The organism is Streptomyces katrae, from assembly GCF_000717655.1.
Taxonomy (GTDB): Bacteria; Actinomycetota; Actinomycetes; order Streptomycetales; family Streptomycetaceae; genus Streptomyces; species Streptomyces katrae_B.
The window spans coordinates 1-53,777 of the sequence record NZ_JNZY01000024.1 but is presented as its reverse complement, the minus strand read 5'-3'; the positions used below and the strand labels follow the sequence as shown (position 1 = coordinate 53,777).

Here is a 53,777-nt window from a genome sequence, read left to right as displayed (position 1 = left end):
CAACTTGTGCACCGTGAGCACCGAGCCCGCTCCGGGCTTCGTTGCACGCCCGTGCCGAGGCAGGTCATCCGTCCGCTGTGTCCTCGGCTTCCCAGCGCAGCAGGTCGCCCGGCTGGCACTTGAGCACTTCGCAGAGCGCGGCGAGCGTCGCGAAGCGTACCGCCTTGGCCCGGCCGTTCTTGAGGACGGCCAGGTTGGCGGGAGTGATCCCTACGCGGTCCGCGAGTTCGCCCACGGACATCTTCCGCCTGGCCAGCATCACGTCGATGTCGACGGTGATCGGCATCAGATCACCTCGTCCAACTCGGCCTGCATCTGCGCGGCTTCGACGTCGCGCGCAACGGCCTGGGCGAGGAGCATCCGCAGCACGAGCACGATGAGCGCCACCCCCAGGATGGCCAGGCCGATGCCGCCCATGATGACGGTGACGCCCGGGTCGTCCCGCTGGCCCGGCGCATTGATGGCCGTGACCGCGAACCACAGGAGGGCGGCCGCCACGATCGCGCCGATCACGGCGTCCACGTACCGGAAGGCGGCGTGGGAGAACACGGTTCCGCGGCGCACCATCGTCACCAGCCGCCATACGGAGACCAGGGCGACCTGGGCCGACAGCATGCCCAGGATCGTGATCACGCGCAGCGGGGTCAGCGGGATCGACCCGTCCTCGGGGTCGCTCCCGCTGACCAACGTCCACACCATCAGTGTCTGTACGAACACGGTGCCGGTGAGCACCACCACGAGCACGGCGCGCAACGCACCCACTGTCAGCTTTCCCATGGCCCATCCCTCCATCGAGTTGCGATCGGAATCTATCGAAAGTCGATAGGTGAAACAAGGGCGGGGACGCAGGGGCGGCGGTTGATGACGGCGGTCCTGCACCCCGGCCGCCCTGCCCGGAGGAGATCCCGTATGCGCGTTCCCCTGCCCTTGACCGCCGTCGCCACCGCCGCACTCCTGCTCACCACGGTCACCGTCGCGACTCCGGCCGCGGCAGACCGGGGCCCGACGGCGCACCGCTGCTGCGAACGGACCTGTCCGTAGCCACGGGCTCTACGCTCGGGGTATGAGGCATCGCGACCAAGCCCCCGAGGTTCAGGACCTACGGAACGCGGCAGCGCAAGGCACAGCGCGCCGGCTCGTGCTCCTGCGCCACGCCAAGAGCGCCTGGCCGGACGGGGTTCCCGATCACGACCGTCCGCTCGGGCCCCGCGGTCTGCGCGACGCGCCCGCGGCCGGCCGACTGCTCGCCGGCTCCTTCGACGTACCGGATCTGGTGCTGTGCTCCCCAGCACGCCGGGCCCGGGAGACCTGGGACCTGGCGTCGGCGGAGCTGGACCGCACGCCGCCCGTCCGGCACGACCCACGCCTGTACGGGGCGGACGCGCGGGACCTCCTCGACGTCGTCCGCGAAGTCTCTCCCGAGGTGGGCACCTTGCTGCTCGTCGGGCACAACCCGGGCCTGGAGGATCTGGTGCTGCTGGTCGCCGGGGCGGCCGTGGGGGACGCCTTGGAGCGCGTCCGCACCAAGTTCCCGACCTCGGCGGTGGCGGTACTGAGCCGACAGGGCGCCTGGTCGGACCTCGGGCCGGGCGGCGCGCTGCTCGCGGACGTGGCCGTCCCGCGGGGGTAGCGGGAGGGCCGGGTGCCGTGGTGCGTGGAAGCTGCACGCCGGGGCACGGCCGCGTCGGCTGCGGATGACTCGACCCGCGGTGCCACCGCGGCCCCGACCGCCCTCCGGGCCGCTCGTACGATCGCCACCGCCACCGCCACCGCCACCGCCACCGCCACCGCCCGTCGCGCACCCGGCGAGCACGGGCTACCCCGGCGACGGGCGAAGCCTGCGGCAGGGTGTGCGCCCGGGCGTGTGGCCGCCCCCGCACGCCCGGGCGCACACCACGGTCCGGCCGCCGACACCGCTCCCGGCCCCGCCGTCACGGGCCGCAGACGTCAAGGGTGATTGTCACTCTATTCCCGTCTATGGATGGCTTGCGTAGGTTCATCGATCTTCGCGTGCTTATGCTTCAGGCGCTATGACGGAAAGTCAGAACCCCTGCGCATTACGGGAATCAGCCGACGTGATCGTCCTCGGTGCCGGTCCGGCCGGGCTCGTTCTCGGAAACCTGCTGCACGCAGCAGGGATCGACTGCGTCCTCCTCGAACGCGCCTCCCGCACCCATGTCCAGACCCGGGCCCGCGCCGGGTTCCTCGCACCGGACACCGGGCGGATCCTGGACCGTCACGGCCTCGCCGACGGACTGCACCGGCGCGGCCTCCGCCACGGCACCTGCGAATTCCGCACCGAAGACGGCCGGTTCCGGCTGGACTACGGCTCCCTCGGCCAGGGCGGCCAGCACCACGTCTACCCGCAGCAGAACCTGGTCACGGACCTCCTGACGCACTACCTCGACCGTGGCGGACGCATCCGCTTCCAGACGGAGGCGCTCGCCGTACGCGACGCCGACGGCACCCGGCCCTACGTCACGACGCGCGAGCCCGACGGCCGTCCCACCCGGTGGTCCGCCCGCTACGTCGCCGGCTGTGACGGCCGGCACGGGGCGGCCCGCCGCTCCCTGCCACCGGGCGCCGTCCGCCACCACCACGACCACGGGGTGACCTGGCTCGGGCTGCTCGCCGAGGCCCCGCCGAGCCTTGACGCCGTGGGCTACGCCGTCCATGACCGAGGCTTCGCCGGGCACATGGCCCGCACCGCGGACGTCACCCGCTACTACCTCCAGTGGCAGCGCGGCATCCCTGCCGACGCCTGGCCCGAGCAGCGGATCTGGGACGAGCTGGACGTCCGGATGCGCGCCGCGGACCACGGCCCGTTGCACCGGGGCACGCTCCGGGAACGCGGGATCTTCGACCTGACCTGCGACGTGATCGAACCGTTGCGCCACGGCTCGCTCTTCCTGGCGGGCGATGCGGCGAGCCTGCTCGCCCCGGCCGCCGCGAAGGGCGCCAACCTCGCGGTCCTGGAGGCCGAGATCCTGGCCGGAGCCCTGACGGACGCCCTCACCCGGGGCGACACCGCGGGCCTCGACCGGTACTCGGACCAGTGCCTGGCGCACATCTGGCGGGCCCAGGAGTTCACCGGGTGGATGACCCGGCTGCTGCACACGGCACCCGACGGGGACCAGGACGCCGGATCGTTCTTCCACGCCGCGCTGCGGCGCTCCCGGCTTGCTTCGCTGCGCACCTCGCGCATCCACCAGGAGTGGTTCGCCGAGAACTACGTCGGCGTGTGACGGCCGCTGCACCCCACCCCCCGTGCCGCTGACCTGGCCCCGCGCCCTGCGCCTGCCCCACCAGGCTCCACCCTGCTTCGCCATGCCCTGCCCCGACCCGTAACGGCCCGAGGAACCCCCACGATGACGACGACGCTCCCCGACGAAACGATGCTCCTGGACGACACGGCCCGCCTGCGCGCGGCAGCCGAGTTCGTCCGCGAGCACGACAGCGCCGCCCTGCTGCCCCTCCTCCTGCCCGGACTCGGCGGACCGGACCTGCAGGCACTCGCCGGGCGCTGCCGGTTCGCCCACGCAGGGCTGCTGCTCTTCCCGCCGGACGCGGACAGCCTGCGGACCCAGCTCGCCGACTGCGGGCTGGCCGCGGACACCCCATCCCACCCCAGCGTGGTGGTCCGGGAACGCCTCGCCCGGCGCCACCGGCGCGATCCGGCCGAGCTCGACGTGCGTATCCTGCGCCCGCAGGTGCACGGCACTGCCGGGGAGCACCGCGCGGTCGAGGTGTTCGCCCTGACCGTGCCCCCGTACTCCGGCCTGGAGCGGATCGCCGCCTACGAACGCACCTGCCGGCACGAGGCCCACCTCGCCTTCGAGATCGAGCACTCGGACCCCCTGGCGCTGCGCGGCCTGTGCGCGATCCTCGGCCGCCACGGCGCGCGCCCCGACGGCGGCGGCTACAACCCGCACGAGGACGGCACGGTCCTGTACTTCACCACCCCCGCGGATCCGGTCTGCGGCTACCGGCGGCTGGAACTCTACGCACACGGCGACCACCGCGCCGCCCTCGCCGCCCATCTGGACCACTCCGACGAGCACCAGCATCCGCACCGGACCGCAGGACAACCCGCCGAAACGCTCCTTCGCCTCCTCACCGGCGCATGGACCACACAGGCTCTCGCCGCCTTCGCCCGGCTGTCCCTGCCCGATGCCATGGACACCCGCACCGCGCACCGCACCGAGGACCTCGCCCGGCTGACCGGAACCCACCCCCGGAGCCTCGCCACGCTCCTGCGCTACCTCGTCATGCTCGGCGCCGTGACCCAGGACCAGGACCAGGACCATGAACAGGAACAGGAACAGGACGGATTCCGCCTGACCGGACTCGGCGCCCTGCTGCGCGCGGACGCGCCCGGGTCGATGCGGCCGCTGGCCCTGATGTACGGCGGCCCGTTCTACCGCTCGTTCGGCGACCTCGACCACGCGGTGCGGACCCGGCAGCCGGCCTTCGACCGCCTCTTCGGCGAGAACCACTTCGACCACTTCGCCCGCGACCCCGAACTCGCCGCCCTCTTCGACCTGTCCATGGCCGCGAGCTCACGGATGTTCGAGCCGCTCCCCGACCACCCGGTCGTCACCGCCGCGGCCCAGGCGCCCCAGCCCGCGACCGTCGTCGACGTTGCCGGCGGGAACGGGGAGCTCCTCGGCCGCATCCTCACCGCACACCCGCGCCTGCGCGGTGTCCTCCTCGAACGCCCGCACGCCGTCGAGGCCGCCCGCCGCCTGCTGGGCGCAGCGGGTTGCGGCGCGCGCTGCGACTACCGCGCGGGCGACTTCGCCGACGTGCCGCCCGGAGGGGACGTCTACGTCCTCTCCCGCGTCCTGCACGACTGGGACGACGACCGCTGCCGGGAGATCCTGCGCCACTGCGCCCGCGCGATGCCCGCCCACGCGGACCTGCTCGTCGTGGAACGGATCCTGCCCGCCGACGGTTCCCCTTCGCTGGCGACGGCATGGGACCTGCACATGCTCTGCAATGTCGGAGGCCGTGAGCGACGTGCCGACCACTACGCGCGCCTGCTCGCCGACGCCGGCCTCCAGCTCGTCGGCCACGGCCCGCTGCCCCTGGACGCGCATGTGCTGCACGCCCGCAGGGCGGCCGTCCCGGACCCCCCGGTCCGACGGAGCTGAGCTCGGGTGACGTGGGCGTGCGGGCCCCGCTCTCGACCGGGAATACCTCGGGAGCACTCCCTGTTCCGAGGTATGGTTGAATTGTAAACAATCTTGGGAAGGGGAGCCATGCAGTTCGGGATCTTCACCGTCGGCGATGTCACGGCCGATCCGACGACCGGACGCGCGCCGGGCGAGCACGAGCGCATCAAGGCGATGCTCGCGATCGCGCAGAAGGCCGAGGAGGTAGGCCTCGACGTCTTCGCGACCGGCGAACACCACAATCCGCCGTTCGTCCCTTCCTCGCCGACGACGATGCTCGGCTACATCGCCGGTCGCACCGAGAACCTGATCCTCTCCACGTCCACGACGCTGATCACCACGAACGACCCGGTGAAGATCGCCGAGGACTTCGCGATGCTCCAGCACGTCGCGGACGGCCGCGTCGACGTGATGATGGGCCGCGGCAACACCGGACCGGTCTACCCCTGGTTCGGCAAGGACATTCGCGACGGCATCGACCTCGCCGTCGAGAACTACGCGTTGCTGCGCCGCCTGTGGGACGAGGACGTCGTCACCTGGAAGGGCAAGTTCCGCACGCCGCTGCAGTCCTTCACCTCCACCCCTCGCCCGCTCGACGGCGTGGCGCCCTTCGTATGGCACGGCTCCATCCGCTCACCGGAGATCGCGGAGCAGGCCGCGTACTACGGGGACGGCTTCTTCCACAACAACATCTTCTGGCCGGCGTCCCACACCCGGCAGATGGTCAGCCTGTACCGCGAGCGCTATGCCCACTACGGGCACGGAACCCCCGAGCAGGCCATCGTCGGGCTGGGCGGCCAGGTGTTCATGCGCAAGAACTCGCAGGACGCGGTGCGCGAATTCCGACCGTACTTCGACAACGCGCCGGTGTACGGCCACGGCCCGTCCCTGGAAGAGTTCACCTCGCAGACCCCGCTGACCGTCGGCTCGCCACAGCAGGTGATCGAGCGAACCCTGTCCTTCCGGGACTACGTCGGCGACTACCAGCGCCAGCTGTTCCTGATGGACCATGCGGGTCTGCCCCTGAAGACCGTCCTGGAGCAGCTCGACCTGCTCGGCGAGGAAGTCGTGCCGGTGCTGCGCAAGGAGTTCGCGAACCTGCGCCCGGCCGGAGTGCCCGACGCCCCGACGCACTCGGCCCGTGTTGCGGCCGCCCGGGAGACTTCGAAGGAGGAGACGCAGGCATGAAGCTCGTCGTCGTATCGGCAGGACTGAGCTCGCCCTCCTCGACACGGCTGCTCGCCGACCGGCTCGCTGCCGCGACACTGCGTCATGTGGATGCGCAGGCCGAAGTGATCGAAGTGCGGGACCTGGCGACGGAGATCGCCGAGCACTTCGTCACCGGGTTCCCGCCCGTCCGGCTGGCTGCCGCGCTCGACGCGGTGGCAGCCGCAGACGGCCTGGTCGCCGTGACTCCCGTGTTCGCGGCGTCGTACAGCGGCCTGTTCAAATCGTTCTTCGACCTCATCGACAAGGACGCCCTCACAGGGAGACCGGTGCTCCTCGGCGCGACGGGCGGCACCGCCCGGCACTCCCTGGTCACCGAACACGCTCTGCGCCCGCTCTTCAGCTACCTGCGTGCGCTCGTCCTTCCGACGGCTGTGTACGCAGCCTCGCAGGACTGGGGTGAGGAGGGCCTGGCGCAACGGATCGCCCGTGCGGGCGCGGAGCTGGCACGCTTCATGGCGCCCCCAGGTCGGGACGTCATCCCGGACGTCGACACCGCCACCGCGATCGCACCCCGGTCCCTGACAGGGGCGATCACGTCGGTGCATCCGGCCGACGGCTTCGAGGTGGTGCCGTTCGCGCAACGACTGGCCGCGCTACAGGCCGAGTAGCCGCAGCGATACCATGCGCCCCCTCGCAACCGGCACTGAGCCAGCGCGACGCGAGGCGGCGGTGGCGTCAACCTCCAACCGAGGACGCCCGGTTCGCCGATGCCGGCCGGACGCGGGAGTCAGGAGGCCGGACGTCGTGGGTCGCTGGACACCCCGGACTCCCGCCCGCTGAGCTCGGCGTCCAGGGTTTCCTGGTCGATGCGCATCGACTCTGCGTACTCCGGCCGGGACATCCGCTGCCAGGCCCGGTCCGGTGCGATGTCCTCGACGGGTTCGGCGGACCGCCGTCAGGCGTGGTCGCGCAAGTGCTCGGCGTGCGCGGTCAGCCAGGCCGGGCGGACCATCTCCACGTTGCTGCCGGCGCCCTGCGCCGCCCGGTCCAGGGCATCGGCCGCCGTACGCGCAGCGGGCACCATCCTGGCGCGGGCCGCTTCGCCGAGTGCCTGCGCCGCCGTGGCCTCGACGGCCCCGGCGCGGTGCAGGGAGGCGGCCGAGCGCTCGGCCGCCTCGGCTGCCTGCCCGTACCGGCCCAGGGTCCACTGCGCCCAGGCGGTGTTGTAGAGGCAGACGCCCTCGGTCCGCGGATTCTCCATGGCCGACGCCGCGCGCAGCGCCTCCTCCAGGCAGGCCAGAGCCTCCTCGGGGCGGCCCAGGGCGAGCAGGGCCACGCCCTTGGCGTTCAGCGCGTAGTCCGTCGCCTCCTGAACGCCCGCGGCCGCGTAGGCGCGCACGGCCCGGTCGCCCGCCACGATGGTCTCCTCCCAGCGGCCCAGGGTCAGCAGGGCCGTGAAGCGGGCGTTCCAGGAGCGGGCTTCGGTGAGCTGGTTCCCTGAGGCCGCGGCGAGTTCGCCCAGCCGGTCGGCGCCCGCCAGGGCTGCCTCGCCGTCGCCGAGGGTGCTGTGGGCGAGACTGAGGCTGAGGACGGCGTGGGCCTCCGCTTCGGCATCGCCGTTCTCCCGGGCCAGCGCGCCGGCCCGGGCCAGCGGCCCCGCCGCGTCCTCCAGGTGGCCCAGCTGCCGGTGTACGTCGCCCAGGCCGAACATGGCCTCCTGTAGCGCGTGACCGTCCTCGATGCGCTCAGCCACCTCCGCGGCCTCGGTGAACAGTTCGAGCGCGTGCGGCAGCGGGCCGCCGCTCAACCGGGCTTGCCCGAAGCTGATGAGGTGGGCGAGTCGTGCCCGGTCGTCGTTCACTTGTTCCTCCAGAGTCAGGTGCATCGAGATCGCGGAGAGCACCGAGCCGTGCCACACCATCCATTGCCCGATGGTGCCCATGATCAGCGCTGCCTCGTCCATGTCCCCGGCCCGCACCCGGTGGTCGAATGCGCGCCGGTGGGCCTGTATGTCGTCCAGCGTGCGCCAGTCCCGGCGGGGCGGGGCGATCCGCGCGTACCACTCGGCCGCGCGTCGCTCCAACGCGGGCCGCCCCAGCGGGCCTTCGGCCGGCAGGGCACCGTACGCGAGGTCGGCGTCCATCGGGTGCAGGGCATAGGTGCGGGTTCGCCGGTCCACCGACAGCATGCGTATCCGCAGCAGGCCGGACAGGGCAGCAGTGACGTCGAGCGCGGGGTCGAGGCCGCCGACGATCCACTCGACCGCCTCACGCGGGGCGGGGGTGCGCAGCACCGCGAGGACGTTGAGCACGCTGCGGCTGTCGGCACTCAGCCGCTGGTAGCGGTCCTGGGCCAGGCCGGCGACCACGTCACCGCGCAGGGTGAAGTCCTCGAGAACGTCCTCCAGCGTCGGCAGCATCAGGGTGTCGTCGGCCATGGCGCCCATCAGCAGTTCCAGTGCGCGCGGCACTCCGTGGACGCGGACCGCCGCCTGGAGCAGCTCCTCGTCCGAGAGCTGCGCCACACCGAGGGTGCCGTCCTGGTCGAGTTCGCGCAGCAGCGCGACGGATTCGGCGGGTGGCAGGCCGTCGGACAGCTCGACCTCGGCGGCGAACCGGCGCAGCTCGGGCGGCAGGCGCAGCGGCAGTTGCGAGGTGACGAGCAGCCTCGGTGTGCCCCGGGCCCGGAAGAGGCAGTCGAAGAAGGTGTCGAGTTCCTCGTCGTCGAGCCGGCCGTCGTCCAGGAGCCGGTCCTCCAGGTTGTCGACCAGGATGACGAAGAGCCGGTCCCCCATCGCGGCGAAGAGTTCATCGATCTTGTCCGGCACGGGGCGGTTGGCGGCCCAGACCTCCAGCAGACGGGCTTCGTGCGCGGGGCCCAAAGCGCGGGCGCAGTCGAAGTAGAGGCGTTCGAGGGAGACCCCCGAGGTACGGGTGCTCAGGTTGACCAGGCCCGCCGGAAGCGGCACCTGGGCGTGGCCCGGCCACTCGCCGTGTTCCAGCAGATCCATGACCTTGGCGGCGACCGCGCTCTTGCCGATGCCCCGGCGTCCGGTGACGGTGACCATCCGGATGCCCGGGTCCGCGAGATGGCGGCCGATCAGGTCCCGGGCCTCGGCCCTGTCCTTGAACAGTTCGAGGCCGTGCGCCACCGGCAGCCCGATGACCTTCGACGGGGTCGGCACACCCGGGGCGTGCGGGCCGTCCGGCTCGGCGCCGACCTCCGGCAGCGCCGCGTGACCGGGGAGGGTCAGCAGCGCGGCCAGCTCCGCCCGGGGGCCGTCGGCGACCCGCTGCAGGGTGTGGTCGATGCGGACCGCCGTGAGCCGGCCGAGGCCTTCTCCGCGGTGGTGTTCGGCGACCACCCCGACCAGGTACGGCCCGGCCCACACGGCGGCCCCGGACATCCCCGACCAGGGCGATACCGCGGGGTCGGGGTCGGCGGCCGCCGCCGGGACCGTGATCTCCAGGGTTCCGGTGCGCAGGTTGGACAGGGCGGCCACGGTTCCGTCGGCCTGGTGCAGTTCCCGGAACTGCCTGCCGTCGGCGCCGCGCCGGCGCTTCCACAGGGGGAAGCCCGCTGCGTGGACGTCGATGACGGCGTGCCGGTCGTCGCCGATACGGCCGAACCGCGCGGACGGGACGGGCGCCGCGCCCGGCGGGGCCGCGAAGGTCAGCACCGCGACGTCCGTCCCGGAATCCGACCAGGCGAGCTCCGCCGTCGCGGCCCACTGGCCCGGCCGGTCGGCGTCGAAACGCACCAGCACCTGTGCCGCCCCCGCCACCACGTGGAAGGCGGTCAGTACCGTCGTGTCGCCGACCTGGTACCCCGAGCCCCGCCGCCCGCCTCCGGCGGCGGTGGTGACGATGACCTCGGCGATGCGGTGCGGGTCGAGTCCGCCGCGCCGCGCGGCCGCCTCAGCGCTCACCGAGCAGCTCGTCCCCGGAGATCAGGGCCATCTGCTCGGGCGCGTCCGCCCGTACGGGCTGGAGCGTGAGTGTCAGCTTCTGGGTGACGGTGGCCGAGCGCTTCGCCGAGGCGCCGGCGTCGAAGACCCAGAACCGCACCTTCACGCCCGGTTCGCTGGTCCGCTCCACTCCCACGGTCAGTTCCAACTCCACGCGCTCCGCCTTGAATTTCAGGTCCGAGTCCTCGCCGGCGGACATCGCGCGGCTCAGCTCCCGGCGCAGCTGCGCAATCATGTCCGCCAATTCGACCGCATCATTCACAAGAAGCCCCCCAGGCCCGGTCCGCACGTCAACTACCCACGATGGTAGTCAACATCATCACGCATCAGCGCCCCGCCGAAGGTTCTGGCGCGCTCGCTCTGCCTCACGACAAGGACGCCCTGGGCGTCCGTGGACCGGTGTGTGGTTCGGGGCGGCGTCGGGTTCCCGCGACGTCCCGGGGCGCGGCCCCTGGTCCGTCCCGAGTCGGTGGCGGAGGCCGGCACCGACCGGACGCTGGACGGGAACTGCCGCGGTCGCAGGCTGAGCGGTGGTTGCCGCATCGGTGGTCAGCAAGGCTGCTGCCACCCTCCGTGACCGCCGCCCGCCGCCGGATCCCGCCGAGATGCGTGCTCCGGAAGTCCGGCCCCACGCGGACGCCCCCCGCCGATGACGTAGAGGCAGGGGCCCGCCTGCCCGGCGGGCAGGGCGCGGCGGCCGAGGCCGGGCTCTGACGCGCCGGGGGCATCGACGGCGGGGTGTCCAGATCGTGCCGTTGCCGGTGGCGGCCGCCGGGAGCATCACGGACAGGAGCGCGGTGACGACCAGTGCCCCGGCCAGGGGCGAGTCGCCCCCGCCACCTCCTGCGGGACCGGTCGGGCGGCAAGGTGTGCACGGGTGGCGCGAGGGAGCCTCCTTCGGCGAGCGGGCACGTCCCCTGGGGATGTCCCACGCCCCGCCCGCCACCCGTCCGCCTACCGGCCGGTCTCCTCCCGTCGGCCCCGGCGGACCGGGGCAGACGGAGCAGCGCCCCGCCACCGGACCAGGCCCGCCACCGACCCGCCGGCAGGCCTGGAAGAGACGGCCTAGCCGCGGCCGCCCAGGAAATGGAACGTGGGATGAGGATGCATGAGGAAGTCGTGGTGCGAGATGTTCCAGGCGTACGCGCCGGCCAGGGCGAAGGCCACGCGGTCGCCTGCCCGGAGGCCCTCAGCCGGGACCTGGCGGGCCAGGAGGTCCTTGGGGGTGCAGAGTTGGCCGGCGACGTTGACCGCGGGCCGGCTCGTGGACGGGCGGGGCCACGGGTGGGGCCAGGCCTCCACCGGGAGGACGGAGCAGGGCTGGTCGTGGCCCTTCGTGGCCGGGGTGCGCAGGTGGTGGGTGCCGCCGCGGACGACCGCGAAGGCCTCGCCGTGACTGTCCTTGACGTCCAGGACCTCGGTGGCGTACCAGCCGCAGTACGCGGTCAGGGCCCGGCCCGGTTCGATCCGTACGGTCAGGCCGGGGTGGGCGGCGGTGAGGCGCGCGAGGCCGGCCCCGTACGCCGCCCAGTCGAAGCGGCTCCCGGGGGACGCGTAGTCGACGTTCATGCCGCCGCCCACGTTGACCTCGGCGAGGCGGAAGCGGTGGCGGGCGGCGAGGTCGACGGACCAGGTGATGACGGATTCCGCTGCGGTCAGGAGGTCGGGCGCTTCCAGGCCGCTGGCCAGGTGGGCGTGGACGCCGCGCAGTTCGAGGTGGGGATACCGGCCGTCCGTGAGGAGCCGGACGGCGGCGTCCGCGTCCGCCGGGTCGAGGCCGAACGGGGTCGGCCGGCCGCCCATCGTCAGTGAGCTGCCCGCGAGCGAGTCGTGCGACAGGGGGAGGTTGAAGCGGAGGAGGACGGAGACGCGGGTTTCGGGGGTGAGGCCGGCCGACAGGGTTCCCAGCACGTTCAGATCGTGGAGGCTCTCCACGTGGAAGCGGGAGACGCCCTGCTCGAGGGCCGCGGTCAGTTCGGCCGCGGTCTTGCCGGGGCCGCCGAAAGCCAGCGGCCGGCCCGGCACGGCCTTGCCGGCGTGGGTGAGTTCCCCGCCCGAGGAGACCTCGTAGCCGTCGACGTACGGGCCGAGTGCGGACAGGATCTCCGCCTCGGGGTTGGCCTTGGCGGCGTAGTACAGCTCGACGCTCGCCGGGAGGGCTGCCCGTACGGACGCCGCGTGCTCGCGCAGGGCCGCCAGGTCGTACACGTAGGCCGGGAGTTCGGCGGAGTCCAGCGAAAGGACGTGGTCGGTCACCGATGCGGTGGGTGCGGTCATCGGGCTTCGCTCCAGGTGTTCTCGTCATGGGCCGCTTCCGACAGGACGTCCTCGGCGAAAGGGGAGGCGAGGCGTACGTAGCCGGCCTCTCGGTCGGCCTTGCGCTCCCAGCGGGTGAGCAGGTTGGCCTTGGCGGGCAGTGGTACGCCGGCCAGCAGGGCGGCGAGGCGCGGTGGGCAGCCGTGGCGGTCGGCGTGCGTCTGGAGGGTGGCGCGGACCCGGGCCCACAGCGCGGCTTCGGTCTGCGGGTGCAGGTCGGCCAGCGCGGCGAGCATCTCGGCGACGTGGTTGACCAGGAGGCAGTAGACGACCCGGTCCCAGCCGCGCTCGGCGTCGTACGTCATGGGGCCGGCGACGTCCGCGGGCAGCGAGGCGAGGGTGGCGGCGTGCTGCTCGGGCAGGAGCTTGGTGCCCTCCAGGTCGCGGAAGAGGACCTGGGCCGGCATGCCGTCGTCGTCGACGCAGACGACGACGTTCTGGAGGTGGGGTTCCAGGACGAGGCCGTGGTCGAAGTAGGCGGCCAGTACGGGCGGGACGAGCAGCCTGAGGTACGCCGCCCACCAGTCGAGCGCCGTCTGTGGTCCGGCCCCCCGCAGGAGGCGGGAGATGTGGCCGGGGCCGGTCGGGTACTCGTCGGCGACGGCGCCCGCGAGCAGCGGGGTCGTGCCCGGCAGGAGCTGTCGGGACAGGCCCTCGCGGACGATCACGCCGAAGCCTTCGAGCAGGGCGCGGTCGGGGGTCCCGTCGGGGCCGGGCAGGGCGAGGCTGCGGTAGGCGGGCTCGCGGAGCATCGCGCTGCCGGGGAAGCGGGCCGCCAGGTCGGACAGGGCGGGTTCCAGGAGCCGGGTCAGCGCGACGGCGCCGGTCAGCTCGTAACTGGAGTTCTTCCGCAGACAGTTGGTGATGCGGACGTTGAGGCTGAACTTCAGGAACGTCTCGCCGTCGTAGAGCGTGCGCACGGACGCCGTGGCCGCGAAGGGCCGACCGCCCGGGCCGAGGTCCAGGATGTCGCCGCGGTCGAAGGCGGCCCGCAGTTCGGGGTGCTCGCGCAGCATCTCGTACTGCCACGGGTGCGCGGGCAGCAGCCGGTAGCCGTCCGGCAGATCGGGGTGCAGCCGGTCCAGCGGGTCGGTGGCGCTCTCCCCGACGCGTTCCTCGGCGATCAGATGGGCGCGGACGGCGAGGTGGCGCAGCGGGAAGGCGGCGCCCACCTCGGGCGCGTACGACAGCCAGGACGCGGCGTCGCCGCTGCGCGCCTTCGGGGTCGGGTGGAAGCGGTGGCCGAAGAGCAGGGACTGCTCGGAGGCGAGGTAGGTGGCGAGGCCCGCCTCGTCCGTGAAGGGGCGGGAGGGCCCTCCCGTACGGGCGGCCAGCGCCGCGGTCACGGCCTCGTGGCCGGAGGCGACCTGGTCCAGGAACTCCTCGTTCTGCACGCCCGTACGCAGCGACAGCTCGTCCTGGGCGTACTCGGCGAGGCGCCGCCAGTCGATCCCGGCCCAGAGGTCGCCGCGCTGCTCCAGCACGGGGCCGGTGAACCGGTGGGCGCCCAGGAGGGAGGTGCGGCGCAGGGCGACCCGCAGCAGCACGCCGCGGCGGGGGAGGCGCAGCAGCAGGTGGCCGTCGGTGACGGCGCTCTGGTGCTCGGGGCTGGACACTTCGCGCAGCAGGCAGTTGAGGAGGGTGTGCGAGACGACGTCGTCGGCGCTCGGCAGGCCGGTACGGCCGGCGGAACCGGCGGCGCCGGTATGGCCGGCGGGCAGGGGATCGGTGGCGAGCGACTTGTTCAGCGGGGGCATCAACGGCTCCAGCGGGTGCGGGTGGAACGGAGACTGCTACGAGAGCGGGGCAGGGCGAGGGCGCAGGCGGCCACCAGGGCCATGGCGCAGCCGGTCAGTACGGGCGCGGCCGGGCCGTAGTGGCTGGTGCCCACGGCGGCGGCGACCCCGGCGACGACCGCGCCTGCCTTGGAGAAGAACTCCCGCACGCCGAACAGCCGGCCCGGCGCACGCCCCTTGACGCATTCGGCGGCCAGTACGGACAGACATACGAGTCCGAGGGTCAGGCCCGCGCCGAGAAGCAGCCGTACGGCGGCCAGCGCGGCCAGGTTGTCGGCCACGCCGTGCCCGGCCAGGCCGAGCGCGATGCAGGTGAAGCCCAGCGCCATGCCGAGGCGGGGGCGGCGGTGGAAGGCGGAATGCACCACCATCGCCGTCAGCAGGTAACACAGGTGCGGGAGGGCGAAGAGGACGCCGGAGAGGAAGGGGGAGGTGCCGGGTATGCGGTCTTCGATCAGCTGAATCAGGTAGGGGTACGAGATGACGGTGGAGAAGACGAAGGCGAATTCCAGGGCGTAGAGGACACGCAGTTCCGACACCGGGGAGGGCTCGGCGGTCACCTCGGCCGCCTCCGCCCCGGGCGCCTCAGTACGCGACGTCTCCTTCCCGGTCCCTGCCGCTTCACCGGCCGGCGCCCGTCTTGGCCCGCGCGACTCCGGCAGAGCCGCGATCAGCACCGCCGCCGTCAGCGGCAGGACGGCGAGCAGGGCGTACTGGCGGTGGGGTGACAGCCATGGCGACAGTGCGCCGACGACCAGCGGTGCGAAGACCAGGGCCGCCCGCGCCGCGCCTTGCAGCAGGGTGAGCGCCTTGGACAGCTCCGGACCCTCCAGGGCGGCCCCGAGGTAGCCGTTGGACGCGGCGTAGGTGCCGCCGAGGATGCCCTGGAGCACCAGGGCGAAAGTGAAGGTGGCCAGGGAGTCGGCCCAGCCGGCCAGCAGGAAGGACAGGGCGAGCCCGAGCTGGGCGCGCAGCAGCAGCCGCTTGCGGCCGAACCGGTCGGCGAGCCGGCCCCACAGCGGGGCCCCGACCCCGGCGAAAACGGTGGGTACCACGTACAGCACACCCGCCCAGTGGGCGGTGGTGTCGCCGAGCCCGGGGAGGATCTCGGTGAGGTACGGGGGCAGCCCGAGTGCGGCGAAAGACGCCACGAAGTAGCACCCGGCGACGGCATGCACCTGACGGCGCCCCAGAGTCGGCCGGGCCACCCCTTCCGAATCTGCCGCCTTCGGGTCGGTGTCCGTCGGCGCAGCCGCCGTGGCACTCATCGCAGGTCCCTCGCTCGCCGTCGCAGGTAGTTGGGGCCGGTCGTGTAGTGCGTGTTGATGTCGGAGGCGCCCGAGCGCTGTTTGGTGAGCAGCGTTCCGGCGGTGACCATCGCCTTCACCGGCAGCTCGGCGGCGTCCAGCACCCGCTCGCGAAGCGCCGCGCCCGGCTCCCCGCTGCCCGTCCCGAGCCGCTCGGCGGCCTCGGCCAGCCGTTCGCGCACGAGCCCCAGAACCGCCTCGGGCGAGGCCGTGCGGCCGTGTTCCGCCAGCCCGAAGGCGTAGGAACCCGCGCACAGGTGGAGGGTGATGGTGGTGAGCATGTCGGTGACGGCCCGGTAGTCCCCGCCGAACATCCGCGGGTCATGGAAGGAGGCCAGCAACTCGTCGGCCGCCGCGCCCAGCGTCTGGCGCAGCCTCGGTTCGTTGAAGCGGGGGCTGTCGTCGTCCTTGAACAGCAACCGCAGGCGGGTGCGGCCGTCCTGCGGGGTGCGGTCGAGCACCACGGAGATGTTCTGCTGGTGCGATGCCAGGGCGATGCCGTAGCCGTAGAGCGTGGTCTGCCAGTCGAGGAGCAGGGCGAGGAAGGCGTCGAGCAGGGCGACCGGGTCGCCGCCGTAGAAGCGGTCGGCGAGGTGGTCGATGACCAGCCGCCCGCCGGGGGCGGTGCTCAGCAGCGCGGCCAGGGGCAGCACGGAGGCGCGGTCGAGGCCGGCCGGGTAGCGGCGGCAGAGGACCGCGAGCAGCTCGTGGCCCGCGTGGGCGTAGACCGTCTCGTCGGCGTGCAGGATCGTGTCCTTGAACCGCGGCTCCCGTGCGATCACCGCCTCCACCAGCCGCTGTCCGGCGGCGCCGTGCACGAGGGTGTCGGGTTTGATGGTGCGGCGGTTGCTCAGGCCCAGTGTGGCCGTGGCCAGCGGCAGTTTGAGGTGCAGGTCCGGCTGGCCGGCGAGGCCGACCGTACGCATCGACAGCGTCGGTACGGCCTCCAGGTACGGGACGTCGGCGAGGACGGCCGTACCCTCCAGCCCGGCTTCGCGCAGGGCGTCGCGCAGCGGGGCGCCGAGGCTGAGCGGGTGGACCGGGAGCGCCAGGTGGCTGCCGGAGAGCTCGGGCAGGCCGAGGTCGGCGGGGGAGGGCCAGCTCGCGGGCAGCGCCGCGGGGCCGCCGGGGATGGTGAGCGCGTCCCGCGGTACGGCCAGCCAGCGCAGGCCGAAGCGCGGGTGGAACTCCGGGGCGTACGCGCGCAGTTGCCCGTCTTCCAGGCCGGAGCGGCCGCGGGCGGTCGGGTAGACCGGGTGGTCGAGGCGGGCGGCGAGGGTGTCGTACGCGAGGGAGGCCGCGAGGCCCGTCCAGTCGGCGGGGTCGGCGCCGTAGCGGGCGGTCAGGTCCGCGAAGACCTCCCCGGCGGTCCGGTCGTGCAGCCGCATGGTCGCCAGGGTCTGGCGGCACTCCTCGGCGAAGGCCTCGAAGCCGGGCCGGTCGACGGGGTCGGCCAGTCCGGTCAGCACGCCGACGATTGCCTCGGAGCCGGTTAGTTCGGTGCCGTCCGGCTCCCTGACGAGCAGCGGAAGGCGGGCGGCGTACGCGCCCTGGAAGCCGTCCTCGGCCACCGGGAGGAGCAGCGCCGCCGCGTCCCCGCCGGCGGGCAGGGGTAGCCGCAGCCAGGTGCCGTCCGCGCGGTCGACGCTGGTGGTGCGGGTGCGCAGGCCGACGACGTCCTCGCGGAGGAAAGCGCTGAGCACCCGCAGCAGCAAGGTGTCTTCGGCGGTCTCGGCCGCGACGGTCGTGGCGGCGCGGGTCACGGCGTGATCTCCCAGCGCTGGGTGGCGAGGAAGTCGGCATGGACGCGGTTGACGAGGTCCTGGCCGGTGCCGACGGCCCGCACGGCGCCGAGGTAGTCGCGGTGGGTGTGGTGCAGGTCGCGGCGCTCGCCCACGGCGCGCATCGGACGGTACGTCAGCCGTACGCCGTCCACGTCCAGATCGGTGGTGTCGGGCGCGGCCGTCAGGGTGCCGGCGCGGTCGGCAGTGGGCCACGAGATCCGGGCGGCGCCATCGCGGCGGGCCCCCAGGTCGGCCGGGAGCGGCTCGCCGAGGTGGGTCTGCAGTACGAGTTCGAAGAGCGGGATGCCGAGCAGGTCCGCGAGGAGCAGGTCGCACTGGTCGCCGATGGCGCGGTAATTGACCTCGATGATGTGGGCGCGGCCGTCGTGCACCACGAACTCGGTGTGGCAGATGCCGAAGCCGATGCCGAGGGCGTCGAGCTGGGCGAGGATCTGGGCGACGACCGGCTCGGGATGGGCGGGGACGAAGGTCAGCTGCTGCTCGATGAAGAGCGGCGGCGGGGTCAGTTCGGTGCGGAATCCGCCCAGGACGTGGCGGGTCACGCCGTCGCCGAGCGTCTCCAGCGTGTACAGCTGGCCCTGGAGGTACTCCTCGACGACCAGGGGCACGCCGGGCCGCCGCACCTGTATCTCCTTGCACTGCTGGAGCAGGTCCTCGGGTCCGTGCACCATGACCACGTCCTCGCTGGCCACGCCCTCGCGCGGCTTGAGTACGCAGGGGTAGGCGATTTCGGCGGCGTCGGGCCGGTCCCCGGGGGCGATCTCCACGGACCATACGGAGTCGGTGCCGGAGGCGTTGAGGTGACGGCGCATCTGCGCCTTGTCCTTGACGCGCAGGGCGGTCTGCCAGTTCTTGCCCGGCAGGCCGAAGTATTCGGCGGCCAGGGCGGCTTGCACCTGGAGGTGGTCGCTGTTGGAGAACACCGCGTCGGGCGCGTGGTGGGTCGCTATCCGGGTGATGACGGCGCGGAAGTCTCGTACGTCGCACTCCAGGACTTCTATGTCCGGGCTGTAGCGCTCGCGGTGGGCTTCGGGCTGGTCGGTCAGCACGGTGACGTCGAGACCGAGCCTGGCGGCGGCGGGGAGGAAACCGTCGGTGACCGAGTCGGTGAGAGGGAGGGCGAGCAGGTACAACCGCATGAGCGGTGACCCCTTCCGAGTCGTGGAGCGGCGAGCGGCTGTGGTCACGGATGGACGGATCGTCCGGTTGCTGGGCAGCAACCGGCTGCCGCAGTTTAGGTTAGGCAAGCCTTACTTTTCAACCCGCCCTCCAGTCGGCCGACTTGAGCGGATTGATCAAGGACGCCCACAGAAGATAAGGTAAGGCTTACCTTGATTCAAGTTCCGATCTCTGACGCACCCCCGCACGCCCGTGAAGGAACGCCGATGACGACCTCTCTGGACTCCCCGGCCGGCCCTGCCGCCCCACGCGCAGGCCTCGTACTCGCCTCCGGCTATCGGCGACTCGCCGCGGTGTGCGAGGCGTTGGACGTACGGGTCGCGGGATCCGGGGACACGGCGGCGGGAGCGTGGGTGACCGGAGCGGAGCTGGCAGAACGACCGGAGGCCCTCGAGGCCTTCATCGCCGCCGAGTTCGCGCGCATCCGGGAGCGGCACGGGCTCGCCCCACGCCCGGACGCCGCCGCCTCCCGCGCGCTGCACGGCTACCTCTGGTCCGTCAGCCTTCTGATGAGCGGTTCCTGGCACTTGGAGCGGCGCGTCCCCCGCATCCGCCCCGCCGAGATCCGGCTGAACCTCACCACGGGCGTCCACGAGGTGACGCCGGGCTCCGGATTCGCCTGCCTGCCGGACGATCCCGCGGTCGGCGCCCCGCCGGCCCGGGCCGCTCTGCCGCACGTACGGCCGTACGGCGTACGCGTGGTCGGTCATGAAGAGGCCCTGCGCGCGGAGTTGCGGGCCGCGATCGCCGACCACGTGCGTCCGCTGCTGGCCGCGATCGGCCCGTACACCCGGCGCGGGCCGCGCGCCTTGTGGGGCATGGCGGGCGACGACCTGGTATCGGGCATCTGGTACCTCGGACGGGTCCTCGGCCAGGAGGAACGGGCCGTGAGCGCCGCGACCGATCTGCTCCCCACATCGATCGCGCCGTTCCCCGCGGGCGCGGACTTCCGCCGGCTGGCGGGCCGCGAGGGGCGGCAGTACCCGACCCGCACCCGGAGCGGCTGCTGCCTGTACTACGCACTCGACGCAGCCCGTCCGTGCGGCACTTGCCCGCGCACGAGCGACGCGGAGCGGGTCCGGCGGCTGGAGGAGGAGGCCTGAGCGCGCACCGTACGGTGCGAACGACCGCGGGCCGGTACCGGGATCTCCCGGTACCGGCCCGCGGTCGTTTTTTCAGTTGCCGTCGGCGCTGCTCAACCGCGGCCGAGTCCAGGTCACTTGGCGGGGTCGACCTTGAAGATCTTGGCGATGTCGTCCAGGACCATGTCGGCGCCCTGGAGCGAGACCGAGGTCATCCAGGTGGCGTCGTCCACCTCGTGGACGTTGCCCTTCTGGACGGCGTTCAGGCGCTGCCACAGCGGGTTCTCCATGAACTTCTTCTTGCGGTCCGCGCCGCCCGAGAAGGCCGTGAGGAAGACGTGGTCGGCGTCGACCTGCTGAATCTGCTCCTCGCTGATCTCGATGTTGAACTTCACGGTGTCCCGCTGGTTCTCCGGCCGCAGCAGACCCATGTCCGTCAGGATGATGCCGGAGAAGCTCTTCGGCAGGTAGATGCGGGTCGGGCCGTCCACGAAGCGGGTGACCGAGACGGTCGGCTTGCCGCCCTCGCCGCTGCCGCCGCCCTGGGCGTTGATGGCGTCACCGATCTTCTTGGCGCGGGTCTCGTACGCCGTGAGCTTGGCCTTGGCCTTCTCCTCCTGGCCGAGTGCCGTACCGAGGAAGGTGATGTTCTCCTTCCAGATCGGACCCGTCGTCTTGACGAAGACGGTCGGGGCGATCTGGCTCAACCGGTCGTACAGGTCCGCGTGGCGGACGGTCGCCGAGACGATGAGGTCCGGCTTGAGGGCCGCGATCGCCTCAAGGTTGGGGTTGTCGAGCGGGCCGACGTCCTTGGTGTTCTTGACGGCGTCGCCGAGGTAGGCCGGGAAGCCCTTCTGGTCACGGTACGCGGCGACGCCGCCGACCAGCGGGGCGTCCAGGGCGACGACGGCTTCGACCAGGCTGTTGTCCAGCGCCACGACGCGCTTGGGCTTGGTCTTGACCTCCGTGGTGCCCTTGTCGTGGGTGATGGTGCGCGGGAAGCCGGCGTCGGCCGCGGCGGGCTTGTCCGAAGCCCCGGAGGCCTTGCCATCTCCACTTCCGCCACCGCAGGCGGCCAGCGAGAAGGCCAGTGCTGCCGTCAGGACGGCAGCGGCGATCCGGCCGGGCCGGCGACGCTGAGTGAAGGTGTTCATCGGGTCTCTCCCATGAGCTGACGGTGCAGACGAGCGACTGGTGACAGGTTGTGAAAAACCGTTGGCCAGTGACTTAGGCAAGGCTTACCTGTGTGAAGCGCTGTGAGAATAGCGGCTGTTCAGGCTTGAATCCACCCCGGGTCGTATTCGACCGAGCGGACCGCACAGTGCGTTAAGGTGTGCCTTACCTTGTGAGGCGTGACCTTGAAGCCCGCCGTCGCCGGGGCGGCCGACACAGCCCGCCCCGCGCCGCCACCACGCCCCGCCCTGCGCCGAACCTCCACCCGTGCTGCACTGACGGTGACACTCCTCGCCGCCGTCTTCGCGGCCGTCTGTGCCTCCCTCGCCATCGGTACCAAGGCCGTTCCGCTCTCCGACGTGCTGACCGCGATAGCCGGCGGCACCGACGGTGATGCCGTGGTCATCCGCGAACTCCGCATGCCCCGCACGCTCCTTGGTCTGGTCGTCGGCCTGTCGCTCGGCGCGGCCGGAGCCGTGGCCCAGGACATCACGCGCAACCCGCTCGGCGACCCGGGCCTGATCGGCATCAGTGCGGGCGGCTCGTTCGCCGTTGCCGCCGCCATCGGCGCACTCGGGCTGACGAGCCCTTACCAGTACATCTGGTTCGCCTTCCTGGGCGCAGCGCTCGCCGGGCTGCTCGCGTACGCCGTCGGCGGGACCGGGTACGGCGGGGCCACTCCCGCCAAGTTGGCGCTCGCCGGTGCCGCCGTCACCGTGCTGCTCGACGCGGGGACCAACACCCTCGTCCTGCTCGACGTCCGCACGCTCGACCAGTACCGCTTCTGGGCGGTGGGCTCCCTCGCCGGGCGGGATTCCGGACTCGCCCTGAATCTCCTGCCGTTCGCCGCCGCAGGGCTCGTGCTGGCGATCGGGCTCAGCGGCAGGCTCAACGCCCTCGCGCTCGGGGACGACCTCGCCAGCAGCCTGGGCACCAAGGTCCGCACGACACGCGCGCTCGGCGCCGTGGCCGTCATCCTCCTCGCGGGCACCGCCGTCGCGGCGGCCGGCCCGGTCACGTTCATCGGCCTCGTCGTGCCGCACATCGTACGGGCCTTCACCGGTCCCGACGCCCGCTGGCTGGTGCCCTGTTCGGCGCTGGGCGGAGCCTCCCTCATGCTCACCGCGGACGTCGTCGGGCGGATGGTCGCCCGCCCCGGTGAACTCGAGGCCGGAGTCGTCACCGCCCTGCTCGGCGCTCCCTTCCTCGCCCTCCTCGTCAAGCGGGGCAAGCTGAAGGAGCACACCCGATGAGCCTGACCAGCCTGCTCCGGTGGGAGGCCGGCCCGATCGGCGTGGCGGTGCGGCCCCGGGTCGCCGTTGCCGTCCTCGTGCTCGCCGTCACCGGTTTCGCCGGGCTCATCGCGTCCGTGTCCCTCGGCACGTACGCCATCCCCGTCGGCGAGGTGCTCGGCGCGGTCCTCGGCTTCGGTGACGGCGCCGCCGACCTGATCGTCCATGAACTCCGCCTTCCACGCGCGCTCACCGCACTCCTGGTCGGCGCCGCCTTCGGCCTGGCCGGAGCCGTTTACCAGGCCGTCACCCGCAACTCCCTGGCCAGTCCCGACCTCATCGGCATCGCGGCCGGCTCCGGCGCCGGCGCGGTCGCCGCGATCCTGATCGGCGGCGTCACCTCCGCGGGGGCGGGCACCTTCGGGGCCGTGCCCTTCGGCGCCCTCGCGGGTGCGCTGCTCACCTCCGCCGTCATCTACCTGCTCGCCTACCGCGACGGCACCATCACCGGCTACCGCTTCGTGCTCGTCGGGCTCGCCGCGAACGGCGCCCTCATCGCCCTGACCCGCTGGCTGCTCGCCCGCGCCGACATCGACCAGGCCTCCCGCGCCATGGTCTGGCTCACCGGCAGCCTCAACGGCCGCGGCTACGAACACGTCCAGTGGTCCGGGATCGCCCTCGCGGTCCTCATGCCGCTGACCCTGGCGCTCGCGCGCCCGTACCAACTGCTCCAGTACGACGACGACACCGCACGCAGCCTCGGCATCCCGCTGAAGCACTCGCGCATCGCGCTGCTCGTGCTCGCCACCTGCCTCACCGCCCTGGCCACCTCCGCCGCCGGGCCGATCGCCTTCATCGCGCTCGGCGCACCGCAGATCGCCCGCCGCCTCGCCGGCACCGCGGGGATCCCGCTGATGATCAGCGCCCTCACCGGGGCGGTGCTGCTGGTCCTCGCCGACCTGGCCGCCCGCCTCGTGCTGGCGCCGACCGAACTGCCCGTCGGCGTTCTCACCGGCGCCGTGGGCGCCCCGTACCTGCTGCTGCTCCTCGCCCGGGCCAACCGGGCCGGAAAGGGAGGCTGATGATGACCGCCCCGCTGACCGCCCCACCGACCGGCACCCGCCCGGCCGCAATCCACGGTGCCGGCCTCCGCCTGGGATACGGCGACCGGATCGTCGCCGACGACCTCGACCTGTCCATCCCGGCGGGCCGGGTCACCGCCCTGGTCGGCCCGAACGCCTGCGGAAAGTCCACCGCCCTGCGCGCCTTGGCCCGCCTCCTCAAGCCGGCCGGGGGAACCGTCCTGCTGGACGGCGAGGACATCGCCTCCCTGTCCTCCCGGGACTTCGCCCTGCGGCTGGCCCTGCTGCCGCAGACCCCCAGCGCGCCGGACGGCATCACCGTGCGGGACCTGGTCGCCCGCGGCCGCACCCCGCACCAGCGCTGGTGGCGCCAGTGGTCCTCGGCGGACGAGGCCGCCGTCGACGCCGCCCTCACCGCCACCGGCGCGTCCGACCTGGCGGAGCGCTCCATCGACGAGCTCTCCGGCGGCCAGCGCCAGCGCGTCTGGATCGCCATGGCCCTGGCCCAGGACACCTCGGTCCTCCTCCTCGACGAGCCGACCACCTACCTGGACCTGGCCCACCAGGTCGACGTCCTGGAACTGGTGGCGGACCTGAACCGCTCCGAGGGCCGCACCGTCGTGATGGTGCTGCACGAGCTGAACCTCGCCTGCCGCTACGCCGACCACCTGATCGCGATGCGCGAGGGCCGGGTCATGGCCGCCGGGACACCCTCCGAGATCGTCACCCCGGAACTGGTGTACGAGGTCTTCGGCCTGCGTGCGGCCGTCATCGAATGCCCGGTCGCCGGCACTCCTCTGGTCATCCCCGAGGGAGGGCGCAGGACCTGACGCTCCAACGGCCACGGGGGCGGTCGGCGTGCGCAGCGTCGGCCGAAGCGGTCAGCGGACGCTCCGGCTTCCAGCCTGCGGACCCGCATTGACGAACAGCGAGATTTAGGTAAGCCTTACCTCGCCTCTGCGTGGGTCTTGTGCCGGCCCGCGCCCGTACCGCCCCCGGAGCCCTTCTCATGCTGTCCCCCGCCGCCGCCTCGGTGCCTGCCAGAACCCCGTGCCGCCCGGTACGTCTGTACGACTCGTGGTGGACCGTGGCGGCAGCCGGCCTGGTGGCGATGATGGTTCTGACGGCGGGGCTGTGGTTCTCCCTCCACGTGCGCACCGACCAGTCGCTGCACACCGCTGCGCTCTTCGTGCACCTCGCCTCGCTGATACTCGGCTTCGGCGCGGTGCTCTCCGCCGACTACTACGGCTTGCTGTGGACCACCGGCCGCTGCTCGCTCACCGAGGTCCTGTCCGCCACGTCCCGGCTCCACATGCCGATCTGGGCCGGACTCGGCGGGCTGGTCGCGAGCGGGCTCATGCTCCATCCCGACCTCCACTCCCCACTGACCCAGACGAAGATCGCACTGGTCGGCCTCCTCACCCTCAACGGCCTCCAGGCGGGCCTGCTCGGCCGCCGCCTCACCGAAGCCACCGAGCCGATCGGCCGCGGCCTGATGGCCTGGGGCGGCGCCACGGCGCTCTTCTCCCAGGCCTGCTGGTGGGGCGCCGTCGCGATCGGGTTCCTCAACACCAACCGCTGAGCACCCCGCAGCGCGCGCCGACACCTGCCCGAGCGCATGGTGATCGTCGGCGGGAGCCACCCGCCCGGTGCACCGCCTCACAGCTGATGCGCCGGGACGTACGGCGGCGGCAACGACGCCGTCGTGCTGTCGGGCCCATGTCGCTGCCCGGCCCGACGGAGCTCCACGGCCCGTGCCGGACCCCGACAGGGGGCGGGCACCGTGAAAAGAGGGCGGGGGCCGGTGGTGGGCAGGCGTCCGCAGGCCCGGGTGCGCCGCCGCCTCAACGTCCTGTGGGCCCTCATCCGCGACCGACGCCACTACACGGCCCAGCCACCGCCCATGGAAGCCGCTACCGCATGACGCTCACGGCTTCGCGACAGCCTCTGGATCTCCGAGAGTGTCCGGTCAACCCTGACGATCGTCGGGGGACTGGGCTGCCGTTCGGCCAGGGCCCCCGGCCTGCGGTGTTCCTACCGTCGATGGCATGGAATCGATCAAGCAGTACGGGTGGGGCCGACGGCTGCCGGCGGCGGTCGCCTCGGCCGGGACGGGGGCAGCGGCTGTGGTTTGGCTGGCGCCCGACGGCACACTGGGCACGAATGAACCGGTGCACGTCACGGCGGGCCTCTCTGAGAGGGCCTACCGTGCCCTGACCGGAAGCGTGGCGGACGGGCCGGCGTGGGCCGAGACCGCCCTGGAAGCGGCGAGTGAGGGTACTTTGCTGTTCCTGGGCCTGCTGCTGGCCTGGGTCGGCTGGAGCGCCCTGCGCCGCCGTGACGTGCCGGGCCTGGCCGGGGTGGCAGTGGCGGCCGCCGGGACCGTTGTCGCCTACGGACTGAGTGAGGCGGTCAAACTCCTCGTCGACGAGGAACGTCCGTGCCGTGCCCTGCCAGGGATCTCGGCCCTCGCATCGTGTCCCGAGCCGGGCGACTGGTCGTTCCCCAGCAACCATGCCACCCTGGCGGTCGCGCTGGCAGTGGGCGTGACCTTGGTACGTCCTCGGCTCGCGGCCCTGGTGCTGCCGGTGGCGGGGGTGGCCGCCTTGTTGCGGGTGCTGGTCGGGGTGCACTATCCGCACGACGTCCTGGCGGGCGCGGCGCTCGGCGCGACGGCCGTGGTGACCGTACGGCTCCTCGTACTGCCGATTGCCGTACGGGCGGTGTCAGCTTTCCTTGTAGGGCAGCCGGGGGTCGGACGGCACCGGGACCACGCCGGCCTCGTGCGCGACCACGGCGGCTGCGGCCCGGTTGTGGACGCCGAGGCGGGCGAGGATCGAGCTGACGTGGGCCTTCACCGTTCCCTCCGCCAGGTGCAGGCGGCGCGCGATCTGCCCGTTGGAGAGACCGCTGCCGAGGAAGCCGAGCACGTCCCGCTCACGGGCGGTCAGGGCCTCGACGCGAGCGCGGGCCGCGGAACGGCGGCCGACCTGGGCGCCCGCACCCCCCGCGGCGAGATGGGCGACGACCCGGGCCGCGACCTTCGGTGACAGGTAGGCCGCGCCGCCGGCAACCGCACGGACACCGGCGATCAGCTCCTCCGGCTCGCCGGACTTGATCAGGAAGCCGGCGGCACCTTCGCTGAGGGCCCGCAGGATGTACTCGTCCTCCCCAAAGGTCGTCAGCATCACAACCCCCGTTTCGGGGACGGTCCTTCGGATCTCGACGACAGCTTCCAAACCGCCGGTCCCCGGCATCCGTATGTCGAGGACGGCCACATGCGGGCGGTGGCGCCGGACGAGCTCCACCGCCTGGTGGCCATCGGCTGCCTCGGCGACGACAGTGATACCGGGGTCAGTGGCAAGGACTGCGCGGACGCCTGCGCGGATCATGGGCTCGTCGTCGGCGATCAGGATCCGGATCATCGGACGGCCTTCCCGGTGTAGTTGTCGGTGGAGACCAGGCGGCCGGCCCGGAAGCAGAGACGGTAGATGTCCCCCGAGCGGTCGTCGAACGGGTCGCCGGTCTGTACGTAGAACTCGCAGGCCGCATCTTGTGGTGTGGGCGTGGGTACTGCCGGGCGACGGGTCGTCTGGCGCTCGGGCAGGTACGGCGCCACGTCCGCGCGTGACTGCCCAACGCGCAGGAGGGCGTAGTCCTGGGGGGCGAGTACCGACTCCCGAGCAGTTACGGTGTCCCACGCCCGTACCCCGCCGATGAGCAACGCGGTGGTGCACAGCGGCACCAGGACGGCCGCGGCGGCGGTACGGCCCAGACGGCGACGGGCACTGCGGTGCTCAGGAGGCAGTACGCCACCTGGACCATCGGGCTCGGCGTGGCGTGGCGGGTGCACGGATCCGGGGCGGTGCGGGAGCCCGGCCCGGACGGCGAACCCGCCGCCCTCGGGGCCCGATGTGAAGGTTCCACCGGCCAGTCGGACGCGCTCATCCAGGCCGATGAGACCGAAGCGGTGGCCCTCGCCGGGTGCGGAGGCCCGGGACCCGGGTGCGGGACGGGCGGCGCGGTCATGGTGGGCCGTAGACATGGAGGGGACCGGCCTGTTCCTCACACTGACCTCGGTCCGTCCTTCCACGTGTCGGACGACGACGGTCGCCCGGTGCCCCGGGGCGTGCTTGGCAACGTTTGTCAGCGCCTCCTGGACGACGCGCAGCACGGCCCGCTCGACGGCCAGCGGCGCGTCACCGGCCGCCGCTTCGCCTTCTACCCGCAGCCGGACGTCAAGCCCCGCCGCGGCCGCCCGGTCCACCAGGGCCCCGAGTGCGGTGAGCCCAGCGCCGGGCTCGGGCCCCGGAACCGGATCCGATGGCCCGCGCAGTACACCGATCACCTCGCCGAGCCGGTCCACGGCGGCTCCCGCCCTGACGCGGATGTCCCGGGCGGTGGCCCGGTGGTCCTCAGACAGACCAGGGGCCAGCTTCAGTGCCCCCGCGGACAGGGCGATGAGGCTGAGGTCGTGGCCCAGGAGGTCATGCATGTCCTGCGCGATCCGGGTCCGCTCGCGCAACCGGGCCTGTTCGGCGACCAGATGCTGCTCCCTCTCCAGCCTCGCGGCCCGCTCCCACCCAGCCCGAACCAGTGCCCGGTACTGGCGCAGGAACCGGCCCGCGAACCACGGCAGCATCGCCGCCACGAGCAACAATCCCACGAACTGGCTCGCCCAGCCCAACCATGCCGGCACCAGGAGCACAGCCACCACGGCGGCCCCGAGCACTCCGGCCAAGGCCGCACCCGTGCTGCGGTTCCGCCCCGGCTGCCAGCCCGCGAGGAAGGCGCAGACCGCCGCCGGTATGCCCCACCACAGGGTGGCGACACCGGTGCCAACAGCCGCCACCGCCCCGATGAAGAGACCTGCGGACAGTACCGGTGCCGGCACCCGGGCCTTGATGATCGCTGTTCTCACGGACGCGACCCTACGGAACTCCGCCGCCCTGCGGCACTGCCGAAAGTCCACTACCGCGAGCCCGGGATCCACTGCTCCGTGCTGAGGTCACTGTCGCCTCCCGCAACGGAGACCGGTGGCACTACACCGCCGGCGCGGTCCGGTTTCCCCGCCGACAACCGCCTCGAGCCGGGCGCGGTAGGCGGAGCCCCGGATCACTGCCCCGGGGTGGGTCAGGTGTGGATGTGGCTGTTGGTGCCGTCGTCGCTGTCGGCTTGTTCGTCGTTGAACCAGTAGTCGCCGGCCGCGAGGTAGCGGAAGGAGTGCGTGCTGTGGGCGGGCAGGGCGACTTGGGCGGTGCGGGTGCCGTCGCCTCGGGGTTCGAGCGGGTGGGCGGCGGGGTTCCAGTGGTTGAAGTCTCCGACCACGCTGACCGGCCCCTCCGGGTTGTCTTCGGGCAGGACGAAGGTGACGTGGGTTCGGCCTTTGAGCTGCTTGCGTTCCAGCACGGTGGTCTCCAGCCGTGGGTCGTCGGGGGTGGGTGCGGGCATCCTTGCGTCTGCGGCGGCCGGCCGCGGTGGGACGTGCCGGTGGTCTGGACGCCGGTCACCTGTCCGGTCCCCGCCGGCGATGAGTCATACGGGCCGGAGGAGAGTGGGACCTCGGTCCGTTGCGGGGCCCGGCCGGGGCTTCCTCGACCGGCCGGGCCCCGCGTGCGTGGACCTCTCGTCGCCCTGTCACCGTGACACGGACCAGCCCGCACCGCCCGCGCGGAGCGGTGGCGCGTAGGCCGTTCGGGTGATGCGTGCTGCACGCCGCCCAGCAGGCGCAGAACCTGTGGCCGCGGGGCCGCGGAGACGGATCTGCCCGTTCCTGCCGGTTGGGTGATCGCGCCATGCAGGGCGCCATACAGCATCGGGGCCGGTGCGCGCTGCCGGTCGGGGCGATTTCCGTATCGGCCCATGGCCGTCGGCGGGCTCGCTACGCTCGTGATCAGGCCGTGCCGACAGGAGTGTGCGGACGAGGGCAGGTGCCCCAGGCGCTCTGGACAGCACCTGACCGAGCGAGGGGGCCCCTGTCAGCTGGCAGGGGCCCCCTCGGTGAAGCTCCACCACGCGTGCCGGGCCCGACGGGGGAGCGCGCACACACCGTGACAGGCCTCACGGCACCGTGAACCAGCAGATGTCACCGGAGTCGGGCAACTGGGAATGCGCGTCGATCTCTGCCGCGATTCGCGCCAAAGCCCCGGCCTCGTCCGCATTCCATGGCAGGAAGGGGTCCTGTTCCGACTCCGTCAGGTCTCCCGGTCGTGCCCCGGCGTCGTACAGAGCGGCGACGATCCGCAGGAGCAACGCCAGCTGTTCCTCGAACGTGGCGCCCCGTCCGAGCAGACTCCCCACGGCTCCGCTGACGACAGAGAAGCCGACCCAGTCGTCGTGTGCGTACTGGCTCAGATATTCCAGCTCTCGGCGGTACGCCTCCTGGTTCACGATGTCTCAGTCCCCACGCTGCGGGATGTGGAATGGCTTCATGTCCGGGCCGTCCCCGTCGTTGCAGTCAATCGTCGCTCCGCCGACTTGGAGGGCGAATCGGGCTCCCCGGAGGCGGACGGCCACGGCGTGTCCGGGCCGCCCCGTCCGGCTTCCCCGCGCTGGTGCTGGGTGTTGCCGGTGTGTTCGTGCCAGACAAGGTGACCTGACCGTCGCGGCGTTCTCCGCGGCGAAGGCCCTTGGCCCACGGTACATGGCCGCTTATCCGATGATCCCTCAGTAATATTGCGGTGACGGGGAGTTGGGCCGGGGGGCGAACTTTGAGGGCGGGGGTGGCCGTGGAGGAGGACGCCGGGTCCGGAGGGGCGGCGGGGGCGGGTGTGGCGTCGGGCGCCACCGGTCCGGGGGCCCGTACGGGCTACACACCGCCGCGGTGGGCCTGGTGGCTGGTCGGGCTGGTCGTTCCGGTGGCCGGGGTCCTGGTGACCATGGTGGCGGGACAGCAGCGTGGGGCGGAACTCTCACCGGGGCCGTCGCCCTCGGTGGCCGCGCCGCCGGCCGGTACCGAGAGCCTCTCGCCGTCCACCGACGCCACTGTCCCCGGCACACCGTCCCCGACACCGGCCTCCTCCGCTGCCCCGAGCAGCCCGCCCGCGTCGTCCCCGGCCGGGCGCCCGACCTCTGACGCGGGACCGTCGCCGTCCACGGGGAAGGACCGGGACACCGAGCCGGCGGCGGTACCGGTCGATGTCCCGCTGCGGATCGTGAACCGCAACAGTGGCCTGTGTCTGGCCGTTCCCGGCGCGAGCACCGAGGTCGCCGACCTGAACCAGTTCGGCTGCGGGAACCACCCCGACCACTACTGGCGGATCGAGCCCTGGGGCCAGGGCCCCGCCGGGCCGCTCTACCGCGTGGCCAACGACAACAGCGGACTGTGCGTGGCCGTACCCGCTGCGAACAAGGCCGCCGGTGTCACCGTCAACCAGTTCCCCTGCGGGGAGTACCCCGATCACCTGTGGCGCGTCGCCCCGGAGCCGGCCCGGGACCCCTCGGGCCGCGTCCTGTACCGCTTCGTCAACGACAACAGCGGGCTGTGCCTGAGCGTCGCCCGCGCGGGCACGGAGCAGACGGCGCCCGTGGTCCAGTCGCCGTGTGCAGCCCGGCCCGAGCAGCAGTGGCGCCTCACGCCCCGCTGATGGACCGGGCCGGCGCTCACCGTCAGCGCGGCGGGTACCCGTGGACAGCCGCGCGCCTCCTGCTCCTGTTCGGCATGGCCGACGGCCCCGGGGCTTCTCGGGGCTCCACGACCGCGTTGCGTGGCGGGTGGCCAGGCCGCGCCATCTTGGTGTGGACGGGACGCCGGAGGTCTTGCCCGGCGAGGCAGCGCGCAAGGTCACCCGCCGCCGCCGGCGCGGCGGCGGGTGCGCAGCCGGAAGGATCCGGGGCCTGAGGGCGAGGCAGCGATGGCGCGCGCCGACGTCCGATGCCGCAGGACACCTACGTGCGCACGACCGACGCCGCCACGGCCCGCTTGGCGGACGCACTGAGCTGCCATGCCGTCCGGGGCCATTCGCGGGGCGGCTCGGTATGGCGGTGACGGACGCGATGGAACGCGGGGGCCTGCTCTGCCCGAAGGCCTGGTCTCCCGTTTGGCCCGAATAGTCCGCCATGTCTTAATCGGCGAGTAATGCGTATCGCTTTTCGTGTGGGGTAGGTGGTGGTCGGGCTTGTATTGCCCATGTACTGAGCGGGGTGGAGGTGAGACGAATGGGTGCAGGCAAGAAGGTCAAGAACGCAGGGAAGACCACCAAGGGGAAGCTGAAGGAGACGACGGGCAAGGCTGTAGGGAACGAAAGTCTGGAGGCGAAGGGGCGCTCCGAGCAGGCGCTGGGTGATGCCAAGCAGGCCGCTCAAAAGGCGAAGGACGCACTGAAGCATTGATGGGAGCTGAGTGAGGGTTTCATTCCCGAGGGTGACATGGGGGTGAGGGCCGGTCGGAGACGCTCCGCCGGCCCTCACGTGTGCGCGCCCCCTGCCTTTCGGGAGAGCGCGGGCGGCGCCGTCGGCGCAGCCTCACGAGGCGTTTCGCCGTCGACGTGGGCGAGGCGGGGAAGTTTCGTACTCTTCCTCGTCCGGCTCCTCGTCCTGCTCCTCCGGCTCCTCCGGCTCCTCCTGCTCCTCCGGCTCCTCCGGCTCCTCTTCGGTTTCGTCGGCGTACTCCTCGTCCTCGTAGTCCTCGCTTCCTGCCTCTCCATCCTGCTGGCCCGGCTCCTCGGCCTCGTACCCCTCGTCGTCGTCCTCGGCTCCGTTCTCCTGGTCCTCCTCATCCTCGTACTCGTCCTGGTCCGCGCCCTCGGCTTGCTCTTCCTCGAGGGCTTCCTCATGGCTCTGGACGACTTCGCCGTCGCGGATTTCGCCGCGCCAGCCTTCGGGTTCGTCGGTGGTGAGCATGGTGTAGCGGAGGAAGTGCTTGAGGTCCAGCCGCAGGCGGCGGCCCTGGGCGCGCCACAGGTTGCCTGTCTTTTCGAACAGGCCGGAGGGGTGGTATTCGACGACGATGACGATGCGGGTCAACGTCGGCCCCAGTTCGTGGAAGCTGACGCAGCCGCGCGTGGTGCCCTTGGCGCCCTGCGAGGTCCACACGATGCGGTCGTCGGGTATCTGTTCCTGGACGGTCGCCTTCCAGCTGCGTGAGGAGGGCCCGACCTTGACCTTCCAGTCGCTGTTGGTTTCGTCATCGCGGGAGACGTCGCGGACTCCCTTGGCGAAGCTGCTGAAGTTCTCGTACTGCGTCCAGTGGTCATAGACGGTGCGCAGGGGCAGGCCGACGTCGATCGCCTCGACGATGTTGACCACTTTGCCGCCGCCGCTCTTGCGGCCGCGGCCCTTCCCGAAGGCCTCGGAGAAGGTGTCGGTCACCTTGTCCTTGAGGTTTCCGAGTTGCTGGCCGGCCATGGCCTTCAGAGGCGAGTCGCCTTGCAGGAGGCGGCCGCCGATGCCGGCGATGTCCGAGAGCGAACCGTCGTTGTCGGCGACGTCGTAGAGCTGGTCCGTGACGTCGGAGACCTTGTCGGTGGCCTTGTCGACCAGCTGGTCTGCCTGCGCGGCCAGGAAGCCGGTCAGTTCCTTCAGCAGCTGGTCCAGGCCGGACGTGGACTCCTGTGCGCTGGAGCGGTCTGAGGTTGCCATGGCCTACCTCCGCGTGGACGGCTTGCGGGCCGCGGTCTTCTTGGCGGCCGTCTTACGTGCCGGACTGCGGCTGGTGGTCTTCTTGGCGGGTGTGCTCTGCCCAGCGGTCCTCTTGCGTGGCGCGCTGCCGGTCTTCTTCGCCGCCGCCTTGGACGGAGCTCTCGTGGAAGAGGCGCTCTTCCTGGCGGGCGCGGACTTGGCCGCCTGCCTGCCGCTCGCGGTCTTCTTGGCCGCCGCCTTCTTGCCTGGCGCGGCCTTCTTCGCCGGTGCCTCCCTCGAGGGGGCCGTCTTCTTCGCCGGTGCCCTCCGGGCGGGGGTCGCCTTCTTCGCCGGTGCGGCCTTCTTGGCGGGCGCTGTCTTCCGTGCGGAGGCCGCCTTCTTCGCCGGTGCAGCCTTCTTGGCGGGCCTCGGCCTCTCGGCCTCCCGGGCGGGTGCGGTGCTCCTACCGCTGCGCGCTGCGGGTCGCCGTCGGCGCGGCGGCGCCGGTTCCTCTTCTTCCGCTTCCGGCTCCTCTTCCTCTTCCTCTTCTTCCTCGGGTCCCTCTTCCTCTTCGGCTTCCTCCTCCGGTTCCTCCTCCCCCTCCTCTTCCCCTTCTTCCTCCTCTTCCTCTTCCTCTTCGGCTTCGGGCTCGGCGTAGCCCTCTTCGTCCCCCTCTTCTTCCGCGTATTCCTCGGCTTCCTCGTCCTCGTAGGGCTCCTCGCCCTCGCCCTCGTCCTCGTCCTGGTCCTGCTCTTCGCGGGTGCGACTGCGCTCGCCGCCGCCGGTGAGTTCGAGGGTGCGCTCGTGAAGGGAGTCGGCGAGGTCGGCGAGCTTGCGGTTGGCCGCGGTGACCAGCGCCTGCCGGCCTGCGTCGAGGGCCTCGCCGCGCAGTTGCTCGCCGAGATCGGCGAACTGCGGCATCTCCTTGAGCCGGGAGGCGCCTTCCTTGAGCAGCTGCCCGGGCTCGAGCCCGAAGCGGCGGCCGGCGAGGTAGGTCGCCATGGTGAACGCCAGGCGGCCCTTCTTCGCCCGGCCGAGTACGTAGCCCCCAGCCACAGCGGCTGCGAGCGCGATCTTGGTGGTGTCGTCCATGATCATCCCCTGTCAGGGCGCTCTAGGAACGTCTGGTGCCCACGCGGGCAGCGGGACCCTGGCGTCGCGCACTGGCGGCCGACGAAGCGCGTCCTGCCCGGGCGGCCTTTCTCAAGCTCCTGCCCCCGGTGCGAGACTTATGCGCAGATTTAGTGACATTCTAGTTTCTGTGACGCCGTCTCCCCAAGGGAGTGGTATATGGCCGCAGCGGAACCTGCACGCCCCCGGCGGGCCTCTTCACGCGCTGCCGGTGAGGGCGATCAGCAGGACAGGCATCAGCCCAGGCGCAGCGCGTCCCGGCGCCGTTCGGGCGTGCCCGGCGCGGCGAAGGCGATGCGCGCCGCGGCCGAGCAGCTCGCTGAACTCCTGGGCCGGTTCCCCGACTCCGTCAGCTCGCTCAAGCCGACCGAGGAGGGCTGGGAGGCCCAGGTGGAGGTGGTGGAGCTGGCGCGAATCCCGGACACGACCAGCGTGATGGCCAGCTACCGGGTCGCACTGGACGAGGAGGGCGAGCTGATCTCCTACGAACGCACCCGCCGCTACAGCCGCGGCACGATCGACCGGCCGACCTGACAGCAGGACACGCCGGCGGAAGGAGGCGCCATGACCATGGTGCCGCAGGGCGGCAGCCCCGTCGCCCGAGGGCAAGGAGGCGGTACGAGCAGCCTCTACGACGTCCTGGAGCTCATCCTCGACCGGGGTCTGGTCATCGACGTCTTCGTCCGCGTGTCGTTGGTGGGCATTGAACTCATCAAGATCGACGCGCGGATCGTGGTGGCCAGCGTCGACACCTACCTCCGCTTCGCCGAAGCCTGCAACCGCCTCGACCTCGAAGCGGGCCGCAAGGCCCCCGCCCAGTTGCCCGACGTCATGAGCAACATGCTTGAGGGCGGTGCTCGCGGGAAGACCAAAGGAGCACTGAGCGGAGCCGTCGAAGCGGTGACCGACTCCCTGACCGGCAAATCCTCCACATCCGAGAAGCCGGAACCGGAAGAAGACGAAGAAGAAGTGGAGGAGGCACCCAGGCGACGCCGCCCCGCCCGGCGCCCCGTACGCCGGGAGAAGGAGTAACCGATGCCGCTCTACGTGTACTCGATCACCGCGAAGGACCACCCCCGTCGCCTGGACGGCGTCAGCGGCGTCGGCTCCGAACCCGCCCCGCTGCGCACGGTGACCGCCGGGCCGCTGTGCGCGGTGGTCAGCGACATCAGCGAGGAGATCCGGCCCAAGCGCCGCGATCTGGCCGCGCACCAAGAGGTGCAGGAGCGGTTGATGGCCGATGGGGTGGTCCTGCCACTGCAGTTCGGCTACACCGCCCCCGACGACCTCGCGGTCTCCCAGGCCTTGGAGTCCAACGCCGACGGCTACCTCGGCGCACTCGAACGCCTCGAGGGCTGCGCCGAGTACCACGTGCGGGCATCGCAGGCCGATGAGGCACCGCTGCTGCAGCAGATCCTCGAGGACCTGCCCGAGGCCAGGGATCTCAACGAGCGCATCCGGGGCGGAGACCGGGACCCCGGCCTGCCGCTCGCCCTGGGGGAGCTGGTCGCAGGCGAGGTGCTGGCACGGCAGGAGACCCTGGCAGCCGGACTGACCGAGGCCCTCATTCCCTTCTCCCGCGAATACCTTGCCCGCCCGGCGTCGGGGAGCGACTTCCTCAACCTCTCCCTGCTCGTGCCCGACGAGGAGACGCAGGCTTTCCACGCCGCGCAGGCCAATCTGGCCCGCGAGATCGGCAGCGGCATCGACCTGCGGCTCTCCGGCCCCCTGCCCCCCTACAGCTTCGTCTGACACCCACATCGCACCCCGGCCCCGACGGGAGGAAGACCATGGGACTGCTGACCTACCTCCTGACGCTTCCCCTCGCGCCGGTACGCGCCGTCACCTGGGTCGCCCAGCGTGTCGTCGACAAGGCGGAAGAGGAGTACTACGACCCCGCCCCGATCTGGCAACGCCTCGCCCAGCTGGAGCAGCAGCTGGTCAGCGGGGAGATCGACCAGGAGACCTTTGACCGATGCGAGGACGAACTCATCGGCCGACTGACGGAAATCGCCGATTACCGCAACCAGCTGTCCTGAGTTGAGGCGGGAGCGCCACCGTGACCGAACCTCTGCCCGGCCGCCCCGGAGGGTTCTCCTCCCGCATGCCCGTGCCGTACGGGCAGACCTCCTCCTCGTCCAGCCTCGCCGACATCCTCGAGCGGGTCCTGGACAAGGGCATCGTCATCGCCGGCGACATCCGCATCAACCTTCTCGACATCGAGCTGTTGACCATCAAACTCCGCATCCTGATCGCCTCCGTGGACAAGGCCAAGGAGATGGGCATCGACTGGTGGGAGCACGACCCCTCCCTGTCCTCCCGGCATACGGGCAGCCCCTTGGAGCAGGAAAACCGCCGCCTGCGCGCCGAGCTGGAGGCCCTCCGGGGCGAGATCGCAGGGGCAGAGCCCGAAGAGGAAGTGGAAGGGGAGGCCCGGGAAGAAGAACCCGGCGGCCCGACCAGGCGGCGACGGGGGAGTCAGCAGTGAACACACCCGCCACCCTCACGTACGTCTACGCCGTCACCCGGCGCACGGAGCCCCTTGGCGAGGCCCTCGCCGGCCTGCTCGGCATCGGCCGGGCGCCAGTGCGGCTTCTGCTCCCCACCGCTCTCCCCACCGCTCCCACCGCCCGCGGTTCCGGCGGGCTCGCCTTCGTCGCCAGCGAGGTACCCGAACGCGACTTCAACGAGAGCGCCCTCAAGGACCACTTCGAGGACCTGCAATGGCTTGAGGACGTGGCCCGCACCCATCACGACGTCGTGCAGGCCATTGCGGCCCTCGCGCCTCTCCTGCCCCTGCGCATGGCCACCGTCTACCAGGACGAGAGCCGGGCCCGCCAAGCCCTCACCGCCCAGCACCACACCTTCGCCCGGCTCCTTGACGAGCTGCAAGCACACACCGAATACGGAGTGAAGATCTACCTCACCCCCCCCACCGCGGCCGATGCCCGGTCCGCCGGCGGTGCCACAGCCACATCAGCCGCTCCCACCAGCCCGGGCAAGGCCTACCTGCACGCCCGCCGTGCGCAGCACCACGCCCGCGAAGCGGTGTATGAACAAGCCAAGCAGGCCGCCGACCTCATCGAGGCCATCGCCGCTCGCCACACCACTCGCCGTGCACGCCACGCGCCCCAGCGCGGCGCACTCACCGGACCGCAGGAAAACGTCCTGAACGACGCCTACCTCATCCCCGACGACCAAGCTGAGCCTTTCCGGCGAGCCATTGCCGACGCCGCCCGCAACTTCCCCGACCTGCGGATCGAGGTCACCGGCCCCTGGGCCCCCTACTCCTTCGCCATGTCCGACCCTGACAGCCCCGCCGACCCCCGACAGTCGCCACCATGACCCTTACGGAACACGGAGAACCCCTGCCCGGCCGCCAAGTCGCCCTCGTCGACCTTCTCGACCGGCTCCTCAGCGGTGGGGTCGTCCTCACCGGTGACATCGTCCTGTCCATCGCGGACATCGACCTCGTCCGCATCTCCTTGCGCGCCCTGATCGTCTCCATCAGCTCCGAGACGTCCCCCACCCAGGTGCAGGACGGCGGCCACAGTGCACCCTGAAGGGCCCTCGCCCCCACACCGCCGCGGTCTTCACGACGTGGGCGACAGCCTGACCCACGCCTTTCGCCTCATCCAGGCACCTCCCACGCCCCATGAGCAACCAGCGCGCCCTGCCAGACACCTCAACACCGACCCCGACACCGTCGCAGAAGACCTCCTCAAACTCGTCCTCACCCTCATCGAGCTCCTGCGCCAGCTCATCGAACGCCAGGCCCTGCGCCGCGTCGACGCCGGCGACCTCACCGATGAACAGGAAGAAGAACTCGGCGCGACGCTGCTCGCTCTTCATGACAGCCTCGCCGACCTGTGCGCCGAACACGGCTACGCCCTCGAAGACCTCAACCTCGACCTCGGTCCCCTCGGCCCCCTCCTTCCGCCCCGGGACTGACCCCGTCACCCCGCGCCGCTCGGAGGAGAACGCTGCCGCCCCACCACCTGCACCGGGGGCTACCCGTCCGGGATTCGCCGCTCCATGCGGGTAAGGGGCAGTGACATGGGAAACGAGGAGCAATGAGCAGCAGAGAGAAAATGAAAGCGGCCGCCGAGCAGGTTGTCGGTCGGACGATGAAGAAGACGGCACACGTCATGGGAAACAAGACCAAGCAGGCCAAGGGCGCAGCCCTGGAGGCTCGCGGAAAGGCCAGGCGCCTCAAGGAAAAGGGAAAAGACAAATTCAAGAGGTGAGTTGCGAACCCGTGAAGCGTGGGTGCCACTGATTGTCTGCGTCAGGGCAGGTAGAAAGTACAGCGATCCCCTCGCGAGCGATAGGGTGTAACACGCGAGGAGGAGGCTGTCATGAGTGATGCAGCTGCGACGACGACCCCCCGCGAGCGATACCGCCAGCAGGTGCGTGCCGAGATCAAGGCACGGGCGTGGGAACAGATAGCCGCCGCCGGGACGTGCGGACTCTCGCTCAACGGCATCGCCAAACACATGGGGCTGAGTGGCGCCGCCCTCTACCGGTATTTCACGGGTCGTGAGGAACTGCTCACCGAACTGGTTCGGGACGCCTACCAGAGCCTGGTGGGCACCTTCCGGGCTGCGGCCGCCCGTAATGGCGGTGATCTCGCCGCGTTGGCGCACGCGCTGCGCGGGTGGGCTCTCGACGACCCGCAGCGGTACTTTCTCGTCTTCGGCCCACGGGTACCGGGATACCGCAGCCCCGCCGATGTCACCGCGATGGCCTCGGAGATCATCGGCATCGTCTTCGACGTGTGTGCCGGTGTCACCATGACCGTGGACGGTCGCGCCACGGCGGTCGAAACCCAACCGGAGGACCACGAGGAGAGGCCGACGGCACCTCCTGCGCCGGCCTTGACCCTGCCCCTGGCCCTGCCCTTGGCCGTCTCGTTCTGGACCCGGCTGCACGGTGTCCTCTCCCTGGAGCTCGGCGGCCACTTCGCCGGTTTGGGCCTCGACCCCGCATTGCTCTACGAGGCCGAGCTGGAAATGCTGTCCGCTCGCTGAGCGCGGACTTCGTCGTCACCTTTCCGCGACCCGAACCGACCCCACGTGAACCGACCCCACCCGAACCGACCCGGCCACGACGGCAGGCACGGGGTCCCCGCGCCGCCCCGCGCCCGCGAGAGGCAGCCATGGCAGACGATGCAGGCCCTGCGATCGAGGCAACCCTGTACGAAGCGACGTACTACCAGGGGAACGCCATCACAGTGCGCCCCGACAGGTGGGACGAGGGCGAGGACGCACGCGTGTACTCGCTCGCCTACCTCGGGCTCATCCGACTGGGTTCCCTCAAGGCTCCGGTCGAGTTCACAGAGCCCGACAGCCCCCTCCGTCAGCACGTCCGCGCGGTCACCCGCATCACCGTGTGGGCGTCCAAGCCGGATACCTGGAGGCCCACAACCGATGAGCAGGGCACGACCTGGCAGGAGTACAGCGCCGACACCGCCGATCTCGGCGCTTGGGCGGCGAAGACCGCGTACGTGCGTGTCTGGAGGCAAACGACCGGCGGAGCACCCCACTCGGACACCCTCGAGACGACCGGCCCCCCGCACCCGCTCTTGATCGTGGAGTAGCCGACCCCGTCCGGCGCCGGCGCCACCGAGTCGCTCAGGTGAGGGCAGGCAGGATCTTGTCGCGATAGGCGTCGAAGAAGGCGCTCTGGTCCGGCCCGATCTGTCCGATGTAGACCTCTTCGAAGCCTGCGTCGATGTAGGCCCGGACGGCGGCCACGTGCTCCTCGACGTCGTCGCCACAGGGGACGCTCTCGGAGACCCGATCCCGGGTGACGAGCCGGCTCGCCTGCTCGAAGTGGGCGGGAGTCGGCAAGATCTGGGCCAGTTCGCCCGGCAGGTGCTCGCTCGGCCACAGCCGGTGGGCGGTGTTCACTGCCTTCTCCCGGTCGGCGTCCCAACACACCTTCAGTCCGCCGATGACGGGCTTTCCCTCCCCTCCCGCGTCCCGGAAGCGGCCGATGGCCTCCTGGTCGGGTCCCATGGTGACGAATCCGTCGCCGATCCGCCCGGCGAGTTCCGCCGCCTTCGATCCGAAGCCGGAGACGTGGATCGGCAGACGTCCGTGCGGCGCGGTGTACAGCCGGGCGTTCTCCACGGTGTAGTGCCGTCCCCGGTGGCTGACCTGACGGCCGGTGAAGAGGGCGCGCATCACCTGGACGGCCTCTTCCAGCATTTCGGCGCGCTCGTCGAACGATGGCCAGCGGTCACCGAGGATGTGCTCGTTGAGCGCCTCGCCGGTGCCGACGCCCAGGGCGAACCCACCGTCGAGCAGCCGGCTCGACGTGGCCGCGGCTTGGGCCGTCACCGCTGGATGCAGGCGCATGGTGGGGCAGGTCACCAGAGTGGTCACCGGGAGGTCCACGGTCTGTGACAAGGCCCCGATCATCGACCAGACCAGTGGGCTGTTGCCCTGCGCGTCGTTCCAGGGATGGAAATGGTCGGAGATCGCCAGGCGGGTGAACCCGGCGTCGACGGCCCGGCGAGACTGTTCCAGGAGCTGGCCCGGGGTGAATTCCTCGCAGGCCAGGAAGTACCCGAACGTCGTCATGGGTCTCGCGCCTCCAGGGACGGGGATGTCGGCCCCCTCGTCGACGCGTGCCCCTGGCCCCCGGGGACAAACATCGGAACGGCGCGTCGGCCCTGTGGGAGGGGTCCGCCCCCGGATGCGGTGATCCACGGCCATGGAGCCGTACGCGTCACTGAAAAGGGAGAGCCCGGGCAAGCCGCCCTCGAACGGCGCCTTGCCGGCTGCCCCCTGGTCGCACGGTGTCACCCTTTCGGCTGCGGAGAGATGACGGGTGAGAGGGCGGGGAAGAGGCTGGGCTCATGTCCGCCAAGCTGATCGTCTACCCGCCCGACGAGCAGGGCTGGCGCCGGGTCCGCTACGACGGCACCGCCATCGGGGTCGCGCACCGCCCGGCCGACATCCGCGTCTTTCTCGCTGCCGCCGGGCTGGAGAACGCCGGGGACGTGGACCTCACAGACCCCGACTTCGTGGAGTGGCGCGGAGGCGGCCCCGAGGCGTGGGACCCCTCACGCTGAAGCACCGGCCCCGTTCCTGGCAGGAAACGCTTGCGGCGGCTGAGCCGCTCCCCGCGTGCCTCCGCCGTATCCCACCGCGCCGCCGGAACGGCCTGGGTCAGGGAAGACGTCCGCGCCCGGACACCCTCTGGGCCGGGGCAGCCAGCCGGAGGCGAAGTCGGCTTGGTCGCGTGCGCGCTGCGCCCGGTCCTCGAGGAGCCGGCGGAAGCCGGCGAGTGCATACCGTTCTCCGGCGGCCGCGCGGGACCCCGGGATGCCGGCCACCTCGGCCATTCGCTGCTGGGGCTGCGGCTGCCAGCCGGTGACCAGGACCCTCAGGCCCAGGCGCTCCGTGTGGCGCCGTGCAGCAGCTCCGGGGCAATGCAGGCCGAGGCCAGGAGCCGCCGCCCCTGACAGCGCCGGCCGGGCGGAGGTCACGGTGGGCCGTCCCACCCCGGAAGTCGAGGTTCCAGGCCGGATGCGTCGACCGGAGAACAGGGATTCCCCAAAGATCGCCGAATTCCGGATGAGACGCTCCGCAGCGGGCAGGCGAACCGTGCCGACCACTGGCCGCAACCCGCCCACGCGGCCCCATCCGACCCGGAGGAACGCGTTGACCAGCACGGCTCTCACCCCGGGGGAAGCACTCTCCACGGCTCTCATCGCCCTGCCGGGTGTCTACCGGCCGCAGGCGGACACCCGGCTCCTCGCCCAGGCACTGACCCGAGAGGACCTCGGGCCCCGCAAAGACGTACTGGAGATCGGTACGGGCACCGGAGCACTGGCCCTGCACGCCGCCGCCACGGGAGCCAGGGTCACGGCGGTCGACGTCGCCTGGCCCGCCATCGTGACGGCTCGCCTGAACGCACTGCGCAGACGAGTTCCTTTGCGCGTCCTGCACGGCGACTTCGCGGCCCGCACCGCAGGGCGCCGCTACGACCTGGTCGTGGCCAATCCGCCGTACGTCCCCGCCCCGAGTACCCGATTGCCCTCGCGGGGGCCCGAGAGGGCCTGGGACGCAGGACCCGACGGGCGCGGGGTCATCGACCGGATCTGCGCGCGGGCTCCGGCACTGCTGCGGCCCGGCGGCGTCCTGCTCATGGTGCACTCGGGGATGTGCGGGGCTCAGGAGACCATCGACCGGCTGGCCGTGGGGCGGCTGGCCGCGGAGGTCACCGCCAAGGCCTGCGTGCCCTGGGGGCCCGTCCTGCGGTCGCGGCGGGCCTGGCTGGAGCAGCAGGGCCTGGCGGCCGGCACCGACGAACAGGAGGAGCTGGTGATCATCCGTGCCTGGTACCCCTGACACCACACCGGACCGGGCCGCCGCGCCAGCGCCAGCGCCCACGCCCGCGCCCGCGCGCAGGGTTTCCGTGGAGCCGCAGGGTCCGGTCCTGATCGAAGGTCCGGTGGAGATCGTCCTGGACGACGGGACGCTCGCCCGGTCCGACCGGTTCACGGTCGCCGTGTGCACCTGCCGTCGAAGCCGCGCCTACCCCTGGTGCGACACCAGCCACCGGCGACGCGAGCGAGCCGCCGCGCCTCCCGAAGACAGGAACCCGTCATGACACCGCCCCGCCCGGGCCCGACGACCGCCGTCCGCCCCCGCCTGGTCGACGGACGGGGCGAGCTGTCCGATGCCGTGCTGCGGGCCCTGCGGTCCGGCGGTCCTCCGCAGTACACCCCCGCGGCCGCCCTGAAGGCCGCCCCATGGGGCGAAGACCTCCAGCTCGCCCTCTACCTTCTCTACGAACCGCACTACCGGGGCTTCGACGGGGTGGACGACGCACGCGAATGGGACCCGGACCTGCTGCGGCTGCGTCAAGCGCTGGAAGCCCGCTTCCTGCACGCCCTGCGCTCCGAGCTGTCCCACGCTCCCCGATCGGTGGAGGAGGCCTTCGCCCCCTTGCTCGTCGAGCCACTGGACCTCTCCGGCAGCCTCAGCCACCACCTCGAAACAGCCGGCGAACTCTGGCAGCTGCGCGAGTACGCGGCCTTGCGGTCCCTTTACCACCTCAAGGAGGCGGACCCGCACGCCTGGGTGATCCCCCGGCTCACCGGCAGGGCCAAGGCGGCCATGGTCGCCATCGAGTACGACGAGTTCGGCGCAGGCCACGCCGACCGGATCCACGCGCGGCTCTTCGCGGACCTGATGGCCGACCTCGGATTGGACCCGACGTACGGCCGCTACCTGGACCACGCCCCGGCGCCGCTGCTCGCGACCGTGAACCTGATGTCCCTCTTCGGACTCCACCGGGCCCTGCGGGGTGCCCTCGTCGGCCACTTCGCGTGCGTCGAGGTCACCTCCTCGCCCGGGTCGAGGCGCCTGGCCAAGGCCATGCGGCGGTGCGGGGCCGGAGCCGCGGCCGAGCACTTCTACGCCGAGCACGTCGAGGCCGACGCCGTCCACGAACAGGTCGTACGCCATGAGGTCATCGGCGGGCTCCTCGCCGACGAGCCGAACCTGGAGTGCGACATCGCCTTCGGATGCGCGGCGACCGTCCTGCTGGAGGACCGCCTCGCACACCACATCCGCGTGGCCTGGGACCGGGGGCACAGCGCACTGCGTACGCCGCTGCCCCGAGGGTGAGGGGCCCGGCCGCAGTGCATCGCTGACAGGACGTCGGCCACCCGACCCTCGTCCGCCACCGGCGAGATGCGAGACGAGGAGGGCACGCGCACCATGACCTTGACACCACACCGTCGATGGGAAGGGTTCCGCCATGCCCCGAGGATCCAGTCCGAAGCGCGAGCGCCAGTACGAGCACATCAAGGAGTCCGGCGAGAAGCGCGGCATGTCCGAGGAACGCGCGGAGGAGATGGCCTCGCGCACGGTGAACAAGGAACGCGCCCGATCGGGGGAGAGCAAGACTGCCAGTCGCAGCTCCACGCAAGGCAAGTCCGCCGCACAGCGCGGCGGCGAGAAATCCCGTGGGGGCGGCAGCTCGTCCGGACGCACCAAGGACGAGCTGTACGAGGAGGCGAAGAAGCGTGGCATCGACGGGCGGTCGACCATGACGAAGCAGCAGCTCAAGAACGCCCTCGGCCACGGTTAGGCCAGCGACCGACCACATTGCCCGCCACGGTGGAAGGCCAGTGGGCAGGGCACACGCCCGTCCGGAGGTTGATACTCATGGTCCCCCTGCTTCTCGTACTCCTGCTCATCCTGATTCTCTTCGGTGCCGGTTTCGCGGTGAAGATCCTCTGGTGGATCGCGATCATCGTGCTGGTGCTGTGGCTGATCGGTTTCGTCGCCCGGCCCAAGAGCGGTAACGGACGCTGGTACCGCTGGTAGTGAGCGAGCCCGGCGGAGGTCGGGAGGCATCCGGGCTCGTTGCCCACGGACGGCACCCGTCCGCGGCCGGCTTATCCTCCCGCACCCGCCGGGGCTCCCCACGACGTCTGCCACCACCGTCTTCTCCGCAAGCATCCAGCTGAGTCATGGAATCCGGATCGCCGGGTGTGAGACCGCAGGCGAAGGGCAGGCGCGCTGTTACGAATGGCCGACCCAACCACCACGGAGGGGATTTTCATGACGGAGAACGTGTGGGGCTACCGCGAGACCTCGGGCCGTCTGCAGGGCGTCGACCTGACGGGCTTCAAGGTCGAGGCCGTCGACGGCGGTATCGGCAAGGTGGACAAGCACTCCGACGAGGCCGGCTCCGCGTACATCGTGGTGGACACCGGTCCGTGGATCTTCGGCAAGGAGGTCCTCCTCCCGGCCGGCACCGTATCCCGTATCGACCTGGACGACGAGACGGTCTACGTCGACCGGACGAAGGAACAGATCAAGAACGCGCCCGAGTTCCACCGCGACAAGCACCTGCAGGACGAGGCTTACCGCGCGGAAATCGGCACGTACTACGACATCGGCGGGCCGTTCGGCGGCCGTCTCATCTGATCCGGCGCGCCGTTGCGGCGACGGCACCGTCCGCGAAGCCAGGAGCATGCACGGTGACTGAGCACCAGAAGCACAGGCCGACGACCCCGAGGCCGAAGAGGCAGTCCTGCCGGGCGGTCACGACGCTGAGGCAGGAGACGCGCTGACACCGAGTCCCGATGCCCAACGCCGGGCGGGCAAGCGGGCCCGCTCCGGGCGCTGATCCCGGCAGCAACAGGCCCCGCAGGGCGGCTCCTCGACGGTCAGGCCTCGGGGAGCCGCGTCGGCTGGGCAGTGACGGAAAGAGGAGGCGTGGCCATGAAGGCATCGAAAGTCGCCTACAAGCCGGTCGGGTTGGCTCTCGGCGCCGGCGCCGGCCTGCTGGCCGGGGCGATCTTCAAAAAGGTCTGGAAACTCGCCGGGCACGAGGATGACGCCCCGAACGCGACGGACGAGGATCGGCAGTGGCGCGAGATCCTGATCGCCGCAGCAATTCAGGGCGCGATCTTCGCCCTGGTCAAAGCAGCCGTCCAGAGGTCCGGGGCCGTTGCCGTACGGCGCGTCTCGGGCACTTGGCCGGCCTGAACCGCCGGTGACCTAACCGCCGGTGACCTGCCACCCCGCTGCATGGCCGCATGGCGGAAACGGGCCTCGATCATGGCGTCGTCCGTCGTCCGTCGTCCGGCGTCCGTCGCCTTCGATTTCCGTAGCCTTTCGATGACCGCGCTGCGCATGAGGGAGTCAATCAACATGGCCGCGGGCACCCGCCCGGCGGCGCGGCGGACCGATCGCGCTCGACAACGCCGATCCCGCCGCCGGGCAAGCGCTGATCGCGGGGCGGGGTGCGTCGATCGGCGCGGACGCCTGGCCGGCCGCAGCAGCGGCTGCTCACCGCACCAACCACCGCACACTATCGGCCAGTACGACGCGTGGGGCGCATGGGACGCCCGGCCGGGGGCACTCGAGGCACGGGCGGCGTTCCAGCCCCGTGAAGGCGACGTGTGAAGGAGCGAGATCGTGCTGATGGCTCACCCTGCGGTGCTGGCGCGTCTGGTGGAGGAGTACGAGGTGGTGTCGCAGCACCAGGCCGGAGGCCGTCGGGAACCGCTGCGGCAGCGGCTGGAGGACGTGGTCTACACGCTGTGCGTGTCGACCGGCACGCGCGACATCGACGCCGCGCTGGCCTCGGCCCGGGAACGGATGGGCACCGCCTGGCTCACTGTCGCGGACGGCCCGGAGGCGGTGGCCTGACGGCTCGCCCCGACTCGGAGGGCACCGGCACAGGCGGTCCCGTACCGGGCCCGGGTGGGCCCGGTACGGGACCCCGTCGGGCCGTTGCGCGGGGAGGCACGGCCGGGCGGGAGGGACGGTCAGGCGCCCTCGCCCAGGACGGTGGCGATCAGCTGCCGCTGTTCCTCGGTGAGGTACGGATCCCGTAACTCCACCAGCTTGCCGTCGACGTGGACGACGTAGCTGAACCCGTCCGGCACGGAGTCCCGGTCCGCGGGGCATTCACCACTCAGGGCTCGCTCGGCCAGCTGCTCCAGCTCGGCGCCGTCGCTCCGGTACTCCGTGTCGAGGGAAGCGGTCCGTTCCCTGCCCGCGAACCCGCCGGTACGGGTGACGGTGATCAGCATCGTGAAACCTCCTTGAGTCGAGCGCCGCGCGCGGCCGGCCGGGCCGGCCGGGTCAGGCGGCGCACGGATGGGCACCCTCTCGCCTGCCCCCGAAAGCCCCCCTTGTGCCTCTGCGCACGGCATCGGAGCGAGATGTCCGAAAGTCGCTGGGCCACAGGGATAGGCCGCCCAAGCGGCGCGTCACCCTTCCGTCGCACCGACCACCTCCCACACCGTCGTCCGCTGCACCGGGCCTCGACCGTGTCTCCGCATCGCGCGGTGTAGGAGGTCGAGCCCGGTGGATCATGGTCTTGGTGGGCGGGTAGGGCGCCGACTTCCGCTGGCGGGCGAGGTGGGCGTCCAGGTGCTCTTCTCGCCCCGAGGCACGCGGTGTGGCTCACCGCGCTGGGCATCGGAAGGCAGCGAGGCGGGGCCCTCACCTCTCCTCCTCCAAGCGCGGCGGCCCCGCAGTGCTACTCGTCGCCCCATCCCGCGAGGAGTGAGCGGGCGGGCCGCGGGTAGGCACCGGGTAGCCGTGCTTGTGCCTGTGCGCCGGGTCGGCCTCGGCGCCCTCGAACAGGCACAGCGGCTTCGAGGAGGTGCACGCCATGTCCGCATCGCACCCGGCTTCCGAGCCCGACCCGCGCCTGTGGACCCCACCCGACGCCCAAGAGGGCAGTGGCGGCGTCCCGCCGGGCGAGACCCCGCCCGGGGAGTCGAGCACCGGCTCGGGGGCAGGTCCGTACAGGCCCCTCTCACGCGGTTGGGCCACGGGGCCCCTGCTGGCGATCTGCCTGCTGGCCCTGGTGGTCGCCCTGTTCTTCCTCGCGTACGCCATCATCCTGATGACCTGAGTCGGCAGCATGGGGAGGAGACCCACACGTCCCCGCAATCCGAGTCCGACGAGACGCCCTCCGCCGTCGTGAACGCGAGGCAGCGCCGACTTTTGCTGATACGTCATGCAAAGGCGGTGCCCAAAGGGCGCACGGAGGACTTCGAGCGGGCGCTGAGCGCTCGGTGGCGCGCAGACGCGGCTGCGACGGGCCGGTGGCTGGAGCTGTCCCCGTTCTCGGCCGAGCTGGTGCTGTGCTCCCCGGCGCTGAGGACACGGCAGACGTGGCAGCTCGTCGAGCCGGCGCTGGGGGACCCGCCGCGCCGTGTACGACGAGCGGCTCTACAACGCGGCTCCGAGCGCGTTGATGGCCGTGCTGGCCGACCATGGCGGGGGGCCTCGGCGCTCTTGCCGTCGTGGGTCACAACCCCGGTCTGCACGAACTGGCCTCAGCGCTGTGCGGTGAGGGGCCCTCGGCGCTGCTGGGCCGGCTGAGGTCGGGCTTGCCCACCTCGGGCGTCGTCGTGGTGGACCTTCCGGTCGGCTGGGACGGACTGGCCCGGGGCCTGGGCACCCTGACGGCCTTGTGGCCCCCGGACCGCCCTGAATGAGCCGCCCACGCGACGTACGAGTGCAGGTACGGCCCTGCGTTCAAGGGCTGTACTGAGGTCAGGGTGGCGGTACCGGTGGCCGCGTTGTTGACCAGTACATCGACCGCTACATCGCTACGCCCCGACTCCTCGGCGAGGCACTCGATGGCGTGCCCGGCTGCGTCGCCTTCCTGGCAGGATGCCTCATCGGCCCCGCTGGTGGACTGCTACCCGGCCGGGGGGTACGTCCCGTCCGCGAGGGGGAGATGAAGCGCGGGTGTACGCCGAACGGAGTGGTCGGACGGGTGCCCGGTGTGCGGGCGGACCTGAGGGGTAGCCGACGAATATGTCTCCACTCAAGACGACCCTCGCCCCCTGGACCGACAGCACCCTGCCTCTCCTGGCCCGCGGCTACGCCTGGCTGCCCGACCGGATGCGTGCCACCCACGGCGGGCCGGTCAGGACCAGGCTGCTCGGCCGGCCGGCGATCGCGCTGCGCGGGCCGGCGGCCATCGGCTTCTTCTACGACGAGCGGCACATCCGGCGGACCTTCGCCCTTCCCGACCCCGTGCTCGACACACTCTTCGGGCAAGGTGCCGTACACACCCTGGACGGCGATGCCCACCGCGCCCGCAAGGCGATGTTCCTCGCGCTCCTCAAGGACGGAGCGGGAGTGGCCGCGCTGGCCGAGCAGGTGGCCCTTCAATGGTCCGAGGCGGTCAGCGGCTGGGGCGGTGGCCGACGCGTCGTGCTGTTCGACGAGACCGCGCGCATCCTGGCCCGCTCCGTCTGCACGTGGGTGGGTCTCAGGCTCTCCGACGGGGACGCCCGGCAGATGGCCGAGGACTGCACGGCCATGGTCGACGGCTTCGCCACCCTCGGAGCCCGGCACTGGCGCGCCCGCGCCGCCCGCGCACGCCAGGAGGAGGCCCTCGCCGCCCTGGTCCGCGCCGCCCGCGAGGGAGAGGAGCCGGCGGGCGACGGCGGCACCGCGTTCGAGACGGTGGCCTGGCACCGTGACGCCGACGGCCGGCTGCTCGACCCGCACACGGCAGCCGTCGAACTGCTCAACATCATCCGGCCCACCGTCGCCATCGCCTGGTTCGCCGCCTTCGCCGCGCACGCCCTGCACCGCTGGCCGGCCCACCGGGAGCTGCTCCGCAAGGACACCGAAGGGCAGTACGCGCGCGCGTTCGCCCACGAGGTGCGGCGCTTCTATCCCTTCGCCCCGTTCGTCGGCGGCCTGGCCGCGACCGACCTGACCTGGCAGGGCGAGGCCATCGCGAAGGACACCCTGGTCCTGCTCGACCTGTACGGGCACAACCACGACCCCGAACGGTGGGACGCCCCGTACCGCTTCGATCCCCAGCGTTTCGCCGGACGGGAACCCGGTGCCGACGAGCTCATCCCGCAAGGAGGTGGGGACCCCGCTCGAGGTCACCGCTGCCCCGGCGAGGACGTCACCGTCGCCGTGCTGGCCACGTTCGCAGCGGAACTCGCCGCACTCGACTTCGACGTCCCCGAACAGGACCTGTCCATTCCACTGTCCCGGGTCCCGACCCGCCCGCGCAGCGGATTCGTCCTCACCGCAGCCCGGTCCGGTGTATTGGGTTAGCGAGTGTGACGGTCAGTCGGAATCCCGGGTCCGCCCTTGCCGGTCCGCGCGGCGCTCAGCTGTACGCATCCCGGCGTGGGGCATCCGAGTGTCCGGGTGGTGCCCGGGGCCGGTGGGCGGTCCTCCCAGGGGAGTGGGGGAGAGGTCTGCGGGTTCCTCCCCCGTTTCGAGGAGGGTGTCGGCGGCGCCGACGATCAGGGGGTCGGGCCGGCCGACGGCCGCCTCGTCCTTACTGGCGTAGTCCAGGCGCCACAGCAGGCTGCGCATGGCCTCCAGCCGCCCGCGCCGCTTGTCGTTGCTCTTGACCACGGTCCAGGGGGCATGGACGGTGTCAGTGGCGCGGAACATCTCGATCTTGGCGGTGGTGTAGGCGTCCCAACGGTCCAGGGACGCCACATCGGTGGACGAGAGCTTCCACTGGCGTACGGGGTCGACCTGGCGGATCGCGAAGCGGGTGCGCTGTTCGGCGCGGGAGACCGAGAACCAGAACTTGACCAGCAGGATGCCGTCCTCGACGAGCATCGCTTCGAAGGCCGGACACTGGTGGAGGAACCGCTGGTACTCGGCCTCGGTGCAGAAGCCCATGACCTTCTCCACGCCGGCGCGGTTGTACCAGGAACGGTCGAAGAAGACGATCTCCCCGCGATCGGGCAGGTGCGCGATGTAGCGCTGGAAGTACCACTGGCCGGCTTCCCGCTCGCTCGGCTTGTCCAGGGCCACGATGCGTGCGCCACGGGGGTTGAGCCGTTCCGTGAATCGCTGGATGGTGCCGCCTTTGCCCGCCGCGTCCCTGCCCTCGCAGATCACCACCACGCGGGCCCCGGTGTCCTTGACCCAGCGCTGCAGCTTCAGCAGTTCGATCTGCAGGATCCGCTTCGTCCGCTCGTATTCCGCCCGCCGGACTTTCCGCTCGTAGGGGTAGTTCTCGCGCCAGGTCCGGATCGGAGCTCCGGATCCGTCCAGCAACACCGGCTGCTCCGGCCGGGTCGCGTCCACGCTCAGACCAGCGAGCAGCACCTCCTCGGGCCGCGGGCCGCCCTGTTCCTCGTTCATGCCCTGCGTGTACCCCGCACACGGCTTTGATGCTCCGAACGGGGGTGCGGGTGGGTCTGTTGCCGCGAGGGGCGGCCGTGACTGAGAGTGGAGTGGAGGCAACGGACCTGTTACCGCCGGCGGCTGCCGCCGATGGACCACTCGGACGCACGAAAGAATCGACGCGGTCGCCCGGCTGGGTCCGGAGGGCGCGGCCGAGTCGCTACCGAGGCCAGTCGCGCTCCTGCTGGTCGATCTCGTCCCGCTTGAGTCCACGGACGGTCCTGGTCCTGCGTTCATTGGCCCTGGCCACCCGCTCCGCGTCTGCCGGCGGCTGGGCCCCGGTGCCCGTGCGCGAGGGAACCCCCGGGGTTCGCCCGTGCTCGTCCGCGGTACCCCCTTCGTGCTGCATCCGAGGCCGCCGTACCGTCCCGTCGTTGTTCTCGTTTGCGCCGCCCATGGGCGCACCTCCCTCTACCCACTCGTCGAGCTCCTGGGCCCTTGCGCAGCCCGGTTCCAGCCGCCGACCGCAGTTCTGCCGTACGCCTACCCGGTCACGCACGCTCGAGACGTCCGCGGGGCCGCGCCCGGACCTCCCGATCGGGGCTCGCGGCACGTCAACCGCCCTCGCGGGGAGCTCCGCCGTACGCTCGCGAGATGACCGGGAACGAGATCAAACTCAAGGCCATCGCGGCCCTCACGGGCGTGCGCACCGGTATCGGAACGGACTACGTCTCCTCGCTGCTCGGTGAGGTCACGCCGGCGGAGTTCCTCGTGCCTGCCGAAGCTGATGCGGCCGAGATCGGATTCGCCATGCTGGATCAGCTGTCCGGGCCCCTCAGCGACCTGATCAGCGGGTTCGTGCTGGCCTTCGAGGCGGTCGCAGACGCATTCGACCAGACGGAGTCGGGGATGTCTGCGCAGGAGATCCTGCAGGAGCTCGCCCTGCAACTCGCGAGTGAATCCGACTGATCGAGTCGGCTGCCCGCAGTGGCCCGGGCCGGCCGCTCATCCGTCGGTCGCGCTGGGTACTGCGAGGGGGTCCTTCGGGGCCTTCTTCTTCGCGGCTTCGAGCTGGTCGCCGAGTTCGGTGAGCCGATTGCGCCCCATTGCCTTGCGGACGTCGGGGAACCACTCCTGCTCTTCCTCTTCGACGTGGTGCCGTACGTTCTCCATCAGGACGCTCATCTTGGCCTTGAAGCGTTCGTCGGAAGGGTCCATACCCTTGAGCTCGGACAGCATCCACACCACGGCGTGATGCTCCTCGATGCTCTCCAGAATGTGGTCGGTGGTGTCGGGGGCGGCCTCGCGGGCGGCGGGGTAGAAGATCTGCTCCTCGATCCAGGCGTGCACGGTCAGTTCTTCGATCACCTCGTCGGCAATTTTCCGCCGCTCGGTGAGAGCGTCGTCGCCGCTCTTCTCGAACCTCTTGAACAGCTTCTCGACCGTCTTGTGGTCCTCGCGCAGCAGTACGATCGCGTCCATCGCCGTCTCCTGGGTCGTGGCGTACGAGCAACGGTGCCGACCGGGCACCAGCGCAACCATTGCCCGCCCGCGCGCCGCGGATCGTGCTTGTCGTGGAGGACACACGGGGAGACGCCCGCCTGGAGCAGTGGCGGCGGCGTTGCAGTACCAGTCCTCGGTGCGGCCACTCGGCTCGGTGGAGGACGGGGACGCCCCGGTCGCCCGCCCCCGCTGGCCGACGGCGCGGTCACGGGTGAGCATCGAACGGTCGGAGCCGACGGAGCCCACCGGAAGGACGCCCATGAAGAGCGGTTCGCTCGCCGAGATCGATGCCGTGGTCCGCGACGGAAGGATCGTGATGTCGGGGGACGACAGCGCGGTCGTGGCGGCCGTGCAGGACGCGTTGAAGGCCGGCAGATCGGTGACGTTCTACCTCTCCCACGGACAGGCCGAGGCGTTCAAGGCGTGGTACTGGAGCCCGAGACGGGTCAAGGACCGGGGCATGGAGCCCGTATCGCGCGAGGAGCGGGAGAGGATCACCTCGGAGCTGGGGGTCAAGGACATCGGGCCCGCCCACTCCAACCGCATCGACTGCGAGTGCGGGGCCCAGTACGGCGCCTTCGAGTTCATCGGACAGGGCATCAAGGAGCACGGCAAGGAGTCCGTGGACGCCGTCCTGGCCCTGGAGAACACCTACGTCCTGCGGGTGAACCCGGTGACGCCCGCGGTCTGCGCCGCCTGCGGCGCACGCATCCTGGTCGGCCACGAGTACGACATGACCAACAGGTACGGATGCAGCCGCTCCGAGAACCCGGTGTGACATGACTTCGCCTGGCACCTGGCAGGTGGCGGTCTTACAAGATCGGCACCAGCGAGGCGCAGTCCGCACCGGGCCGGGCCGGCCACGCGTCCGCCCTGACCGCGTGCGGGCCGACAAGGCGTACGCCTCCCGCAAGAACCGCGCTTACCTGCGCCGCCGGGGAATCCGCTGCGCCATCCCGGACAAGGCAGACCAAGCCCGCAAGGTACGACAAGCTCGCGGTCCGCTACGAGGCGACCGTCCTCGTAGCGGCCATCAACGAGTGGCTGTGACCAGCGGTCATACGAAACCGGTCAGGATTGCGCGTGGGCGTCAGGAACTCATCGCGGCTCGGTCGGACTCACTGCGGAGAACGCAGAATTCGTTGCCCTCGGGGTCAGCAAGGACTGCCCACCCAGAGCCATCGGGATTCCGGTGATCGGTGACAAGGGTGGCACCGAGGCCCAGCAGCCGTTCCACCTCCTGCTCACGTGATGTCTCAGGCCGCAAACACAGATGGATCCGGTTCTTGACCTTCTTGGCCTCGGGCACCTGGTTGAAGTACAGCACTGGGCCCTCCGCCAGCAGCACCTGAGTCTCCCGGTCACCCGGTTTGTCCTCCGGATGTAGTGGACGGTCAGTCACTCTGCTCCAGAACCGGGCCAGCCCGTAGGCATCCGCACAGTCAATCGCCACGTTCTGCAATACCGAAACCATGCGTGTGATCCTTCCTCACTTCCCCTTCCAGGCGCCACCGAGTTGCACTCAGCCTTGGCGCACACGGCTCAGGCGCATGGCAGCACTTTCGACACATGGCCTATCTTGATCTTTAACGTCCGAGGTCGAACGGTGCCTCGTACTTGATCACTCGGTTCGGTAACCGCCGTACGCGGAAACGGCCTTCGTCTGGATCATGTGCT

General features: G+C 71.4%; 60 protein-coding genes and 2 pseudogenes. 40 read left to right on the top strand and 22 right to left on the bottom strand.

The window, feature by feature from the left end; translation table 11 throughout:
• Positions 1 to 64: 64 nt before the first annotated feature.
• Positions 65 to 286, bottom strand: coding sequence for a helix-turn-helix domain-containing protein (locus tag IF09_RS0126120; protein WP_030299672.1), 222 nt, complete (start codon positions 284 to 286; stop codon positions 65 to 67).
• Positions 286 to 777, bottom strand: a complete 492-nt coding sequence (locus IF09_RS0126115) for a DUF2975 domain-containing protein (RefSeq protein ID WP_030299670.1) — start codon at positions 775 to 777, stop codon at positions 286 to 288. The genes IF09_RS0126120 and IF09_RS0126115 overlap by 1 nt, the downstream gene beginning before the upstream one ends.
• A 132-nt stretch (positions 778 to 909) precedes the next feature.
• Between IF09_RS0126115 and IF09_RS48040 the strand changes: the two genes are divergently transcribed.
• The 6 genes from IF09_RS48040 (at position 910) to IF09_RS0126085 (ending at position 7,012) form a co-directional block, all read left to right on the top strand.
• Complete coding sequence (locus IF09_RS48040; RefSeq protein WP_267882178.1) at positions 910 to 1,041, top strand: hypothetical protein; 132 nt, start codon at positions 910 to 912, stop codon at positions 1,039 to 1,041.
• Between the two features lie 22 nt (positions 1,042 to 1,063).
• Positions 1,064 to 1,630: a SixA phosphatase family protein gene (locus IF09_RS0126105; RefSeq protein WP_078613464.1), complete on the top strand. Its 567-nt coding sequence runs from the start codon at positions 1,064 to 1,066 to the stop codon at positions 1,628 to 1,630.
• Between the two features lie 400 nt (positions 1,631 to 2,030).
• The gene (locus IF09_RS0126100) at positions 2,031 to 3,245 is read left to right on the top strand and encodes a 4-hydroxybenzoate 3-monooxygenase (protein ID WP_199920484.1); all 1,215 of its coding nucleotides are present in this window, start codon (positions 2,031 to 2,033) and stop codon (positions 3,243 to 3,245) included.
• A 123-nt stretch (positions 3,246 to 3,368) separates the two neighbouring features.
• Complete coding sequence (locus tag IF09_RS0126095; RefSeq protein WP_037636024.1) at positions 3,369 to 5,153, top strand: methyltransferase; 1,785 nt, start codon at positions 3,369 to 3,371, stop codon at positions 5,151 to 5,153.
• Between the two features lie 108 nt (positions 5,154 to 5,261).
• The gene (locus IF09_RS0126090) at positions 5,262 to 6,362 is read left to right on the top strand and encodes an LLM class flavin-dependent oxidoreductase (RefSeq protein WP_030299666.1); all 1,101 of its coding nucleotides are present in this window, start codon (positions 5,262 to 5,264) and stop codon (positions 6,360 to 6,362) included.
• Positions 6,359 to 7,012: a CE1759 family FMN reductase gene (locus tag IF09_RS0126085; protein ID WP_030299664.1), complete on the top strand. Its 654-nt coding sequence runs from the start codon at positions 6,359 to 6,361 to the stop codon at positions 7,010 to 7,012. The genes IF09_RS0126090 and IF09_RS0126085 overlap by 4 nt, the downstream gene beginning before the upstream one ends.
• A 287-nt stretch (positions 7,013 to 7,299) precedes the next feature.
• Here IF09_RS0126085 and IF09_RS0126075 read toward each other — a convergent pair whose 3' ends face one another.
• The 7 genes from IF09_RS0126075 to IF09_RS0126045 all read right to left on the bottom strand — a co-directional run bounded on the left by IF09_RS0126075 (position 7,300) and on the right by IF09_RS0126045 (position 18,674).
• Positions 7,300 to 10,272, bottom strand: a complete 2,973-nt coding sequence (locus tag IF09_RS0126075) for a tetratricopeptide repeat protein (RefSeq protein WP_030299663.1) — start codon at positions 10,270 to 10,272, stop codon at positions 7,300 to 7,302.
• Positions 10,262 to 10,555 (bottom strand): trypco2 family protein, encoded by a 294-nt coding sequence (locus tag IF09_RS40645; protein ID WP_051832901.1) that lies wholly within the window; start codon positions 10,553 to 10,555, stop codon positions 10,262 to 10,264. Before IF09_RS40645 ends, IF09_RS0126075 begins: the two co-directional genes overlap by 11 nt.
• Positions 10,556 to 11,376: 821 nt before the next feature.
• Positions 11,377 to 12,588: a type III PLP-dependent enzyme gene (locus tag IF09_RS0126065; protein WP_030299660.1), complete on the bottom strand. Its 1,212-nt coding sequence runs from the start codon at positions 12,586 to 12,588 to the stop codon at positions 11,377 to 11,379.
• Entirely contained in the window at positions 12,585 to 14,384 is a 1,800-nt protein-coding gene (locus IF09_RS0126060) for an IucA/IucC family protein (RefSeq protein ID WP_078613463.1), read from the bottom strand. Before IF09_RS0126060 ends, IF09_RS0126065 begins: the two co-directional genes overlap by 4 nt.
• Positions 14,384 to 15,691: an MFS transporter gene (locus IF09_RS0126055; RefSeq protein ID WP_030299657.1), complete on the bottom strand. Its 1,308-nt coding sequence runs from the start codon at positions 15,689 to 15,691 to the stop codon at positions 14,384 to 14,386. Before IF09_RS0126055 ends, IF09_RS0126060 begins: the two co-directional genes overlap by 1 nt.
• Entirely contained in the window at positions 15,688 to 17,493 is a 1,806-nt protein-coding gene (locus tag IF09_RS0126050) for an IucA/IucC family protein (protein ID WP_030299656.1), read from the bottom strand. Before IF09_RS0126050 ends, IF09_RS0126055 begins: the two co-directional genes overlap by 4 nt.
• Positions 17,490 to 18,674, bottom strand: coding sequence for an ATP-grasp domain-containing protein (locus IF09_RS0126045; RefSeq protein WP_030299655.1), 1,185 nt, complete (start codon positions 18,672 to 18,674; stop codon positions 17,490 to 17,492). The genes IF09_RS0126050 and IF09_RS0126045 overlap by 4 nt, the downstream gene beginning before the upstream one ends.
• A gap of 246 nt (positions 18,675 to 18,920) precedes the next feature.
• On the opposite strand from IF09_RS0126045, the gene IF09_RS0126040 reads away from it, so the two are divergent.
• Positions 18,921 to 19,817: an iron-sulfur protein gene (locus IF09_RS0126040; protein WP_030299654.1), complete on the top strand. Its 897-nt coding sequence runs from the start codon at positions 18,921 to 18,923 to the stop codon at positions 19,815 to 19,817.
• Positions 19,818 to 19,930: 113 nt separating this feature from the next.
• Here the strand turns inward: IF09_RS0126040 and IF09_RS0126035 are convergent, their stop codons facing one another.
• Positions 19,931 to 20,950, bottom strand: coding sequence for an ABC transporter substrate-binding protein (locus IF09_RS0126035; protein WP_030299653.1), 1,020 nt, complete (start codon positions 20,948 to 20,950; stop codon positions 19,931 to 19,933).
• 198 nt (positions 20,951 to 21,148) lie between these two features.
• Between IF09_RS0126035 and IF09_RS0126030 the strand changes: the two genes are divergently transcribed.
• The 5 genes and pseudogenes from IF09_RS0126030 to IF09_RS47295 form a co-directional block, all read left to right on the top strand.
• Positions 21,149 to 22,222: a FecCD family ABC transporter permease gene (locus IF09_RS0126030; RefSeq protein ID WP_166663239.1), complete on the top strand. Its 1,074-nt coding sequence runs from the start codon at positions 21,149 to 21,151 to the stop codon at positions 22,220 to 22,222.
• Positions 22,219 to 23,283, top strand: a complete 1,065-nt coding sequence (locus tag IF09_RS0126025; protein WP_037636019.1) for a FecCD family ABC transporter permease — start codon at positions 22,219 to 22,221, stop codon at positions 23,281 to 23,283. Before IF09_RS0126030 ends, IF09_RS0126025 begins: the two co-directional genes overlap by 4 nt.
• Before the next feature lie 2 nt (positions 23,284 to 23,285).
• Positions 23,286 to 24,113: an ABC transporter ATP-binding protein gene (locus IF09_RS0126020; protein ID WP_037636017.1), complete on the top strand. Its 828-nt coding sequence runs from the start codon at positions 23,286 to 23,288 to the stop codon at positions 24,111 to 24,113.
• 131 nt (positions 24,114 to 24,244) lie between these two features.
• Positions 24,245 to 24,865, top strand: a complete 621-nt coding sequence (locus IF09_RS0126015) for a hypothetical protein (RefSeq protein WP_199920483.1) — start codon at positions 24,245 to 24,247, stop codon at positions 24,863 to 24,865.
• A gap of 466 nt (positions 24,866 to 25,331) precedes the next feature.
• A pseudogene (locus tag IF09_RS47295) lies at positions 25,332 to 25,964 on the top strand (phosphatase PAP2 family protein); the annotation flags it as partial.
• 45 nt (positions 25,965 to 26,009) lie between these two features.
• On the opposite strand, the gene IF09_RS47290 reads toward IF09_RS47295, so the two are convergent.
• From IF09_RS47290 to IF09_RS45855, 5 genes are all read right to left on the bottom strand, one after another.
• Entirely contained in the window at positions 26,010 to 26,708 is a 699-nt protein-coding gene (locus IF09_RS47290) for a response regulator (protein WP_030299647.1), read from the bottom strand.
• On the bottom strand, positions 26,705 to 28,204 hold the full coding sequence (locus IF09_RS0126005; RefSeq protein WP_234321153.1) for a sensor histidine kinase: 1,500 nt from the start codon (positions 28,202 to 28,204) through the stop codon (positions 26,705 to 26,707). Before IF09_RS0126005 ends, IF09_RS47290 begins: the two co-directional genes overlap by 4 nt.
• A gap of 212 nt (positions 28,205 to 28,416) precedes the next feature.
• The gene (locus IF09_RS0126000; protein ID WP_234321152.1) at positions 28,417 to 28,734 is read right to left on the bottom strand and encodes an isoamylase early set domain-containing protein; all 318 of its coding nucleotides are present in this window, start codon (positions 28,732 to 28,734) and stop codon (positions 28,417 to 28,419) included.
• Between the two features lie 609 nt (positions 28,735 to 29,343).
• Complete coding sequence (locus tag IF09_RS0125995) at positions 29,344 to 29,673, bottom strand: hypothetical protein (protein WP_051832899.1); 330 nt, start codon at positions 29,671 to 29,673, stop codon at positions 29,344 to 29,346.
• 418 nt (positions 29,674 to 30,091) lie between these two features.
• Positions 30,092 to 30,448: a hypothetical protein gene (locus tag IF09_RS45855; RefSeq protein ID WP_158710056.1), complete on the bottom strand. Its 357-nt coding sequence runs from the start codon at positions 30,446 to 30,448 to the stop codon at positions 30,092 to 30,094.
• Here IF09_RS45855 and IF09_RS41990 point away from each other — a divergent pair.
• Together IF09_RS41990 and IF09_RS0125985 are read left to right on the top strand one after the other, a co-directional pair.
• The gene (locus tag IF09_RS41990) at positions 30,438 to 30,869 is read left to right on the top strand and encodes an RICIN domain-containing protein (RefSeq protein ID WP_158710055.1); all 432 of its coding nucleotides are present in this window, start codon (positions 30,438 to 30,440) and stop codon (positions 30,867 to 30,869) included. The two genes, IF09_RS45855 and IF09_RS41990, sit on opposite strands and share 11 nt — an antisense overlap.
• A 571-nt stretch (positions 30,870 to 31,440) precedes the next feature.
• Positions 31,441 to 31,614 (top strand): CsbD family protein, encoded by a 174-nt coding sequence (locus IF09_RS0125985; protein WP_030299636.1) that lies wholly within the window; start codon positions 31,441 to 31,443, stop codon positions 31,612 to 31,614.
• A gap of 132 nt (positions 31,615 to 31,746) precedes the next feature.
• Here the strand turns inward: IF09_RS0125985 and IF09_RS0125980 are convergent, their stop codons facing one another.
• Together IF09_RS0125980 and IF09_RS45850 are read right to left on the bottom strand one after the other, a co-directional pair.
• The gene (locus IF09_RS0125980; RefSeq protein WP_030299634.1) at positions 31,747 to 32,862 is read right to left on the bottom strand and encodes an SRPBCC family protein; all 1,116 of its coding nucleotides are present in this window, start codon (positions 32,860 to 32,862) and stop codon (positions 31,747 to 31,749) included.
• A gap of 3 nt (positions 32,863 to 32,865) precedes the next feature.
• Positions 32,866 to 33,933, bottom strand: coding sequence for a hypothetical protein (locus tag IF09_RS45850; protein WP_030299632.1), 1,068 nt, complete (start codon positions 33,931 to 33,933; stop codon positions 32,866 to 32,868).
• A gap of 198 nt (positions 33,934 to 34,131) precedes the next feature.
• Here IF09_RS45850 and IF09_RS0125970 point away from each other — a divergent pair, with 198 nt between their 5' ends.
• From IF09_RS0125970 to IF09_RS0125925, 11 genes are all read left to right on the top strand, one after another.
• Positions 34,132 to 34,506, top strand: a complete 375-nt coding sequence (locus tag IF09_RS0125970; protein ID WP_030299631.1) for a gas vesicle protein — start codon at positions 34,132 to 34,134, stop codon at positions 34,504 to 34,506.
• A gap of 30 nt (positions 34,507 to 34,536) precedes the next feature.
• A complete protein-coding gene (locus IF09_RS0125965) occupies positions 34,537 to 35,004 on the top strand; it encodes a gas vesicle structural protein GvpA (protein WP_030299630.1) in 468 nt (155 codons plus the stop codon).
• Positions 35,005 to 35,007: 3 nt separating this feature from the next.
• Entirely contained in the window at positions 35,008 to 35,724 is a 717-nt protein-coding gene (locus tag IF09_RS0125960; RefSeq protein ID WP_030299628.1) for a GvpL/GvpF family gas vesicle protein, read from the top strand.
• A gap of 38 nt (positions 35,725 to 35,762) precedes the next feature.
• Positions 35,763 to 36,011 carry a gas vesicle protein GvpG gene (locus IF09_RS0125955; protein WP_030299627.1) on the top strand — a complete coding sequence of 83 codons (249 nt, stop codon included), beginning with the start codon at positions 35,763 to 35,765 and terminating at the stop codon, positions 36,009 to 36,011.
• 20 nt (positions 36,012 to 36,031) lie between these two features.
• The gene (locus tag IF09_RS0125950; RefSeq protein WP_418953076.1) at positions 36,032 to 36,460 is read left to right on the top strand and encodes a gas vesicle protein; all 429 of its coding nucleotides are present in this window, start codon (positions 36,032 to 36,034) and stop codon (positions 36,458 to 36,460) included.
• Positions 36,457 to 37,317: a GvpL/GvpF family gas vesicle protein gene (locus IF09_RS0125945; RefSeq protein ID WP_037636015.1), complete on the top strand. Its 861-nt coding sequence runs from the start codon at positions 36,457 to 36,459 to the stop codon at positions 37,315 to 37,317. The genes IF09_RS0125950 and IF09_RS0125945 overlap by 4 nt, the downstream gene beginning before the upstream one ends.
• Positions 37,314 to 37,535, top strand: coding sequence for a gas vesicle protein (locus IF09_RS0125940; protein WP_030299622.1), 222 nt, complete (start codon positions 37,314 to 37,316; stop codon positions 37,533 to 37,535). The genes IF09_RS0125945 and IF09_RS0125940 overlap by 4 nt, the downstream gene beginning before the upstream one ends.
• Positions 37,536 to 37,572: 37 nt before the next feature.
• Positions 37,573 to 37,923 (top strand): gas vesicle protein K, encoded by a 351-nt coding sequence (locus IF09_RS43460; protein ID WP_234321151.1) that lies wholly within the window; start codon positions 37,573 to 37,575, stop codon positions 37,921 to 37,923.
• A 122-nt stretch (positions 37,924 to 38,045) separates the two neighbouring features.
• On the top strand, positions 38,046 to 38,219 hold the full coding sequence (locus tag IF09_RS46405; RefSeq protein ID WP_199920482.1) for a hypothetical protein: 174 nt from the start codon (positions 38,046 to 38,048) through the stop codon (positions 38,217 to 38,219).
• Between the two features lie 111 nt (positions 38,220 to 38,330).
• Entirely contained in the window at positions 38,331 to 39,002 is a 672-nt protein-coding gene (locus IF09_RS0125930; protein WP_030299620.1) for a TetR/AcrR family transcriptional regulator, read from the top strand.
• A gap of 128 nt (positions 39,003 to 39,130) precedes the next feature.
• The gene (locus IF09_RS0125925) at positions 39,131 to 39,571 is read left to right on the top strand and encodes a hypothetical protein (protein WP_030299619.1); all 441 of its coding nucleotides are present in this window, start codon (positions 39,131 to 39,133) and stop codon (positions 39,569 to 39,571) included.
• Between the two features lie 34 nt (positions 39,572 to 39,605).
• Here the strand turns inward: IF09_RS0125925 and IF09_RS0125920 are convergent, their stop codons facing one another.
• Positions 39,606 to 40,559, bottom strand: a complete 954-nt coding sequence (locus tag IF09_RS0125920) for a TIGR03557 family F420-dependent LLM class oxidoreductase (protein WP_030299617.1) — start codon at positions 40,557 to 40,559, stop codon at positions 39,606 to 39,608.
• 278 nt (positions 40,560 to 40,837) lie between these two features.
• On the opposite strand from IF09_RS0125920, the gene IF09_RS0125915 reads away from it, so the two are divergent.
• The 9 genes from IF09_RS0125915 (at position 40,838) to IF09_RS0125870 (ending at position 46,160) form a co-directional block, all read left to right on the top strand.
• A complete protein-coding gene (locus tag IF09_RS0125915; protein WP_030299615.1) occupies positions 40,838 to 41,053 on the top strand; it encodes a hypothetical protein in 216 nt (71 codons plus the stop codon).
• 592 nt (positions 41,054 to 41,645) lie between these two features.
• Positions 41,646 to 42,335, top strand: a complete 690-nt coding sequence (locus tag IF09_RS0125905; RefSeq protein WP_030299611.1) for a HemK2/MTQ2 family protein methyltransferase — start codon at positions 41,646 to 41,648, stop codon at positions 42,333 to 42,335.
• The gene (locus tag IF09_RS43450; protein WP_078613458.1) at positions 42,319 to 42,597 is read left to right on the top strand and encodes a CDGSH iron-sulfur domain-containing protein; all 279 of its coding nucleotides are present in this window, start codon (positions 42,319 to 42,321) and stop codon (positions 42,595 to 42,597) included. Before IF09_RS0125905 ends, IF09_RS43450 begins: the two co-directional genes overlap by 17 nt.
• Positions 42,594 to 43,619: an iron-containing redox enzyme family protein gene (locus tag IF09_RS0125900; protein ID WP_030299610.1), complete on the top strand. Its 1,026-nt coding sequence runs from the start codon at positions 42,594 to 42,596 to the stop codon at positions 43,617 to 43,619. Before IF09_RS43450 ends, IF09_RS0125900 begins: the two co-directional genes overlap by 4 nt.
• Before the next feature lie 133 nt (positions 43,620 to 43,752).
• Positions 43,753 to 44,085, top strand: coding sequence for a hypothetical protein (locus tag IF09_RS0125895; RefSeq protein ID WP_030299608.1), 333 nt, complete (start codon positions 43,753 to 43,755; stop codon positions 44,083 to 44,085).
• Positions 44,086 to 44,162: 77 nt separating this feature from the next.
• Positions 44,163 to 44,324, top strand: coding sequence for a DUF5670 family protein (locus IF09_RS0125890; protein ID WP_030299606.1), 162 nt, complete (start codon positions 44,163 to 44,165; stop codon positions 44,322 to 44,324).
• A 237-nt stretch (positions 44,325 to 44,561) separates the two neighbouring features.
• Complete coding sequence (locus IF09_RS0125885) at positions 44,562 to 44,930, top strand: PRC-barrel domain-containing protein (protein ID WP_030299605.1); 369 nt, start codon at positions 44,562 to 44,564, stop codon at positions 44,928 to 44,930.
• A gap of 297 nt (positions 44,931 to 45,227) precedes the next feature.
• Complete coding sequence (locus IF09_RS0125875) at positions 45,228 to 45,494, top strand: DUF4235 domain-containing protein (protein WP_030299603.1); 267 nt, start codon at positions 45,228 to 45,230, stop codon at positions 45,492 to 45,494.
• A 432-nt stretch (positions 45,495 to 45,926) separates the two neighbouring features.
• Positions 45,927 to 46,160, top strand: a complete 234-nt coding sequence (locus IF09_RS0125870; RefSeq protein ID WP_030299601.1) for a DUF5133 domain-containing protein — start codon at positions 45,927 to 45,929, stop codon at positions 46,158 to 46,160.
• 119 nt (positions 46,161 to 46,279) lie between these two features.
• Here IF09_RS0125870 and IF09_RS0125865 read toward each other — a convergent pair whose 3' ends face one another.
• Positions 46,280 to 46,546, bottom strand: coding sequence for a protealysin inhibitor emfourin (locus IF09_RS0125865; RefSeq protein WP_030299600.1), 267 nt, complete (start codon positions 46,544 to 46,546; stop codon positions 46,280 to 46,282).
• Positions 46,547 to 47,133: 587 nt separating this feature from the next.
• On the opposite strand from IF09_RS0125865, the gene IF09_RS0125860 reads away from it, so the two are divergent.
• From IF09_RS0125860 to IF09_RS0125850, 3 genes are all read left to right on the top strand, one after another.
• Positions 47,134 to 47,379: a DUF6480 family protein gene (locus tag IF09_RS0125860; protein WP_030299599.1), complete on the top strand. Its 246-nt coding sequence runs from the start codon at positions 47,134 to 47,136 to the stop codon at positions 47,377 to 47,379.
• A gap of 394 nt (positions 47,380 to 47,773) precedes the next feature.
• Positions 47,774 to 47,968, top strand: coding sequence for a hypothetical protein (locus tag IF09_RS47280; protein WP_234321163.1), 195 nt, complete (start codon positions 47,774 to 47,776; stop codon positions 47,966 to 47,968).
• 325 nt (positions 47,969 to 48,293) lie between these two features.
• Positions 48,294 to 49,562, top strand: a complete 1,269-nt coding sequence (locus IF09_RS0125850; protein ID WP_030299598.1) for a cytochrome P450 — start codon at positions 48,294 to 48,296, stop codon at positions 49,560 to 49,562.
• A 12-nt stretch (positions 49,563 to 49,574) separates the two neighbouring features.
• Here the strand turns inward: IF09_RS0125850 and ppk2 are convergent, their stop codons facing one another.
• Entirely contained in the window at positions 49,575 to 50,615 is a 1,041-nt protein-coding gene (gene ppk2, locus IF09_RS0125845) for a polyphosphate kinase 2 (RefSeq protein ID WP_051832895.1), read from the bottom strand.
• Between the two features lie 636 nt (positions 50,616 to 51,251).
• On the opposite strand from ppk2, the gene IF09_RS0125835 reads away from it, so the two are divergent.
• Positions 51,252 to 51,566 carry a hypothetical protein gene (locus IF09_RS0125835; RefSeq protein ID WP_030299594.1) on the top strand — a complete coding sequence of 105 codons (315 nt, stop codon included), beginning with the start codon at positions 51,252 to 51,254 and terminating at the stop codon, positions 51,564 to 51,566.
• A 36-nt stretch (positions 51,567 to 51,602) separates the two neighbouring features.
• Here IF09_RS0125835 and IF09_RS0125830 read toward each other — a convergent pair whose 3' ends face one another.
• On the bottom strand, positions 51,603 to 52,079 hold the full coding sequence (locus IF09_RS0125830) for a hemerythrin domain-containing protein (protein WP_030299592.1): 477 nt from the start codon (positions 52,077 to 52,079) through the stop codon (positions 51,603 to 51,605).
• Positions 52,080 to 52,359: 280 nt separating this feature from the next.
• Between IF09_RS0125830 and IF09_RS0125825 the strand changes: the two genes are divergently transcribed.
• On the top strand, positions 52,360 to 52,878 hold the full coding sequence (locus IF09_RS0125825; protein WP_030299591.1) for a hypothetical protein: 519 nt from the start codon (positions 52,360 to 52,362) through the stop codon (positions 52,876 to 52,878).
• Between the two features lie 64 nt (positions 52,879 to 52,942).
• Positions 52,943 to 53,150 (top strand): annotated as a pseudogene (locus IF09_RS48560) (IS5/IS1182 family transposase); the annotation flags it as partial.
• A gap of 40 nt (positions 53,151 to 53,190) precedes the next feature.
• Here the strand turns inward: IF09_RS48560 and IF09_RS0125820 are convergent.
• Positions 53,191 to 53,574 carry a VOC family protein gene (locus IF09_RS0125820; protein ID WP_030299589.1) on the bottom strand — a complete coding sequence of 128 codons (384 nt, stop codon included), beginning with the start codon at positions 53,572 to 53,574 and terminating at the stop codon, positions 53,191 to 53,193.
• Positions 53,575 to 53,777: the final 203 nt, after the last annotated feature.

Bases quoted from the DNA above. Each gene is read 5' to 3' on its own strand.
- IF09_RS46405 (WP_199920482.1), top strand. From the start codon at position 38,046: ATGAGCAGCAGAGAGAAAATGAAAGCGGCCGCCGAGCAGGTTGTCGGT.
- IF09_RS0125985 (WP_030299636.1), top strand. From the start codon at position 31,441: ATGGGTGCAGGCAAGAAGGTCAAGAACGCAGGGAAGACCACCAAGGGG.
- IF09_RS0126120 (WP_030299672.1), bottom strand. From the start codon at position 286: ATGCCGATCACCGTCGACATCGACGTGATGCTGGCCAGGCGGAAGATG.
- IF09_RS0126105 (WP_078613464.1), top strand. From the start codon at position 1,064: ATGAGGCATCGCGACCAAGCCCCCGAGGTTCAGGACCTACGGAACGCG.
- IF09_RS0126045 (WP_030299655.1), bottom strand. From the start codon at position 18,674: ATGCGGTTGTACCTGCTCGCCCTCCCTCTCACCGACTCGGTCACCGAC.
- IF09_RS0125830 (WP_030299592.1), bottom strand. From the start codon at position 52,079: ATGGACGCGATCGTACTGCTGCGCGAGGACCACAAGACGGTCGAGAAG.
- IF09_RS0126025 (WP_037636019.1), top strand. From the start codon at position 22,219: ATGAGCCTGACCAGCCTGCTCCGGTGGGAGGCCGGCCCGATCGGCGTG.
- IF09_RS0125890 (WP_030299606.1), top strand. From the start codon at position 44,163: ATGGTCCCCCTGCTTCTCGTACTCCTGCTCATCCTGATTCTCTTCGGT.
- IF09_RS0126000 (WP_234321152.1), bottom strand. From the start codon at position 28,734: ATGCCCGCACCCACCCCCGACGACCCACGGCTGGAGACCACCGTGCTG.
- IF09_RS0126095 (WP_037636024.1), top strand. From the start codon at position 3,369: ATGACGACGACGCTCCCCGACGAAACGATGCTCCTGGACGACACGGCC.
- IF09_RS48040 (WP_267882178.1), top strand. From the start codon at position 910: ATGCGCGTTCCCCTGCCCTTGACCGCCGTCGCCACCGCCGCACTCCTG.
- IF09_RS0125885 (WP_030299605.1), top strand. From the start codon at position 44,562: ATGACGGAGAACGTGTGGGGCTACCGCGAGACCTCGGGCCGTCTGCAG.
- IF09_RS0125955 (WP_030299627.1), top strand. From the start codon at position 35,763: ATGGGACTGCTGACCTACCTCCTGACGCTTCCCCTCGCGCCGGTACGC.
- IF09_RS0126085 (WP_030299664.1), top strand. From the start codon at position 6,359: ATGAAGCTCGTCGTCGTATCGGCAGGACTGAGCTCGCCCTCCTCGACA.
- IF09_RS0125825 (WP_030299591.1), top strand. From the start codon at position 52,360: ATGAAGAGCGGTTCGCTCGCCGAGATCGATGCCGTGGTCCGCGACGGA.
- IF09_RS0125965 (WP_030299630.1), top strand. From the start codon at position 34,537: ATGACCATGGTGCCGCAGGGCGGCAGCCCCGTCGCCCGAGGGCAAGGA.
- IF09_RS0125900 (WP_030299610.1), top strand. From the start codon at position 42,594: ATGACACCGCCCCGCCCGGGCCCGACGACCGCCGTCCGCCCCCGCCTG.
- IF09_RS0125865 (WP_030299600.1), bottom strand. From the start codon at position 46,546: ATGCTGATCACCGTCACCCGTACCGGCGGGTTCGCGGGCAGGGAACGG.
- IF09_RS0126020 (WP_037636017.1), top strand. From the start codon at position 23,286: ATGACCGCCCCGCTGACCGCCCCACCGACCGGCACCCGCCCGGCCGCA.
- IF09_RS0125835 (WP_030299594.1), top strand. From the start codon at position 51,252: ATGACCGGGAACGAGATCAAACTCAAGGCCATCGCGGCCCTCACGGGC.
- IF09_RS0126065 (WP_030299660.1), bottom strand. From the start codon at position 12,588: ATGACCGCACCCACCGCATCGGTGACCGACCACGTCCTTTCGCTGGAC.
- IF09_RS0125960 (WP_030299628.1), top strand. From the start codon at position 35,008: ATGCCGCTCTACGTGTACTCGATCACCGCGAAGGACCACCCCCGTCGC.
- IF09_RS0126035 (WP_030299653.1), bottom strand. From the start codon at position 20,950: ATGAACACCTTCACTCAGCGTCGCCGGCCCGGCCGGATCGCCGCTGCC.
- IF09_RS0125930 (WP_030299620.1), top strand. From the start codon at position 38,331: ATGAGTGATGCAGCTGCGACGACGACCCCCCGCGAGCGATACCGCCAG.
- IF09_RS0125915 (WP_030299615.1), top strand. From the start codon at position 40,838: ATGTCCGCCAAGCTGATCGTCTACCCGCCCGACGAGCAGGGCTGGCGC.
- IF09_RS0125875 (WP_030299603.1), top strand. From the start codon at position 45,228: ATGAAGGCATCGAAAGTCGCCTACAAGCCGGTCGGGTTGGCTCTCGGC.
- IF09_RS0125895 (WP_030299608.1), top strand. From the start codon at position 43,753: ATGCCCCGAGGATCCAGTCCGAAGCGCGAGCGCCAGTACGAGCACATC.
- IF09_RS0125925 (WP_030299619.1), top strand. From the start codon at position 39,131: ATGGCAGACGATGCAGGCCCTGCGATCGAGGCAACCCTGTACGAAGCG.
- IF09_RS0125920 (WP_030299617.1), bottom strand. From the start codon at position 40,559: ATGACGACGTTCGGGTACTTCCTGGCCTGCGAGGAATTCACCCCGGGC.
- IF09_RS0126040 (WP_030299654.1), top strand. From the start codon at position 18,921: ATGACGACCTCTCTGGACTCCCCGGCCGGCCCTGCCGCCCCACGCGCA.
- IF09_RS0125970 (WP_030299631.1), top strand. From the start codon at position 34,132: ATGGCCGCAGCGGAACCTGCACGCCCCCGGCGGGCCTCTTCACGCGCT.
- IF09_RS0126055 (WP_030299657.1), bottom strand. From the start codon at position 15,691: ATGAGTGCCACGGCGGCTGCGCCGACGGACACCGACCCGAAGGCGGCA.
- IF09_RS0125940 (WP_030299622.1), top strand. From the start codon at position 37,314: ATGACCCTTACGGAACACGGAGAACCCCTGCCCGGCCGCCAAGTCGCC.
- IF09_RS0126100 (WP_199920484.1), top strand. From the start codon at position 2,031: ATGACGGAAAGTCAGAACCCCTGCGCATTACGGGAATCAGCCGACGTG.
- IF09_RS0126090 (WP_030299666.1), top strand. From the start codon at position 5,262: ATGCAGTTCGGGATCTTCACCGTCGGCGATGTCACGGCCGATCCGACG.
- IF09_RS45850 (WP_030299632.1), bottom strand. From the start codon at position 33,933: ATGGACGACACCACCAAGATCGCGCTCGCAGCCGCTGTGGCTGGGGGC.
- IF09_RS0125850 (WP_030299598.1), top strand. From the start codon at position 48,294: ATGTCTCCACTCAAGACGACCCTCGCCCCCTGGACCGACAGCACCCTG.
- ppk2 (WP_051832895.1), bottom strand. From the start codon at position 50,615: ATGAACGAGGAACAGGGCGGCCCGCGGCCCGAGGAGGTGCTGCTCGCT.
- IF09_RS0126060 (WP_078613463.1), bottom strand. From the start codon at position 14,384: ATGCCCCCGCTGAACAAGTCGCTCGCCACCGATCCCCTGCCCGCCGGC.
- IF09_RS0125980 (WP_030299634.1), bottom strand. From the start codon at position 32,862: ATGGCAACCTCAGACCGCTCCAGCGCACAGGAGTCCACGTCCGGCCTG.
- IF09_RS0126115 (WP_030299670.1), bottom strand. From the start codon at position 777: ATGGGAAAGCTGACAGTGGGTGCGTTGCGCGCCGTGCTCGTGGTGGTG.
- IF09_RS0125820 (WP_030299589.1), bottom strand. From the start codon at position 53,574: ATGGTTTCGGTATTGCAGAACGTGGCGATTGACTGTGCGGATGCCTAC.
- IF09_RS0125860 (WP_030299599.1), top strand. From the start codon at position 47,134: ATGTCCGCATCGCACCCGGCTTCCGAGCCCGACCCGCGCCTGTGGACC.
- IF09_RS47290 (WP_030299647.1), bottom strand. From the start codon at position 26,708: ATGATCCGGATCCTGATCGCCGACGACGAGCCCATGATCCGCGCAGGC.